This window comes from Enterobacter sp. R-25 (genome assembly GCF_049913205.1).
In the GTDB taxonomy this organism is placed as follows: Bacteria; Pseudomonadota; Gammaproteobacteria; order Enterobacterales; family Enterobacteriaceae; genus Enterobacter; species Enterobacter ludwigii.
The window spans coordinates 1,380,780-1,437,494 of record NZ_CP183982.1 but is presented as its reverse complement, the minus strand read 5'-3'; the positions used below and the strand labels follow the sequence as shown (position 1 = coordinate 1,437,494).

Genomic DNA, 56,715 nt, shown 5'->3' with positions numbered 1-56,715 from the left:
AATCCGGTGCTATACTTAATCCCGCAATTACCTGGGAAACAAACATCAAGAGGATATGAGATTATGAGTACCGCTAAACTGGTGAAAACGAAAGCGTCTAATCTGCTTTATACCCGTAACGATGTATCGGATAGCGACAAAAAAGCGACCATTGAGTTGCTGAATCGCCAGGTGATCCAGTTCATCGATCTTTCGCTGATCACCAAACAGGCCCACTGGAATATGCGCGGTGCAAACTTTATTGCCGTTCATGAAATGCTGGATGGCTTCCGCACAGCACTGGTTACCCACCTCGATACCATGGCCGAACGTGCCGTACAGTTAGGCGGTGTGGCACTGGGTACCACGCAGGTGATTAACAGTAAGACGCCACTGAAAAGTTATCCGCTGGATATCCATACCGTTCAGGATCACCTGAAAGAGCTGGCAGACCGCTACGCGATAGTGGCTAATGATGTGCGTAAAGCTATCGGCGAAGCGAAAGACGAAGATACAGCCGATATCTTCACCGCCGCTTCCCGCGACCTGGACCAGTTCCTGTGGTTCATTGAGTCCAACATCGAATAATTCATAAGAATTTCCTATACAACCCTCGCCCTCCGGTGAGGGTTTTGCACATCTATGGTGCACGTTTTTGGCCTGAGACGCTGCAAAAGTGAAAAAATTGTAATAATCACCTCACACAACCGTTAACGGAAGATTGTTTTTTCGTCAGAATTTACGCTAAATAACGCTTCGTCTGTTGAGCCAAATGACGCGCACCAAAACGGTGCTCCACTTTGGTGCAATAAAAGTTCATTGCCCCGTTTTCTGTGCAATGCATGACATCATCCCCTTTGTAAAACAACAGCTTGTAAAGTTGGCACGATTTTTTCATTGTGCCACTCGTTCTCGCAGGGGATCGCCCCGTGGATATAAAAGGAAATGCTATGAAGTCTGTATTAAAAGTTTCACTGGCTGCACTTACCCTGGCTTTTGCGGTCTCTTCCCAGGCTGCCGACAAACTGGTTGTGGCGACCGACACGGCGTTCGTTCCGTTTGAATTCAAACAGGGTGATAAGTACGTTGGCTTTGATGTTGATCTGTGGGCTGCTATCGCAAAAGAACTCAAACTGGATTACACCCTGAAGCCAATGGACTTCAGCGGCATCATCCCGGCACTGCAAACGAAAAACGTTGATCTGGCCCTGGCCGGTATCACCATTACTGAAGAACGTAAAAAAGCGATCGACTTCTCTGACGGCTACTACAAAAGCGGCCTGCTGGTGATGGTGAAAGCCGATAATAACGACGTAAAAAGCGTGAAAGACCTCGACGGTAAAGTCGTCGCGGTGAAAGGCGGTACCGGTTCTGTTGATTACGCGAAAGCAAACATCAAAACCAAAGATCTGCGTCAGTTCCCGAACATCGATAACGCCTACATGGAGCTGGGTACCAACCGTGCTGACGCGGTGCTGCACGATACCCCTAACATCCTGTACTTCATCAAAACGGCGGGCAACGGCAAGTTCAAAGCCGTCGGTGATTCTCTGGAAGCCCAGCAGTACGGTATTGCGTTCCCGAAAGGCAGCGACGACCTGCGTACGAAAGTTAACGGCGCGCTGAAAACCCTGAAAGAGAACGGCACCTACAACGAAATCTATAAAAAATGGTTCGGTACCGAGCCTAAATAATAATTCTTAAAAATGACGTTCACTCGGGGGCGACCTTTCGCCCCTGCTATTTTAGAAACACGGTAACAGTAACAGGAAACTATCATGCAGTTTGACTGGAGCGCCATCTGGCCTGCCATTCCTATCTTGCTTGAAGGCGCTAAAATGACCCTGTGGATTTCGGTCCTCGGTCTGGTTGGTGGGTTGATTATCGGTCTTGTCGCCGGTTTCGCCCGCACCTACGGCGGCTGGATTGCAAACCACATCGCACTGGTTTTCATCGAAGTGATCCGCGGCACCCCAATTGTCGTTCAGGTCATGTTCATCTACTTCGCCCTGCCAATGGCTTTCACCGACCTGCGCATTGACCCGTTCAGCGCCGCTGTCGTGACCATTATGATCAACTCAGGTGCCTATATCGCGGAAATTACCCGTGGTGCGGTCCTGTCGATTCATAAAGGTTTCAGTGAAGCGGGTCTGGCGTTAGGCCTTTCTCGTCGCGAAACGATCCGCCACGTCATTCTGCCGTTGGCCCTGCGCCGCATGCTGCCACCGCTGGGGAACCAGTGGATCATCAGTATTAAGGATACGTCGCTGTTCATCGTTATCGGCGTTGCTGAGCTGACCCGTCAGGGCCAGGAGATCATTGCGGGCAACTTCCGTGCGCTGGAAATCTGGAGTGCGGTAGCTGTTGTCTACCTGATCATCACTCTGGTTCTGAGTTTCGTTCTGCGTCGTCTTGAAAGAAGGATGAAAATCCTGTGATTGAATTTAAAAACGTTTCCAAGCACTTTGGCCCAACCCAGGTGCTGCACAATATCGATCTGAATATCAAACAGGGTGAAGTGGTGGTCATTATCGGGCCATCCGGCTCCGGTAAATCGACCCTGCTGCGCTGCATCAACAAGCTGGAAGAGATCACCAGCGGCGATCTGATTGTCGATGGCCTGAAGGTGAATGACCCGAAAGTCGACGACCGTCTGATTCGTCAGGAAGCTGGCATGGTGTTCCAGCAGTTCTACCTGTTCCCGCACCTGACGGCGCTGGAAAACGTAATGTTTGGTCCACTGCGCGTACGTGGCGCCAGCAAAGCGGCGGCGGAAACGCTGGCTAAAGATCTGCTGGCTAAAGTCGGCCTCGCGGAACGTGCTCATCACTACCCTTCTGAGTTGTCCGGCGGACAGCAGCAGCGTGTGGCTATCGCCCGCGCACTGGCGGTAAAACCGAAGATGATGCTGTTTGATGAGCCAACCTCGGCGCTTGACCCGGAACTGCGTCACGAAGTGCTGAAAGTCATGCAGGACCTGGCTGAAGAAGGGATGACGATGGTTATCGTGACCCACGAAATCGGCTTTGCTGAGAAAGTGGCTTCCCGCCTGATCTTTATTGATAAGGGCCGTATCGCTGAAGACGGTAACCCACAAGCGCTGATCGCCAATCCACCGAGCCAGCGCCTGCAGGAGTTCCTGCAGCACGTCTCCTGATAGCGCTTCAGTTACGCCATTCTGAGCCGGGCATGCCCGGCTTTTTTACGCCAGATTGTTCCCAAAAATCCTCCCGCGCGCCTCGCCCTCTATACTTATCTTTTTGTTCATTATTTTCACCGGAGGATGCCGTGCCGTGGATCTTGCTGTTGCTTAGCCTGTTTTGTGCGCCATCGTTCGCCGTTTCCATCCCCGGCGTCACCACCGGCACGACCGCCACACAGCAAACGACACCGCCCCCAGAGCCGGATGTTGAACAGAAAAAAGCCGCCTACAGTGCCCTTGCCGATGTGCTTGAAAACGATACCTCCCGGCAGGAGTTAATCGGACAGTTGCGAAAAGTCGCCGCCACGCCGCCGCAGGAGCCGGTGCCGACAATTACCCCTCCGCAAGTGGAAGAACAAAAAACGGTGCTGGAAAATGTCACCGACGTGAGCCGTCACTATGGAAGCGAGCTCTCCTCGCGCTTTGCCCAGCTCTATCGCAACCTGATTGGTTCGCCCCATAAACCGTTTAATCCCCATACGTTTACGACAGCCGCCACGCAGTTTTTGATGCTGGCGGGCGCTGTATTTCTGTTTTACTGGCTGGTACGCCTGTGCGCATGGCCGCTCTACCGTAAGATGGGGCAATGGGGGCGCAAGAAGAACCAGCAGAAAAGCAGCTGGTTACACCTGCCGCTGATGATAGCGTCGGCGTTTATCATCGATTTACTGCTGCTGGCGCTGACGCTGTTTATGGGCCAGGTCCTGGCCGACAGGCTTAACGCCGGCAATAAAACCATCGCTTTCCAGCAGGCGCTCTTCCTCAACGCCTTTGCGCTGATCGAGTTCTTTAAGGCGCTGCTGCGTTTGATATTTTGCCCGCACGTACCGGATCTTCGTCCCTTCTCGATTCGGGATGAGAGCGCCAGATACTGGGCGCTGCGCCTCAGCGTGCTCAGTGGATTGATTGGTTACGGTCTGCTGGTTGCCGTGCCGATCATCTCCAACCAGGTCAACGTGCAGTTTGGCGCCCTGGCGAATGTGCTGATTATGATCTGCATTACCGTCTGGGCGTTGTACCTTATCTTCCATAACAAAAAGACCATTACCCAAAGCTTGCTGCATCTGGCCGATCGTTCCCTGTCGTTTTTCAGTCTCTTTATCCGCGCCTTCGCGCTGGTGTGGCACTGGCTGGCGAGCGCCTACTTTATCGTGTTGTGCTTCTTCTCGCTGTTCGACCCGGGCAACAGCCTGAAATTTATGATGGGGGCGACGTTCAAGAGCCTGGCCATCATTGGCATTGCGGCATTTGTCTCTGGCCTGCTGTCGCGCTGGCTATCGAAAACCTTCACCCTCTCGCCACAGGTGCAGCGCAGTTATCCGGAACTGCAAAAAAGGGTCAACGGCTGGATCTCGGTATCACTGAAAGTGGCGCGCATTCTCACCGTCTGCGTGGCGATTATGCTGTTGCTTAACGCATGGGGATTGTTTGACTTCTGGAACTGGCTGCACAACGGCGCGGGCGAAAAGACCGTCGATATTTTAATTCGCATCGCGCTGATCCTCTTCTTCTCTGCGGTTGGCTGGACGTTGCTGGCGAGCCTTATCGAGAACCGTCTGGTGTCCGACATTCATGGGCGTCCCCTGCCCAGCGCCCGTGCCCGCACCCTGCTGACGCTGTTTCGCAATGCGCTGGCGGTTATTATCAGCACCATTACCATCATGATTGTGCTCTCGGAAATCGGCGTGAACATCGCGCCGCTGCTGGCAGGTGCTGGCGCGCTGGGGCTGGCTATCTCCTTTGGTTCACAAACCCTGGTGAAGGATATAATCACCGGCGTCTTTATCCAGTTTGAGAACGGGATGAACACCGGGGATCTGGTCACGATTGGGCCGTTAACCGGCACGGTAGAGCGCATGTCCATTCGTTCCGTCGGCGTGCGCCAGGACACCGGGGCGTACCACATAATTCCATGGTCATCGATAACCACCTTCGCTAACTTTGTCCGAGGCATTGGCTCGGTTGTGGCCAACTACGACGTTGACCGTCATGAAGATGCAGATAAAGCGAAACAGGCGCTACGGGACGCCGTGGAAGAGATGATGGCGATGGAGGATATTCGCGGGCTGGTGATTGGAGAGCCGTCGTTTGCCGGTATTGTCGGCCTGACGAACACGGCATTTACCCTGCGCGTGTCGTTCACCACGCAGCCACTGAAGCAGTGGACGGTGCGCTTTGCGCTCGACAGTATGGTGAAAAAACACTTTGACCTGGCCGCGGTGCGGATGCCGGTGCAGACCTATCAGGTATTACCCTCACCGGCGTCCCCCACACCGCCACAGGAGCCCACCTTATAGCGTGGGGACCGGGTAACGGCGTCGCCTTACCCGGCCTGCCTGTGGGTTATTTACTGCGCTTGTTAGCGTCCATAAATGACCAGGCGATAAAGCGGCTCTGCTTCTGGCCTTGCGCCATCTCTTTTTTCACCACGTTAACGGCACCCACATCGGTCAGTGCACGGTAGAGGGGTGGCAGGTTATCCCCACGGGATACCAGCGTCGTGAACCATTTAACCTGACGGCCAAATACTTTACTTTCCTCAATCATTCGCAGGATGAATGCCACTTCTCCCCCCTCGCACCACAGTTCCTGTTGCTGCCCCCCAAAGTTCAGCGCGGCATCTTCCGCCTGACCGAGATTGCGGCGTTTGCGCTCGCTGCCCGCACGGGCGGTGGCCGCGGAGTCATGGAACGGTGGGTTACACAGGGTGGCATCGTAGCTTTCGTTCTTGTGGATAATCCCGTTGAAGATCGATGCGGCATCTTTCTGCCGACGCAAGCGGACAGACCGGCTTAACCCAGGGTTGGCGTTGATAATCGCCTGTGCGCTGGAAAACGCCTCATTACCGATTTCACTGCCGGTAAAGCGCCAGTGATATTCATGAACGCCAATCAACGGATAAATCAGGTTCGCCCCGGTACCGATATCAAGCACGGATGCTTGCTCAGGGATGACACCGTTGCGATCGTCAGCGAGAAGATCGGCAAGATGGTGGAGATAATCGGCCCGCCCCGGCACGGGTGGGCAGAGAAAGCCTTCCGGAATATCCCAGTGCGCCACACCGTAATAGTGTGCCAGCAGGGCTTTATTGAGCATTTTAACCGCCTGCGGATCGGCAAAGTTGACCGAAGGTTCACCGGCAGGTGTCTGCACAATGTAGTCCTGCAGCGAAGGACAGCTCTGACACAACGCATTCATGTCATAGCGGTTACGATGGCGATTTCGTGGGTGCAATCCCGGCTTTTGGGAAGTCATGGCTTTCTCCTTTAAACAGCGGCGTAAGATACCCTTTGCAGGCTCAACGGTAAATATTTCTCTGCGACGCTCAAAAACCCGTCATAAATCAAACACCTTTATGTCTATGATCTGTCAGTAAAACGTCAGTTTTTATCGTTCAAAAAATAAGCAGATCATCATCAAATTTTTGCGCTAAATCACACTCGCCAGGCTTCTAAACTTAAAGGGAATCACCTGTTGTTTCCTCATGAGGATGTGATTATGAAAAAATACCTGACCCTTGTTGTTCTCGCGGGTGCACTGGCTACCGCGTCATTCTCTGCCATGGCGGTACAGTCATTGACCGACAATACAGATACCAGCCAGCTCAAGCCTGCGGGCACCGTCTCGGTAAGCCGCGCAAGTAACCTTGACGATCTCCAGAATAAACTCGCCGAAAAAGCCCGCCAGGAAGGGGCTAAAGGTTTCGTGGTTAACGCCGCGGGCGGGGATAACCATATGTATGGCACGGCGACCATTTATAAATAACGTCTCTTTCTATAAACAAACTGCATCTGCCTGACAGATGCAGTTCCTTCTGCCTTGACTGCACGTTTTTTCACCCCATAGTAAAAACAGGGCTTAACAGATCCCAGGAGTAAACCATGGCTTCCGGTTGGGCGAATGATGACGCCGTTAACGAACAAATCAACAGTACAATTGAAGATGCGGTTGCGCGCGCTCGCGGTGAAATTCCGCGCGGTGAAAGTCTCTATGAATGTGAAGAGTGTGGAGAAGTGATCCCGGAAGCGCGGCGCAAAGCCATACCGGGCGTGCGGTTATGCATCGCCTGCCAGCAGGAGAAAGATTCGAAAAATAGCGCGCACTCAGGATATAATCGCAGAGGATCGAAAGACAGCCAGCTACGTTGACTTTCCTTTACCGAAGTTAACGGCGCAAGCGGTTACCTTTACGCTCACGGTTTTTTGTGAACCGCGTGGCAAAATGTGCCCTTCTCGTCGCTTCTGTAAAGCGCAGCTACAAGAAGTGTAAAGTCGTCCTCTGAATTTATTAATATTCAATAAGTTATTTGTCATTCAATTTTTTTGAGCAACCACGTCAATTCTCTTCGATTTTCTCTCGCATAAAAAAACGTGATACTTATCACATCGACGGAACATCGTCCCCTTAACAGAATCACCTGCGAGAGATTAATTATGAAAACCATCAAATATGCTGTTGCTGCTGTTGCCCTGTCCGCTCTGTCTTTCGGCGCTTTTGCTGCAGAACCTGTGTCTCCATCTCAGGCGCAGAGCATGAACAAACTCGGTGTGGTAAGTGCTGAAGGCGCGACCACTCTGGACGGTCTGGAAGCGAAACTGGCTGAGAAAGCTGCTGCTGCCGGTGCAAGCGGATACACCATCACCTCCGCGAACACCAATAACAAACTGAGCGGTACTGCGGTTATCTATAAGTAATTGACTGAATGCTCCACCCTCGCCATACCCTCTGGTGAGCTGCTCCAACCCTCATTGACCCTGTTGTTGTTACCCTTGCTTGCCCGTCCGCCACTGGACGGGCTTTTTTTTGGGCTTAAAACATCTCCCCGACGCGTTCCATCCCTGCCTCTACGGATTCAACTTCACCGGTCGCCAGCAGGCAACAGGCCATCTGCAACTTGATCGCGTGCGGTACCGGAACCTTTCCGGCCAGGCACTGCTCAATCCAGTGGGCGGTGGTATGCGGATCTTTTGCGTCAGGCAGGATCGCGTCGGAACGCTCTTCCCCTCGCTCGAGAATGGCGCGCGTGCCAGCGGAATCAATCAGCATCATCTGTGGGCAGCGCTGCGGGTTAGCATACACCTCGCCTTCCGTGCCGTGCATCAACAAGGCCCTGCCGCCTATGTCTTCAAAGAATTTCCCCACGCGCGTCACGTACTCCGGGTGAGAGACGCTGGAAAGACGCAGAGCCGCGTCTTCGCCAAACGGCGTAGCCAGTTTCGCCAGCGTATGCGCGCTGTTACGCACGCCCATGCGCCAGCGCATATCCAGCTGCTTCTCCAGCGGGGGGCAAAGGGCTCCGACAGGGATATAAACCGGCTGATGGCCATCAAGCTTCGCCTGTGCCTGGCCGGCATGCCGTGTGGGTTCGATACCCAGCATGCCGAAAATCGTTTCGGTCAGCACGCGGGTTGGATCTTCGCTTACACCATGCACCACCACCGGGAAGCCCAGCTTGTGCAATAAAATAGCGAGCAGCGGCGTCAGGTTGGCCTGCTTGCGTGCCCCGTTATAGCTCGGGATCACAATCGGCATCGGTTTTGCCACTGGCGCGTTTAAGCGCAGGGTCTGCGCCTGCATTGCTTCGTAGAAGCCACGCATCTCCGCTTCGCCTTCTCCTTTGATACGCAGCGCTATCAGGATACCGCCCATTTCAAGGTCGGGTACGTCACCGTTGAGCATATGCGTATAGAGCGCACGAGCGGTTTCATGGTCCAGATCGCGGGCATGATTTTTCCCTCGTCCTACCTCTTTGATAATTTTGCGATAATCCACGACATCTCTCCTGACAGCTTCATCTTGTTAACAATATAGCCCTGAAGAACGTCTGGCCGTTAGTGTTTTTGAACCGGATCATCCTTCTGTTTTTATGACGAAAAAAGAAACTCAAGCACTATTTCAATTATTTGTGATTGCCGTTGAAGATTCTTACCCCACCCGTTTCTGATTAAATAACCAACGGAAAATCATTTAAGGTCAACGGTGAAAACGTCCAGGCAACGTTCTCACCAGAAACATACCAGGATTTGTTATGAACAAGGTTGCTATAGGTTTATTTATCGCCGCAACGGCAGGATGTTCTGCATCCGCATTTGCGGCAACAAACGGTGAAGGTCAGATTAACTTCACCGGTGAAATTATTGATTCTGCTTGTCAGGTAGTGAACGGGTTAAGTAATCCATTAAATGTTCAGTTAGGCAAAGTGTCTAAAACGGTATTTACCGGGGCTGGATCTACCAGCACATTAACGAAGTTTGATATTCAATTAAAGAATTGTCCGGAGACCGTGACTTCCGCCGCCATTAACTTCGGCGGCACGCCGGATCCGGATAACAACACTACGCTTGCATTAACGCCGGATGTAGACGCTGCAACAGGTGTCGCTATTCAGCTGGTGGACGCGTCTGAGCAACCGGTGAGTCTGTATACGCCCTCTCAGCAATATCCGTTAGCCTCCGGTACGGCGGTCAATAACCTGGAGTTTGGAGCCCGTTATATTCAGACCCAGGCCGCAATCACCGCAGGCCTGGCAAACGCCGTGTCGACCTTCACCGTTATTTATAACTGATATTATCCATCCTGAGATATTAGCTTTGCTCTGAGAGTTAATATCTCTTCTTTTATTGAGATACCTTTATGCGCCACGGTTATTTACTGAGTGCTCTTTTACTGGTAGCCGCCACTTCCCATGCCGGTGTCGTTATTAATGGCACACGCCTGGTCTATCAGGGCGATAAAAAGGAGTCGTCTCTGGGTCTTTCAAACCCAGATGCCACGGATTATCTGGTACAGTCTTGGGTTGATTCTGGCGGTAAAAACCCGGCTAAAGCCCCCTTCCTGATCACCCCACCGCTGTTTCGTCTCGATGCAAAAGAGGATAACGTCCTGCGTGTCGTGCGCACCGGCGGGAATTTGCCCGAGGATCGTGAATCTCTCTACTGGCTTAATATCAAAGCTATTCCCTCGTCAAAGCACGTCGAAGGGGTAAATACCCTGCAGATTGCCATTAATACACGCATTAAATTGTTGTATCGCCCGTCAGCAATAACTGGCAAACCCGAGGCTGTGGCGGACAAGCTTCAGTGGCATCGTGAAGGTCACGACCTGGTTGTGAATAACCCGACGCCTTTCTATATGAATTTCCAGACGGTGATGCTTAACGGCCATAAAGTGGATAAAGCCACCTGGGCAGTCCCCAAAACGGAAACGCACTTTGCCTTACCCGATAATGCCAGCGGGTCGACCGTCACCTACTCCATTATTACTGATTACGGCAGCATCAGTCAGACCTGGTCGGCATCCGTTCATTAACACCCACTCAGGCTATTAATATCATCATGTACAGCCATAAAAAGCCGTTCATCCATCGCCTTTCTTCAATGCTGGTCATTTTATGTGGCCTGGCACTGGCGATCTTTGCGCAGCAGGTTATGGCTGATGATTATTTCAACCCGGCATTACTGGATATTGATAATCCTCAACAGGGGAAAACCGACCTGTCTGTTTATGAAAAAGGACCGGGACAAGCCCCCGGGAAATATCAGGTCAACATTTTCATCAACAATAATAAAATTGATACCCGTGATGTCACGTTCAAATTAATAAAAGACGCTCAGGGCAATCATTCTCTTCAACCCTGCTTTAGCCTGGATGAGCTAAAAAACCTTGGGATCAAAACCCGGCAGTATCCCGCGCTGATGGCTAAAGGCCAGTGCGCCGATATAAACGCCATTCCCGCGGCATCCGCAACGTTTCAGGTTCGTCATCAGCAACTGTTGCTCAGTATTCCACAAACGGCACTGGGCCAGGTCCCACGCGGGTATATCGACCCGAAAACGTTCGACGAAGGGATCACCGCAGGTCTGCTGAACTACAGCGCCACCGCCAGCCAGAGCCATGCCCGTGTGCAGGGAGAGCAGGATAACAGCAGCCAGTACGTTAACCTGCGCCCGGGCCTCAATGTGGGGGCCTGGCGCATACGCAATTATTCCACGTGGACTCGCAGCACAACGGGCAGCGAGGAAGAGCACAGGTTCTCCTCCGTCTACACCTATGCTCAACGCGATATCGTGGCGATGAAAAGCGATATGACCGTCGGGCAAAGCACCTCCCCGTCGGACGTTTTCGACAGCGTGCCCTATACCGGGGTTGAGCTGAAATCCGATACCGACATGCTCCCGGACAGTGAAAAAGGCTATGCGCCGATTATTCGCGGCACTGCCCACAGCAATGCGCTGGTGATGGTTCGTCAGAACGGTTACGTCATTTATCAGAACACGGTTGCACCCGGTGCGTTTGAAATTAACGATCTCTATCCCACCGGCAGCAGCGGCGATCTGCAGGTCACCGTGAAAGAGACCGACGGCAGCGAAAGTCACTTTGTCGTGCCCTACGCCTCGGTCCCGGTACTGCAGCGTGAAAAGAATCTCCGCTACAGCGTGACCGCCGGGCGTTACCGGTCTTACGACAAGGACGTCGAACAAACCCCGTTTGCCGAGGGCAGCGCCATCTACGGCATGCCATTGGGTTTCACCGCCTACGGTGGTGCGCAGCAGAGTCGCCATTATCAGTCCCGGGCGCTGGGCGTCGGGAAAAACCTGGGCGATTTGGGTGCTTTCTCCCTTGATGTCACCCGCGCCAAAGCGCTGCTGAAAAAACAGCAGACCAGCAAAGGCCGATCCTGGCGCGTTCGCTACAGCAAAGATTTTGTCGCCTCGGGCACTCACTTCTCCCTGGCGGGCTATCGCTACAACAGCAAAGGGTTTTACACCCTGGAAGACACGATGGAGTCTTACACCCGTTCAGATGACGGGTCTGCGCCGCAGCAGCGACGTGCCCGAACGGAAGCCACCGTCGACCAGACGCTGCCCGCGGGCTGGGGCTCTGTCACCCTGAGCCTGGTCAAAGAGACCTACTGGAGCCAGAGCCAGGATATGACCTCCATGAGCGTCAGCTACAACAACAGCTGGCACGGCGTCAGCTACAGCCTGAGCTACAGCATGAACAAAAACACCCAGGACAGCGATGCGAACGGTGAGGATGTGATGAACGACAACCAGTTCTCGTTAAACGTCTCCGTTCCACTGGATCGCTGGATGCATAACACCTGGGCCACCTACAACCTCAACAACACCAAAGACGGCACGACACAGAACATCGGCCTTAACGGTACCGCGCTGAAGGGAGACAACCTGAACTGGAATATTCAGGAGGGGCTGAGCAGCACCGGTAGCGGAAACTCCACCAGCATGAACGCCGATTATAAAGCGACCTATGGCGAAGTGAGCGGCGGGGTAAGCCAGGATAAATACCAGCAAACCGTAAACGTCGGGCTGCAGGGTGGCGCGATCGTGCACGCCAACGGGATAACCCTGAGCCAGCCGCTCGGAGAGACCATTGCGCTGGTGAAAGCACCGGGAACACACGGTACGCATATCGCCAATCAGACGGGCGTTGAGACCGACTTCCGCGGCTATACCGTCGTGCCGTTTGTTACCCCTTATCGCCACAATACCATTGCGCTGGATACCGAAACCCTGCCCGACGAGGCCGACGTGACGCACGCAGCGTACGTTGTGACCCCGACACGCGGGGCCGTGGTGCGCGCCAGCTTTAATACCCGCGTGGGCAGCCGGGTCCTGATGACGCTGACGCACAACGGTAAACCGCTGCCCTTCGGTGCGACGGTAACAACGGAGGATAAGGACAGCGAATTTATTGTCGGCAATGACGGCCAGACCTATCTCTCCGGCCTGCCAAAGCAAGGGCATCTCACCGTCACCTGGGGACAGGATGCGAGCGAGCACTGCGAGGCCGACTACGTCCTTACGGATGAGACAGAGAAAACCAACATCCTTAACGCTGCTGCGCAGTGCCACTGATTCACCGTTCAGGCAAACCATTATGCAAATGATTAAACAGTGCTTTTTCTTCCTGGTTCTGGGAACCGCCGCGTTATTTATGCCACATGCTAACGCGCTCTGTACCTCCTCCGATCTGCCAAAACAGATTAATGTGGCCTCCGTATCCGTCTCAAGCACGTTGCCGGTAGGTGCCACCATTCCGGGCACCGAGCAGACCGTTCACGTGGCGGGCAACTGCTATAACCCTTCTGACTTCGGGCTTCCGATTGTTGCGTGCTATTACGGCGCAGGTCTGGAGATCCCCGGTCTTTCTGGGGTGTATGAATCAGGGCTGGAAGGAATTGGCGTAGCGCTGATGAATGACAAAGGCCAGCGAATTACCGGTGCCGGGGGAATTTACTGTAATTCAAGCGGCACGCCGCTGGGCTATGTCTCCAACGACATTTCTGAGTCCTTTAACTTTAATGTCACGCTGGAACTGGTGAAAACGAGCAATACGGTCAAATCAGGTTCGCTTTCTCAGGCGGAGTCTAAATTTGGCGTCGGGGTTTATCAGCATGAAGGCATCAGCGATCCCAATACGATTTCCTATGCGGGCAATGTGAACCTCGAAACGGTTACCTGCTCTGTCCTGCCCAAAAATCTCACCGTGAACCTGGGCGATTTTCCCGTCAGTGATTTTATCAGTATCGGGTTGCTATCCAGCCCTGCACAAAACTTTGACGTCACGATTAATTGCGACAGCACCGTCCAGCCTGAGCTAAAGGTGACCAGCGCAAACGGCTACGAAACGGCATTCGAAGGGGTGATCAAATTGACTCAGCAGAACGGCATGGCAACCGGCGTGGGCGTGAGAATGCTCTTTGATGACCATCTCGCCACCTTTGACACCTATGTCAGTACCCGAAGCCAGGCCATCGCCAACGAAACCCTGCGAATACCGTTCGAGGTTCGCTACGAACAGGTCAGCAACGTGGTGACACCGGGGCCGGCCAATACCGTGGCGACGATCACTCTGGCTTATAAGTGACCAACATGAAAAAGACACTTGCGATCCTGATTCTCGGCTTGATTGCCCGGGCACAGGCGGACGATATTCAGATCCAGATGACAGGCAATATTTACGCCAACACCTGCATTATTGACAGCGCCAGCCGCAACCTGACGGTGGATTTAGGCCAGGCGGTATCAGGGGATTTTAAAAATGTGGGCGATACCGGCGCGTGGAAAGACTTTACGCTCTCGGTCTCGCATTGCCCTCCCACACTTGCGCTGGCGACCGCCTTTTTCTATGGTCAGGCCGACAGTACGCACCCGACAAAATTCGCCAATATCGGCAGTGCGAAAGGGTTAGCACTGGAACTGGCAGACCGCCAGGACAATATACTCATTGCCCCGCAGGCAGCCTTTAACGTTCCGGTTAACTCAGCGGACCACACGGCAACGTTTCCTCTGGCTGCCCGCTATTATGCCAGCGCATTGCCCGTCACCGCCGGAACGTTTAACAGCGTGGTCCAGGTGACCTTTACTTACCAGTAGGCCCGCGCCCCTTCGTACGGATGCTTTTACGCCGTCCGGCGGCAGGTTTTGCCGGACGTTTTTTAACATCGGGCACGTCCGGCTGTTCAATCGGAAAAACAGGCAGAGCGTTGAGTAACCGCTGGCCGTAATTTTTGGTGAGCAGACGTTTGTCATAAATCACCACCTCTCCCCAGCAGCTGTGGCTACGGATGAGACGCCCCACCTGCTGAATCAGATTAAACGATGCCGCGGGTAAGCTTTGGACCTCGAACGGATAGCGATTGAGGCTTTTGAGCCATTCACCTTCGGTGATGACGACCGGGCTGTCGATGGGCGGGAAGGCGATTTTATGGATATGCACCTGCGTCAGGTAATCCCCCTTCAGATCCAGCCCCTCCGCGAATGACTGCAGCCCGATCAGCACGCTACGTTCCCCGTTATCAATGCGTTTGCGGTGCAGCTCTACCAGCCGGTAGCGGGGCTGATCGCCCTGCACCAGCAACAGCAATCGCAGGTCGGTAACGTGCTCCAGAAAACGCTGCATCGCCCTTCCACTGGCAAACAGGACCAGCATGCCGGGATATTTTTCACTCTCCAGCTGCTCGCGGAAATACGCTGCCATTTCGGCAATGTGCTGTTCTTCGTTGTCGATAAGCGGCTCATACTTCATGCGCGGAATGACCAGCTTGCCCTGTTCACAGTGGTTAAACGGCGAATCCAGCGCCACAAAACGATCGCCAGCTTTCTCTTTCAGCCCGCTCATCTCCTGTAAACGGGAGAAACTGTTCAGGGAACGCAACGTCGCGGAAGTCACTACCACGTGCGGCACGCTGCGCCAGATAAGCTTTTCCAGCTGATCGGCAACACGAATCCCCACGCAGTGGAAAAACAGGTGCGACTGTCCGTCTTTCACGTCACGGGTTGCCCATTTGGTGACCGGCGCACCGGACGCCTGCGCCATCGAGGCCAGACGCCAGAGCTTGCTCTGGGCTTCGAACATGCCCAACGCACGGTTCATCTGCAGCAGAATGCGGTGCAAACGTACCACGTCGTGGCTACCGGTTTTCTCACTGAGATCGTTTAAGAACATCTCCGCCAGCCCGCGCAGCTTTTCAAGGTACTTCGCCAGCTGCTGGCAGATCTCCATCACCTCGTCGGGTAGCTCTCCCATCGCAAAGCGGTGCTCTGCTTCCTGGGTCGCAGGGAGATAAAGATTGAGAATGTTATTCAGGGAAGCAATAAGGCTGTAGACCGCTTCGCAATGTTCGCTCAGCCGCTCGGGCACCGCCAGCGGCGGCGTGGTTTTCGGGCGGAACTGCTCCATACAGGTCGCCACCAGCTTGCAGAACAGATCCAGCTGCAGGCGGAACCACGGCGCGGTGATTTCGGCGCTCATCTCCAGCGCATCCCGCGCCACATCCGGCAAATGGTGGCCTTCATCGAGCACCAGCAGCAGGTTTTTGGGCTCCGGCAGGACGGCCTCACTCTCCAGCGCGGCCATGACCAGCGCGTGGTTAGCGACAACCACCTCCGCTTCCTGAATCTCCCGCCGTGCGACAAAGAACGGGCACTCGCGGTAGTAGTGGCAGTTGCGGTTAAGGCAACTGGCTTTATCGGTGCTGAGCCTGCGCCACAAATCATCGCTGATGGCATGGCTGGTGTGATCGCGAAGGCCGTCCCACTTGTAGCTGTCGAGCTCGGTTTTTAGCTTCGCGCACTGCTCCTGTTCCGCTTTGTTGTTCGGCGTCAGCTCATCATCCAGGAAGGCCAGCAGATCCTGCTGAGAGGGCTCACTGCTGGCGAGAGCCGCGAGATTGCGCGGACACACATAACGCCCGCGGCCAAAGGCGGCTGTAAATCGCAGTTCAGGGATGATTTTGCGCAGCAGCGGCAGGTCTTTGCTGAAGATTTGATCCTGCAGGGCCACGTTAGCGGTGCTGACCACCAGCGTTTTTTGCTCTTCCCGCGCGATGGCAATGCCCGGGATTAAATACGAAAGGGTTTTCCCGACACCCGTCGGGGCTTCAATCGCCAGATGTCGTCCGTCGTCCCCGGAGAGCGTTTTTGCCACATCAGCAATCATCTGCCGCTGAGGCGCTCGGGGGATAAAATCGGGGATCTGCTGTTGTAGCGCCTTATACCAGGCGCCAATTTGCGCTTTGAGCGCCGCGGTTAAAGCCATCGGAGGACCTGAAATACTGTATAAACAGCCACTATTGTGGCACTTTCTTTCCGCTGCCGCAAAAGAAAAGCCCGGCTTTACGACCGGGCTTCCAGATTACTGCGGGTTAGCAGGTTTACGCGGGCGGCGTCGGCGCTGCCCTTCCCCTGCCGGTTTCCCCTCGCCGCTACGCCATGGGCTTTCACCGCCTGGCTTAGCCTCTGTATTACGACGCGGAGGTTTGCCCGCGGCTTTCGGTGCACCGCCTTCAGAACGACGCGGCTGCTGACTGCGCCCCCCGCCACCCTGACCACGACCACCGCCGCCGCCCTGACGGCCATTCTGAATAGGCTCCGCCTTGATGGACGGGTCCACGTCATAGCCCGGGGTTTCGATACGCGGGATCTCTTTTCTCAGCAGACGTTCGATATCACGCAGCAGTTTGTGTTCATCCACACACACCAGCGAAAGCGCTTCACCGGTTGCCGCCGCACGACCGGTACGACCGATACGGTGAACATAGTCTTCCGGTACGTTTGGCAGCTCGTAGTTGACGACGTGCGGCAGCTCTTCAATATCCAGACCACGGGCAGCAATGTCGGTGGCAACCAGGACGCGAATGTCACCGGATTTAAATTCAGCCAGCGCGCGGGTACGTGCCCCCTGGCTTTTGTTACCGTGGATCGCCGCGCTGCGGATACCGTCTTTATTCAGTTGTTCCGCCAGATGGTTAGCGCCGTGCTTGGTACGGGTAAAGACCAGCACCTGCTGCCAGTTGCCCTGACCAATCATATGGGAGAGCAGTTCCCGCTTACGCTTTTTATCAACGAAGTGCACGTGCTGGGTAATTTGCTCAGAGGCGGTGTTGCGGCGCGCCACTTCCACTTCCAGCGGGTTATGCAGCAGTTTTTCCGCCAGCGCCTTGATCTCATCAGAGAAGGTGGCAGAGAACAGCAGGTTCTGACGACGCGGTGGCAGCTTAGCCAGCACGCGACGAATGTCGTGGATAAAGCCCATATCCAGCATGCGGTCAGCTTCGTCCAGCACCAGGATTTCGATGCTATCAAGCTTCAGGGCATTCTGGTGCTCAAGATCCAACAGACGACCCGGCGTTGCCACCAGCACGTCCACGCCACCACGCAGCTTCATCATCTGCGGGTTAATGCTTACTCCACCGAAAACCACCAGCGAGCGAATGTTGAGATAGCGGCTGTACTCACGCACGTTCTCACCAATCTGGGCCGCCAGCTCACGCGTTGGGGTGAGGATCAGGGCACGCACCGGACGACGTCCTTTGGCGTGCGGCTGATTTTTTACCAGCAGCTCTAACAGCGGCAGGGTAAAACCCGCAGTCTTACCGGTACCGGTCTGGGCGCTGGCCATCAGGTCGCGGCCCTGCAGAACGGCCGGAATAGCCTGCTGCTGGATTGGGGTTGGCTCGACGTAGCCCTGCTCTGCGATAGCGCGCAAAATTTCAGGGTTCAGGCCAAGGGAATCAAAAGACATAAAAACTCCGAACCGCCCCGACCATCACAGGTGTAGTTTTCAGGGAGATATAACGAATAGGGAAGGACAAAAACCACAATGTCGTGAAGCAGCGGAGTGTAGCAGGTTTTGTGACGTGGCGCATAAAATATCCCGCGGCGCTGCGTTGACGAAAGATTTCCCGCCGTGTGGTCACTGGACAAAAAGGGCAACCGGGCATAATGTTAATCAATCGATTGATTAATTTTTAAAACCGCCATGAATACGACCCCAACGACATCGAAAGGTGAACAGGCCAAAAACCAGCTTATTGCCGCCGCGCTGGCGCAGTTTGGCGAATATGGTCTGCATGCCACCACGCGGGACATCGCGGCGCAGGCCGGGCAAAACATTGCGGCCATTACCTACTATTTTGGCTCAAAAGAGGATTTGTACCTCGCCTGTGCCCAGTGGATCGCCGACTTTATCGGTAACCATTTTCGGCCACACGTTGAAGAGGCCAGCGGGCTATTGAGCCAGCCGTCGCCGGATCGCGCCGCCATCAGGCAGCTGATTATCAGCGCCTGCGACAATATGATTCGCCTGCTGACCCACGACGAGACGCTGAGCCTGAGTAAGTTCATCTCCCGTGAGCAGCTCTCCCCTACGGCGGCTTACCAGCGAGTGCACGATCAGGTGATTGCCCCGATGCATACGCACCTGACCCGGCTGATCGCGGCCTATACCGGACGAGACGCCGACGATACCGAGACTATTTTGCATACCCACGCCCTGCTGGGTGAAATTCTCGCCTTCCGTCTTGGGCGCGAAACGATCCTGTTACGCACCGGCTGGACACAATTTGATGAGGATAAAGCCGCGCAGATTAGCCAGGTCATCACCTGTCATCTCGATCTGATCCTGCAAGGCTTAACGCAAAGGAGCCTGAAGTCATGAAAAAACCTGTCGCCATCATTCTGGTGGTCGTTGTTCTGCTTGCCGCAGGTATCGGCGGCTGGCTGTGGTATCAAAGTCACCAGGACAGAGGCCTGACGCTGTACGGTAACGTCGATATTCGCACCGTGAATATGAGTTTCCGCGTCGGGGGGCGCCTGGCCTCCCTCACCGTTGATGAAGGCGATACCATCAAAACCGGTCAGATGCTGGGGATGCTCGACAAGGCCCCGTACGAGAACGCGCTGATGCAGGCGAAAGCAGGCGTTTCCGTGGCGCAGGCGCAATATGACCTGATGCTGGCCGGCTACCGTGACGAAGAGATTGCTCAGGCCGCCGCCGCGGTCAAACAGGCGCAGGCCGCCTATGACTACGCGCAAAACTTCTATGCTCGTCAGCAGGGCCTGTGGAAAAGCCGCACCATTTCTGCCAACGACCTGGAAAACGCCCGCTCCTCCCGCGACCAGGCCCAGGCGACGCTGAAATCCGCCCAGGATAAATTAAACCAGTACCACACCGGTAATCGCCCGCAGGACATCGCGCAGGCAAAAGCCAGCCTGGAACAGGCGCAGGCGCAGCTGGCGCAGGCGGAACTGGATCTGCACGACACCACGCTCATTGCCCCGTCTGACGGCACGCTGATGACCCGCGCCGTGGAGCCGGGCAGTATGTTAAGCGCGGGAAGCACCGTCCTGACGCTTTCGCTGACGCGTCCGGTATGGGTGCGCGCCTACATTGATGAGCCTAATCTCGGCCAGATGCAGCCGGGCCGCGAGCTGCTGCTCTACACCGACGGTCGGCCGGATAAACCGTATCATGGCAAAGTTGGCTTTGTGTCACCGACGGCTGAATTCACACCCAAAACGGTTGAAACGCCGGATCTACGTACCGACCTGGTTTATCGCCTGCGCATCATCGTGACCGATGCCGATGACGCGCTGCGTCAGGGCATGCCTGTCACCGTAAAAGTCAGCGACGGGGAACGACATGAATGACGCGGTTATTCAGCTCAACAATCTGGTCAAACGCTTCGCGGGGATGGAAAAACCTGCCGTCGCCCCGCTGAACTGTACCATTCAGAAAGGCTATGTGACCGGGCTGGTTGGCCCGGACGGCGCAGGCAAAACGACGCTGATGCGGATGCTGGCGGGTTTGTTAAAGCCCGATGAAGGAACCGCCAGCGTGCTCGGACTCGACCCGATTAAAGACGATGGCGCGCTCCATGCCATGCTGGGCTATATGCCGCAGAAGTTTGGTCTGTATGAAGACCTGACGGTGATGGAAAACCTCAATCTGTATGCTGACCTGCGCAGCGTCACTGGCGAAGCCCGTCAGAAGACCTTTGCCCGTTTGCTGGAATTTACCTCGCTTGGCCCCTTCACCGACCGGCTGGCGGGCAAGCTCTCCGGCGGGATGAAACAAAAGCTGGGGCTGGCCTGTACGCTGGTGGGCGAGCCGAAGGTTCTCTTGCTCGATGAACCCGGCGTGGGCGTCGACCCGATTTCGCGCCGCGAGCTGTGGCAGATGGTGCATGAGTTAGCCAGCGATGGGATGCTGATCCTCTGGAGCACCTCGTACCTTGATGAAGCGGAACAGTGCCGTGACGTTCTGCTGATGAACGAAGGTGAGCTGCTTTATCAGGGAGAGCCGACCACGCTGACGCAGAGCATGGCTGGTCGCAGCTTCCTGTTGCACAGCGCCCAGGCCTCCAACCGTCAGCTGCTGCAGCGGGTGCTAAAGCTACCTCAGGTCAGCGATGGAATGATTCAGGGCCGTTCGGTGCGCGTGATCCTCACGAAAGAGGCGACCGCGGACGATATACGTCGTGCACCGGGTATGCCTGAAATTGAGATGGAGGAGACCGCGCCACGCTTTGAAGATGCGTTTATCGATCTGCTCGGCGGCGCAGGGACATCAGAATCCCCCCTCGCCGCGATCCTGCATACGGTTGAAGGTACGCCGGGTGAAACGGTGATTGAAGCCAAATCCCTCACCAAAAAGTTTGGGGATTTCGCCGCCACCGATAACGTCAATTTCGCGGTGAAACGCGGTGAGATTTTTGGCCTGCTCGGGCCAAACGGCGCCGGGAAATCGACCACTTTTAAGATGATGTGCGGTCTGCTGGTACCTACCTCGGGGAAAGCGCTGGTGCTCGACATGGACCTGAAGGTCAGCTCCGGCAAGGCGCGTCAGCATCTGGGCTATATGGCGCAAAAATTCTCGCTGTATGGCAACCTGACGGTCGAGCAGAACCTGCGCTTTTTCTCCGGCGTGTACGGCCTGCGGGGGCGCGCGCAGAACGAGAAAATCCACCGCATGAGCGAGGCCTTTGGCCTGACGGGCATTGCTTCCCATGCCACCGACGAACTGCCGCTCGGCTTCAAGCAGCGGCTGGCGCTGGCCTGCTCATTAATGCATGAGCCCGATATCCTGTTTCTCGATGAGCCGACGTCCGGCGTTGACCCCCTCACCCGCCGCGAGTTCTGGCTGCATATTAACAGCATGGTGGAGAAAGGGGTCACGGTCATGGTAACCACCCACTTTATGGATGAGGCGGAATACTGCGACCGCATCGGGCTGGTGTATCGCGGCAAGCTGATTGCCCACGGTACGCCGGACGACCTGAAAGAACAGGCCGCCGATGATGAGGTGCCGGACCCGACCATGGAACAGGCGTTTATTACCCTCATCCACGACTGGGATAAGGAGAATGCCCATGCGCAATAACGCCATTTCGTGGCGCAGGGTGCGTGCGTTGTGTATCAAAGAGACGCGCCAGATCGTGCGTGACCCCAGCAGCTGGCTGATCGCTGTGGTGATCCCCCTGCTGCTGCTCTTTATCTTTGGCTACGGGATCAACCTCGACTCCAGCAAACTGCGGGTCGGGATTTTGCTGGAGCAGCAGAGCGAAGAGGCGCTTGATTTCACCCACACCATGACCGGCTCCCCTTACATCGACGCCACCATCAGCGACAACCGGCAGGCGCTAATCCAGATGATGCAGGCCGGGAAGATACGCGGGCTGGTGGTGATCCCGGTGGATTTTGCCGCCAACATGGCGCGCACCGATGCCAGTGCGCCGGTGCAGGTGATCACCGACGGCAGCGAGCCAAACACCGCGAACTTTGTACAAGGCTATGTGGAGGGCATCTGGCAGCTGTGGCAAATGCAGCGCGCCGAAGATCGCGGGGAAACCTTCGAACCGCTGATCGACGTGCAGACGCGCTACTGGTTTAACCCTGCGGCCATTAGCCAGCATTTTATTATCCCGGGTGCGGTGACCATCATCATGACGGTTATTGGCGCCATTTTGACCTCGCTGGTGATTGCCCGCGAGTGGGAACGCGGCACCATGGAGGCGCTGCTGTCTACCGAGGTCACACGGGTTGAACTGCTGCTCTGTAAGCTTATCCCCTACTACTTCCTCGGCATGCTGGCGATGCTGCTCTGCATGCTGGTCTCGGTGTTTATCCTCGGCGTGCCGTACCGCGGATCGCTGGTGGTGCTCTTCTTTATCACCAGTCTGTTTTTACTGAGCACCCTCGGGATGGGGCTGCTTATCTCCACCATCACCCGTAACCAGTTCAACGCCGCGCAGGTGGCCCTGAACGCCGCCTTTTTACCGTCGATTATGCTGTCCGGGTTTATTTTCCAGATAGACAGCATGCCCGCCGTGATCCGTGCCGTGACCTACATTATTCCGGCGCGCTACTTCGTGAGTACGCTGCAAAGCCTGTTCCTGGCGGGGAATATTCCGGTGGTGTTGATCATCAACACGCTGTTTTTGCTGGCATCGGCGACGATGTTTATTGGGCTGACGTGGATAAAGACCAAACGGCGTCTGGATTAAGGAGCGAACATGTTTCACCGTTTATGGACATTGATACGCAAAGAGCTGCAGTCGCTGCTGCGCGAGCCGCAGACGCGCGCCATTCTGGTATTACCGGTGTTGCTTCAGGTGTTGCTCTTCCCGTTTGCCGCCACGCTGGAGGTAACTAACGCCACCATTGCTATCTACAACGAAGATAACGGCAAACATTCCGTCGAATTGACGCAGCGTTTCGCCCGGGCGAAGGCTTTTACCCACATCCTGCTGCTGAAAAGCCCGCAGGAGATCCAGCCCACCATCGATACGCAAAAAGCGTTATTGCTGGTGCGTTTTCCGGCCGATTTTTCCCGCAACCTGGATACCTTCCAGACGGCACCAATGCAGTTAATCCTCGACGGGCGCAACTCCAACAGCGCCCAGATTGCAGCCAACTATCTTCAGCAGGTGGTGAAAGATTACCAACAGGAGTTGATGGACGGGAAACCTAAACCCAACAACAGCGAGCTGGTGGTGCGCAACTGGTATAACCCGAATCTGGATTACAAATGGTTCGTGGTGCCATCGCTGATCGCCATGATCACCACCATCGGAGTGATGATCGTAACGTCACTCTCCGTCGCCCGTGAGCGCGAACAGGGGACGCTCGATCAACTGCTGGTTTCCCCGCTCGCAACATGGCAAATTTTCGTCGGCAAAGCGGTTCCGGCGCTGATTGTCGCGACCTTCCAGGCCACCATCGTGCTGGGCGTGGGAATATGGGCCTACCAGATCCCGTTCGCCGGTTCGCTGGCGCTGTTCTACTTCACGATGGTGATTTACGGGCTGTCGCTGGTCGGGTTTGGACTGCTGATTTCCGCGCTCTGCTCTACCCAGCAGCAGGCATTTATTGGCGTGTTCGTCTTTATGATGCCGGCGATTTTGCTTTCGGGCTACGTCTCACCCGTCGAGAACATGCCGGTATGGTTACAGGATTTGACGTGGATAAACCCGATTCGGCACTTCACGGATATCACCAAGCAAATCTATCTGAAGGATGCGAGTCTGGACATTGTCTGGGGAAGTTTGTGGCCGCTACTGATTATAGCGGCCACGACGGGCTCAGTGGCGTACGTGATGTTTAGACGAAACATCGCGTAGCTTTTTCTCTTTGGTCAGTAACGAGACCACGGCAGGCCCTGCGAGGATTGCCAGACCGGCCAGGGCCAGCAGCAGGTTGTTTTGCAGCACACGCGACAGCAACCAAAGCACAATCATCGCCGCACCAAAGTACCAGGTGGTGGTGAGCTCTTCGAGCACATCACCCACCTCACGCCAGCGTGCTTCGTGGTGGCGCTGTAAAAACAGCATCGACAGTACGGTGACGCCATAGAGGACGCATAGCCCTAAGCCGACCCGCACCAGCGTGCCGCTCATCCAGCCCATCACCAGTACGGCCACGACCAGTAAATGCAACATTATCTGCCAGCAACTCAGGCCAGTTGCGACACGAACGCGTTGTTGCCACTTCATGGCTTCTCTCCTGAAGGATTTTTCTCTGCTTAATCAGACTACCGCACTTTACGGAAAATTCCGTAACACCGCATCTTTTTGTGACGCCTACTACACTTTATTTTCATCAGGATAGTCACCCTGGAAGGAACGTATGACCAAAAAAATGCAGCATTTCTCGCTTAAAGTGCTGACGATAAACATTCATAAAGGCTTCACAGCATTTAACCGCCGCTTCATTTTACCGGAGCTGCGCGACGCGGTACGCACCGTCAGCGCGGACATTGTCTGCCTTCAGGAAGTCATGGGCGCGCACGAAGTGCATCCGCTTCACTTTGAAAACTGGCCGGACACCCCGCACTACGAATTCCTGGCCGACACCATGTGGAGTGATTACGCCTACGGGCGCAACGCGGTGTACCCGGAAGGGCATCACGGTAATGCGGTGCTGTCACGTTTTCCCATTGAACATTACGAGAACCGCGACGTCTCTGTGGGTGAAAGTGAAAAACGCGGGCTGCTTTACTGCCGTATCGCCCCGCCGGACCTGGCGTTCCCGGTGCACGTGGGCTGTGTTCATCTGGGCCTGCGCGAAGCCCATCGCCAGGCACAGCTAAAAATGCTGGCTGAATGGACCAATGCCCTGCCCGAAGGTGAACCCGTGGTCGTGGCCGGTGATTTCAACGACTGGCGGCAGCGGGCTAACCATCCGTTGAAGGTTGATGCGGGACTTGAGGAGATTTTCACCCGTGCAAACGGCAGGCCTGCACGCACCTTTCCGGTACGGTTCCCGTTTTTGCGACTCGACAGAATCTACGTAAAAAACGCCCATGCCAGCAGCCCGACCGCACTGGCGTTACTTAACTGGCGACATCTTTCCGACCATGCGCCGCTCAGCGCGGAGATCCACTTATGAAATGTTCATGGCAGGAAGGCAACCGGATCACGCTGCTGGTCAACGGGGATGAATATTACCCCGCGGTGTTTGACGCGATTGACCACGCAAAGCAGAAAGTGATCCTTGAGACGTTTATCTGGTTCGAAGACGACGTCGGTAAGCAGTTGCACAGCGTGCTGCTGCGTGCTGCCCTGCGTGGCGTCAAAATCGAAGTGCTGCTGGATGGCTATGGCTCACCGGACCTCAGTGATGCGTTCGTCAATGAGCTCACCTCAGCAGGCGTCGTGTTCCGTTATTACGATCCTGGCCCTCGCCTTTTCGGCATGCGTACCAATCTTTTCCGCCGGATGCACCGCAAAATTGTGGTGGTGGATGAGACGGTAGCGTTTGTTGGCGGCATTAACTACTCCGCTGAACATATGTCCGATTACGGCCCGGAAGCCAAGCAGGATTACGCGATTCGCATTGAAGGACCGGTGGTGCAGGATATCCTGCTCTTTGAGCTGGAAAACCTGCCCGGTAAAGAGGCTGCCCGGCGCTGGTGGCAGCGCCGCCATCATCGTCCGGAAGAGAACCGTCACCCCGGTGAAGCGCAGGCGCTGTTTGTCTGGCGGGATAACGGTGAGCACCGGGACGACATTGAGCGGCATTACCTGAAGATGCTGGCGAATGCGAAGCGCGAAGTGATTATCGCCAACGCCTACTTTTTCCCGGGCTATCGCCTGCTGCATGCCATGCGCAATGCGGCCCGACGCGGCGTGCGCGTGAAGCTCATTGTTCAGGGCGAGCCGGACATGCAGATTGTCAAAATCGGTGCCCGGTTGCTGTACAACTATCTGGTGAAAGGTGGCGTACAAATTTACGAATATCGCCGCCGGCCGCTGCACGGCAAAGTAGCCCTGATGGACGATCACTGGGCCACCGTGGGCTCCAGCAATCTCGACCCGCTGAGTTTGTCACTCAATCTTGAAGCTAACCTGATCATCCACGATCGCCAGTTCAACCAGACTCTGAGGGATAACCTGCAGGCGTTGATCGTGAACGACTGCGTGCGCGTGGACGAATCCATGGTGCCCAAACGCACCTGGTGGAATCTGGGCATTAGCGTGGTGGTGTTCCACTTCCTGCGTCATTTCCCGGCGATGGTGGGCTGGCTGCCGGCGCACACGCCAAAACTTGCGCTGGTGGATCCGCCTGTCCAGCCCGAAATGGAAACCCAGGACCGCGTTGAAGCGGAAGATGGAGGGAAAACCTGATGTCGAAATCACATCCACGCTGGCGGCTGGCTAAAAAGATCCTCACCTGGCTGTTTTTCATCGCCGTCGCGGTTCTGCTGGTGGTTTACGCCCAGAAAGTTGACTGGGAAGAGGTGTGGAAAGTTATCCGCAACTACAACCGGCTGGTGCTGCTGGGCGCGGTGGGGCTGGTGATTGTAAGCTACCTCATATACGGCTGCTATGACCTGCTGGGCCGCGCCTACTGCGGCCATAAGCTTGCGAAGCGCCAGGTCATGCTGGTGTCGTTTATCTGTTACGCCTTTAACCTGACATTGAGTACCTGGGTGGGCGGGATCGGCATGCGCTATCGCCTTTACTCGCGCCTCGGCCTGCCGGGTGGGACCATTACGCGCATTTTTTCCCTCAGCATCACCACCAACTGGCTGGGTTACATTCTGCTCGGCGGGGTGATTTTCACCATCGGCGTAGTGCAATTGCCTGCGCACTGGTACATCGATGAAACCACGCTGCGGATTTTAGGCTTTGCATTACTGCTCATCATTGCGCTCTATCTTTGGGCCTGCGCCTTTGCCAAACGCCGACACATGACCATCAAGGGGCAAAAACTGGTGCTGCCTTCGTGGAAATTCGCGGTCCTGCAGATGGCCGTGTCCAGCGCCAACTGGATGGCGATGGGGGCGATTATCTGGATGCTCATTGGTGAAGATGTGAATTACTTCTTTGTGCTGGGCGTGCTGCTGGTCAGCAGCATTGCCGGCGTGATCGTGCATATTCCGGCGGGGATTGGGGTGCTGGAGGCGGTATTTATCGCCCTGCTCGCCGGAGAGCATGTTTCACAGGGTACGATTATTGCCGCCCTGCTGGCCTACCGTATGCTCTATTACTTCCTGCCGCTGGCGCTGGCAACGGTATGTTATCTGGTGCTGGAGAGTCGGGCGAAGAAACTGCGGGCGAAGAATGAGAAAGCGTTAGCGAAGTGAGGTCTGGCGGGGGAACTTACCCGGCCTGCGCAACGCAGGTCGGGTAAGGGAAATACCCTTAACGACGGTTGCCTAAAATACGCAGCAACATCAGGAACAGGTTGATAAAGTCCAGATACAGCGTCAGGGCGCCCAGAATCGCGTATTTGCGCAGGTTTGAGCTGTCGCGTACGTCAATCTGTTCGCCAATATTTTTCAGCTTCTGAGTGTCGTAGGCCGTCAAACCGACGAAGATCACCACCCCGATATAGGTCACCGCCCACATCAGCGCTTCACTCTTCAGCCACAGGTTCACCAGCGACGCCAGCACAATCCCAATCAGCCCCATAAACAGCATGCTGCCGAAACCGCTCAGGTCACGCTTCGTGGTGTAGCCGTAGAGGCTCATCGCACCAAACATCCCGCCAGCGACCACAAACGTGCTGGCGATGGAGGAATAGGTATACACGATGAAGATGCTGGAGAGCGTTAGCCCCGTCAGTGCCGAATAGAGCATAAACAGCGTGGTCGCCATTCCGGCGCTCAGCTTCTGCACCAGGCCGGAGAGAACAAAGACCAGCGCCAGTTGCGCGATGATCAGCCCAAAGAAGGTGATTTTGCTTGAGAAGATAAACATCATCAGCTCAGGCGTGTTGGCTGCATACCATGCGATAAAGGCGGTCAGCAGTAAACCGACCGTCATCCAGCCATAAACCTGAGCCATATACGTCTGCAGCCCGGTACGGGTCTGCTGTACTATTGAATCGGAACGCGGAAATCGGTCCATGATTCACTCCTGATTAAGTAGACACACACGTTAAGACTAACACATCCACGCAAACCGACTACCAACGACTGGCGGCTTCTTTGTCGCTGTCACGCGACTCAACCCACCTGTCGCCTTCCGGCGTCGCTTCACGTTTCCAGAATGGCGCTTTGGTTTTGAGGTAATCCATAATGAACTCCCCAGCTGCAAACGCGCTACTACGGTGGGCACTGGTCACGCCGACAAAAACGATTTCCTCGCCAGGCCACATTTCACCAATACGGTGGATAACCGTCACTCGCCCGAGCGGCCAGCGGCCACGCGCCTGTTCAACGATCTCCGCGAGGGATTTCTCCGTCATGCCCGGATAGTGCTCCAGCGTCAGCGCCTTTACGCTGTCGCCGAGATTATGGTTACGCACTTTGCCGGTGAAGGTGACAACCGCACCGTCTTCGTCACGCTCTGCCAGCCAGTCATATTCTGTACCAACGCTGAAACGATCATGACCTACCAGAATTCGGGTTTCAGCCATCTTAGCCCCCTGTCACCGGCGGGAAGAAGGCCACTTCATCCCCGGCCGTCAGCGGATGGGTCAGCTCCACCAGCGTCTGGTTAACCGCGGCCAGCAGCTTGCCTTCATCCAGCGCCAGCGCCCAGCGGTCGCTTTGCGCGGCAAGATGCGCACGCAGGTCGGCAACGGTGTCAAACGGGGCATCAAGCGTCAGGCTGTCGGTGCCCACCAGCTCGCGGACCTGAGCAAAAAAGAGCACCTTAATCATGGCTGTCCACCTTAAAATCACCGGATTTACCACCGCTTTTCGCCAGCAAACGAACCGGGCCAATCACCATATCTTTCTGCACCGCTTTGCACATGTCATAGATAGTCAACGCGGCGACAGAGGCCGCCGTCAGGGCTTCCATCTCAACCCCGGTTTTCCCGGTTAAGCGGCAGAGCGACTCGATGCGCACGCGGTTGTGCTCCGGCTGCGCCTGCAGGTTGACTTCCACCTTGCTCAGCATCAGCGGGTGGCAGAGCGGAATTAAGTCCCAGGTGCGTTTCGCAGCCTGGATCCCGGCGATGCGGGCGGTGGCAAAGACGTCGCCTTTGTGATGGCTGCCGTCAATAATCATCGCCAGGGTCTCTGGCAACATGGTCACGAAGGCTTCAGCACGCGCTTCACGCACCGTTTCGGCTTTGGCGGAGACATCCACCATATGTGCTTCGCCAGCGGCGTTAATGTGGGTCAGTTGCGACATAACTTATTTCTTTAAATGGGGATGGAAATTACACGGACGAGTACGGGCATCCAGCTGCGGCGCAATAATATTTTCCCACGCGGTGCGACACGCTTTTGTCGAGCCGGGCATGGCAAAAATCAACGTGCCGTTCGCCACACCGGCCACCGCACGCGACTGCAGCGTAGAGGTGCCAATCTCTTCAAACGAGAGCATGCGGAACACTTCACCAAAGCCTTCCACTTCCCGGTCAAACAGCGGGACGAGCGCCTCGGGAGCCTGGTCGCCTGTGGTAAAACCGGTGCCACCGGTGATCAGCACCACCTGCACCTCATCGCTGGCAATCCACTGAGAGACCCGGGCACGAATGGCATAACGGTTCTCTTTCACGATCGCCTTATCAACAATACTGTGCCCGGCATCATGTGCCGCATCGCGCAGCCAGTGGCCGGAGGTGTCATCCTCTTCACCGCGGCGGTCGGAAACGGTAAGAATAGCAATGCGTGTCGGGATAAATTCCGCGCTAACCTGACTCATCTTCTGGTTCCTTCTTAAGCCTGATTACCCGCCAATGTAGGACAGGTTCTGAGTAATGCCGGTGTTGCCCTGATGCAGGAAGTGGGTCTGTTTTTTGTGCGTCAGAGCTTCAGAAATCCGCGCTTCAAGCGCGGCCTGTTGGGCGTCTTCCGCCAGCAGATCGCGAAGGTCGACACCGCCATCCCCGAACAGGCACAGATGCAGCTTACCAACGGAGGAGACGCGAAGACGGTTACAGCTGGCACAGAAGTCTTTCTCATACGGCATGATAAGCCCGATTTCCCCTTCGTAATCCGGGTGACAAAAAACCTGCGCCGGGCCGTCGCTGCGCTGACGGATCTGGTGGATCCAGCCGCGTTTCAGCAGCTCATCACGCAACACCATGCCGGAGATGTGATGCCGACGGAACAGCTCACTGCCCTCGCCGGTTTCCATCAGCTCGATAAAACGCAACTGGATGGGGCGGGATTTGATCCACGCCAGGAAGGTATCAAGCTGGTGATGGTTGACGTCACGCATCAGCACCGTATTGACTTTGACCTTCTGGAACCCGGCACTGAACGCCGCGTCAATTCCATCCATCACCTGGCGGAATTTATCCTGGCCGGTAATGGCATGAAACTGGCGGGCATCGAGGCTGTCCACGCTGACGTTGATGGCGGTTAAGCCCGCGTCGCGCCAGGCCGCAACGTCGCGAGCCATGCGGTACCCGTTGGTGGTGACCGCAATCTGACGGATACGATCGTTCTCACGCACCGCAGCAATGATATCGGGGAAATCACGACGCAGAGAGGGTTCCCCTCCGGTCAGGCGGACCTTTTCCGTGCCGAGTTCAGAGAATGCGCGCGTGACGCGGCGCACTTCGTCCACGGAGAGAAAGCCGTTATTGGTGACGCTACCCGGTTTGTAGCCATCGGGCAGGCAGTAGGTGCAACGGAAGTTGCACACATCGGTAATCGACAGACGTAAGTAAAAAAACTTACGCGCGAATGCATCAGTAAGTTGTGAAGCCATGTACACCTTTCCAGAGACGGGAGGCACAGTCATTTCTTTCTGTACCCTGGTGGCATATTCGCCACGGCCAGGACGCCATATCTTTCGACACAGGCGCCAGGGCTCGAGTGTATGTTTTCAAATTTGAAAACGTGGTTATGGCGATAGTAGCGCGGAAATCTTCCCTTCGCCATTATCACTTAACGCTATATAACCATATACATAACGACATAATCGTGTATTTTCGCTACAGAATACCTAAAAACAGCATATTCACATTGATATACGTCATTTTGCGCCGGGTGAGGCATCGTCTTTTAGGGGTAGTTAGGGTAGTGTTACGCAGATCGAACGTGATAAGGAATGTGTATGCGCAATCGCACTTTTGCGGATCTTGACCGTGTTGTCGCTCTTGGCGGAGGCCATGGTCTGGGGCGAGTGATGTCTTCTCTGTCCTCACTTGGCTCAAGGCTGACAGGGATAGTGACAACCACGGATAATGGCGGCTCCACCGGGCGTATTCGACGCGCGGAAGGGGGTATCGCCTGGGGCGATATGCGTAATTGTCTGAACCAGTTAATTACCGAGCCGAGCGTCGCTTCGGCGATGTTTGAGTACCGTTTTGGCGGTAACGGCGAACTTTCCGGGCATAACCTTGGAAATTTGATGCTTAAAGCGCTGGATCACCTGTCAGTGCGCCCGCTGGAAGCCATCAATTTGATCCGAAACCTGCTCAAGGTTGACGCGTTCCTGATCCCAATGTCCGAACAACCGGTCGATTTAATGGCGATCGATGCGGAAGGGCACGAGGTTTATGGCGAAGTAAACATCGACCAGCTTACCGTGCCGCCAAAAGAGCTGATGACCTACCCAAGCGTGCCCGCCACGCGTGAAGCCATTGAGGCCATCGGCGAAGCGGATTTGATTTTGATTGGGCCGGGCAGTTTTTACACCAGTCTGATGCCCATTTTACTGGTCAAAGAGCTGGCACAGGCCCTGCGCAGAACGCCCGCCCCCATGGTTTACATCGGCAATTTAGGCCGTGAGCTGAGCCCGGCGGCGGCCAGCCTGTCGCTGGCGGACAAACTGAATCTGATGGAGCAGTACGTCGGGAAGAAAATCATCGATGGCGTGGTGGTCGGCCCGAAAGTTGATGTATCAGGGATTGGCGATCGCGTGGTGGTGCAGGAGCCGCTGGAAGCGAGCGATATCAAATATCGCCACGACCGTCACCTGCTGCGTGAAGCGCTGGAGAAGGCGATTCAGGACCTGGGATAGAGATTATGCCTTCACCCGACCACTCTCCCACAGGAGAGTGCAAACACTAAAAAAATGACAGCCTGCGGCTGTCATTTTGCTTTTACCTAGGAGGCGGCGATAAACAGATCGCGCAGCTGATGCAGCTGGTCGCGGATTTGCGCGGCCTCTTCGAATTCGAGGTTCTGCGCATGCTGCATCATCTGCCCTTCCAGTTCGTGGATTTTCTGCTGCAGCGCTTTTGGCGTCAGCTCGACGGTATCCGGCTCAACCACTGAACGCGCCTTCCCGCGCCCTTTCGCTTTGGTCTTCGCAATGTTCTGACCCAGCGCCAGAATATCCACCACTTTCTTGTTCAGGCCCTGCGGCGTAATGCCGTGCTCTTCGTTGTAACGCTGCTGTTTCTCACGACGACGCTCCGTTTCGCCAATTGCTTTCGCCATTGACGGGGTAATTTTGTCACCGTAAAGGATCGCTTTACCGTTAACGTTACGCGCGGCACGGCCAATGGTCTGGATCAGGGAGCGTTCAGAACGCAGGAAGCCTTCTTTGTCGGCATCCAGAATCGCCACCAGCGAGACTTCTGGCATATCCAGGCCTTCTCGCAGCAGGTTGATACCCACCAGCACGTCAAACTCGCCCAGACGCAGGTCGCGGATGATCTCCATACGCTCGACGGTATCGATATCCGAGTGCAGATAACGCACCCGCTCACCGTGCTCCTCAAGATACTCGGTGAGATCTTCCGCCATGCGCTTGGTCAACGTCGTTACCAGCACGCGCTCGTTGATGGCCGCGCGGATACGGATTTCTGACAGCAGATCGTCAACCTGAGTGGCGACCGGACGCACCTCGATAATCGGATCCAGCAGCCCGGTCGGACGCACCACCTGGTCAACCACCTCATCGCCCGATTTTTCAAGCTCGTAGTTGCCCGGCGTAGCCGAGACGTAGATGGTTTGCGGTGCCAGCGCCTCAAATTCTTCAAACTTCATGGGACGGTTATCCAGCGCCGATGGCAGACGGAAACCATACTCCACCAGCGTCTCTTTACGCGCCCGGTCACCGCGATACATCCCGCCAATTTGCGGGATAGTCACGTGAGATTCGTCGATCACCAGCAGACCGTCTGCCGGCAGATAATCAAACAGCGTCGGGGGTGGCTCGCCCGGACCACGCCCGGAGAGGAAACGTGAGTAGTTTTCGATACCGGAGCAGTAGCCCAGCTCGTTCATCATCTCCAGGTCAAACTGGGTGCGCTGGCTCAGGCGTTGCTCTTCCAGCAGCTTATTATTCGCCAGAAGCACCTTACGGCGGTCTGCCAGCTCAACTTTGATCTCTTCCATCGCCTGCACGATACGCTCGCGTGGCGTCACGTAGTGCGTTTTCGGGTAGATGGTATAGCGCTGAACGACCGACTCGACGTGGCCGGTCAGCGGGTCAAACAGCGACAGGCGTTCAACCTCTTCGTCAAACAGCTCAACGCGCAGGGCGATATCGTCCGACTCTGCCGGGAAGATATCAATCACCTCGCCGCGCACGCGGAAGGTACCGCGCTGGAACGCCTGATCGTTACGGGTGTACTGCAGCTCTGTCAGACGGCGTAAAATAGCGCGCTGATCGATGATCATCCCCTGGGTCAGGTGCAGCATCATCTTGAGATAGAGATCCGGATCGCCCAGACCGTAGATAGCCGACACTGACGCCACCACCACCACATCGCGACGCTCAAGGAGCGCCTTCGTCGCCGACAGACGCATCTGCTCAATGTGTTCGTTCACCGAGGCATCTTTCTCAATGAAGGTGTCAGAGCTCGGGACATACGCTTCAGGCTGGTAGTAATCGTAGTAGGAGACAAAATATTCCACGGCGTTATCCGGGAAGAACTCTTTCATCTCACCGTAAAGCTGAGCGGCCAGGGTTTTGTTTGGGGCCAGCACCATCGTGGGGCGCTGCAGATCGGCGATAACGTTGGCAATGGTAAACGTTTTGCCCGAACCGGTTACCCCCAGCAGCGTCTGGTGCGCCAGCCCATCTTCCAGCCCCTCTTCGAGACGTCGGATCGCCTCAGGCTGATCGCCGGAAGGACGGAATGCAGAATTCAATTTGAACGGTTTACTCATGGGCGACAACCTGATGACGTTATAAGCGGCAGGTGAGTAATTTTACTCGTTGCTGTCAGGAATGCCAGTAAAAAACACTGGATGAAAAACCAGTAGCATGTCAGGATATTTAGAGTACCGGCAGGGTGATTAGCGCGATAGCAGTCAAAATTTGGACCGTGACAACATAAAACACCAGTCAGGACGGGTTATCCCCAGAACTTTTTCTTTTTTAACATTTGTCAAGCCAGGTAATGATAGTTTTATGGCAACAGGTGACACTTTCATTACGGCAATTGCTTTTATCTAACCAATTAAATATTAAGCGATATTTTCTAAAGCCGCGTTTCGCGCCAATTTGGTCGTAACCCGCGTCTTCTCTCGCTTATCGCGTGTTTTCTAACTCTAATGCACATGGTTATCCACAGGAATAGTGGATAACTGCTTCCAGCCCGTGCAGACCGCCGCTCAGCAAATTCCCGACTTTTCCCACGAAACGGCAGCAAAAATTTTTTATAGCTATTTTTTGCTGATAAACAGTTGTGTCATTCATAACCAACCGATGCGATCTTGCTCACATTTCCACCATTTTAACCCTGCACCACAACTCATCACGTCCGGCACTGCAGATGTGCAAAGGGGGTAATCACACATCGCTTATCCAGGACAAATTCCTAAAAAAGTCTCTTTTTTAATCAATTTAGGGTTTCTGGCAGGAGTTTTGCACATCCCACAATGAGCCTCATCCACACAGATTTTTAAGGAGAGAAAGATGTTGAGTCTGCGTGCAGTTAACCAGTTTTACGGAAGCCAACATACGCTATGGAACGTGGATTTAGATTTTCCCAAAGGCATGTGTACAGGCGTTGTTGGCCTGCCGGGGATGGGCAAAACGACCCTGATGAATTGCATCGCCGGGAAAGTGCCTGTCGACAGCGGCACCATCATCTGGCACGAAGCCGGTGCACCGCCGCGAGATTTGCTTAGCCAGACGCCAGAACCCTTCGCTGGCCCGGGAATAGGCTATGTCCCGCAGGACAGGCGGATTTTCTCCCAGCTAACCATTGATGAAAATCTGCATATCGCCATGCGGGCGACAGGGAAACCTGACCCTGAAGCGAAAAGTGACGTTTACGACCTCTTTCCGGAACTCTATGCGCTGCGACAAACCCGGGCCAACACGCTTTCGCCAGACGACCAGTATCAGCTGGCGCTGGCCAATGCACTGGTCATCCGTCCGCGGATGCTGATTCTGGATGAACCGATGCATGGCGCGGGCCACAGCTTCGCCCAGAAGCTGAGCCAGCTGCTGGTGCGGTTAAACCGGGAACTGGGAATGACGGTGTTGTTAGCTGAGCAGCAGCTGTCGTTTATCCGCCGGGTCGCGGAGCGCTTTTGCATGCTGTATCGCGGGCGTAACGTGGCCCAGGGCCACGTTAACGAGCTGGACGACGAGCTTATCGCCCACTGGATGTCGCTGGAGGTAAGACGCTGAGATCGAGGTAATGCCCGGTTTCAGCGCACCCGGCAGTGTCAGCCAGCCACGGGATCTCCCCAAGAAACGGCGCAGGAAGCACCCGCTTCAGCGTTGCCAGATACTCCTGATGTCGCCTGCCCGGCGCAACCACGTCGTTGGCTATCCAGCCGGCCAGGCGCAGCCCGGCCTGCTGAACGGCCTGGGCAGTCAGCATCGCATGGTTGATACAGCCGAGTTTGACCCCTACCACCAGGATTACCGGCAGCTGCTCGATTTGCACCCAGTCAGCAAAGGTCTGGTCCGCCGAAAGTGGCGTAAACCAGCCACCGGCGCCCTCCACCAGCACCCAGTCAGCCTGGCGTTCAAGGGCGCGTAACCCGGCAGAAAGCACGGCAAAATCAATCGGGCGACCTTCATCGGCGCTGATAATATGCGGCGAGGTGGGCTCGGCAAAGGTGTACGGATTCACCGCTGAATAGGCAAGTTCAAGCGTGCTGTTGCGCTGGAGCGCCAGCGCGTCGGTATTGCGTAACCCGTGCGCCGTCATCTCGCTGCCGGAGGCGACAGGTTTATATCCGGCGGTGGTTTTTCCCTGCATGCGCGCCGCCTGCAGCAGCGCTGAGCTGGCAACCGTCTTGCCCACTTCGGTATCTGTTCCGGTGACAAAATAACGTTCAGTCACGTTCAATAATCCCATGAAAAAGTTGATATGAGAGCGGGAACTGCCCCCGCTGCTGCGGCCACGCCAGCTCCAGACGCTGTAACTGGCCGCGGGTAAGAGGTTTCTTTTCACGCCCCGCATGCAGATGGGTCGCGCCAATGCCCTTCAGGGAGCGCATGGCGCTGAAGGCATCGTCGAAATTCAGCGTAATGGTCTGCTCAGCACAGCGATAGCGCCATCCCGCCAGCGCGTGGATGACCTGCTCGTGCGGCAAAAAACGGTTAGCGTGAGGTTGTTCATCCACCGCTTTCCACGCCTGATTGAGCTCCGGTAAAGAGCTTTCCAGCAGCGTGGTGAAGGCCACGCATCCGCCCGGGCGTGCCACGCGATAAAGCTCGTTTAATGCCTGCGGGAGACTACTGCACCACTGTACCGCCAGATGGCTCCAGACCAGATCAAACCGCGCATCCGGCAGCGGAATGGACTCAATATCGGCAACCAGATAGTGGTGCGCGGCCTGCTGCTGACGGGCCTCCTCGAGCATATCGGGCGACAGATCGATAGCCGTCACCTCGCTGCCGGCCGCACGCCAGTGTCGGCTATTGGCACCCGGCCCACACCCGGCGTCCAGCACCTGAGGGAACCGGGTCTCGTTGAGTAAAGCAAGCAGACCCTGCGCGCTCTGACGCTGGAGTTCATCGTGCTGCGAATAGCTGCGCGCGGCCCGGCCAAATGCCGCCGCGATCGCCTGTTTATTCACGGGTGTCATGCAGCGCCTCCAGAAGTGCCTCGATATCCTCTGCTTCGTGCGCCGCCGTGAGCGTCAGACGCAGTCGGGCAGTGCCGGGCGGTACGGTTGGTGGACGAATAGCCGTCACCCATATCCCCCGCTCGCGAAGCGTCTGCGCCAGCGTGAGAGCCAGACCGTTTTCCCCCACCATCACCGGCTGGATTGCGCTCTGCGAATCGGTGCTCTGGAACGGGAGATGGCGTAACCCCTGGCGAAAACGCCGGATATGTTCCGCCAGACGCGCCCGTCGTTCCGCGCCTTCAGCGCTGCGGATCACCGCCAGTGATGCAGACAGCGCCACGGCCTGTGCGGGCGGCATACTGGTGCTGTAAATGAGATGACGGGCGAACTGCAGCAGATAGTCGGCGACAGACTCGCTGCACAACACGGCCGCCCCGCTCACGCCAAAACCTTTCCCGAAAGTCACCACCAGCAGTTCCGGCTTCACGTTTTGCTGATGGATGCTACCGCGCCCTTCCTCACCCATCACGCCAATACCATGCGCATCATCAACCAGCAGCCAGGCGTTTTGTCGCTGCGCCGTCTCATGCAGCGGACGCAGCGGTGCACTGTCGCCGTCCATGCTGAACACCCCTTCTGTGACCACCAGCTGCTGTCCGGTGCAGGGCTTATCGAGCAGGCCAGCAAGCTGAGCCGCATCGTTATGGGCAAAGCGGCGGAGCTGCGCAGGGCTTAAACTTGCCGCTTCCAACAGCGAGGCGTGACTTAAGCGGTCGGCAACAATGCGGTCGTCCTTGCCCATTAGCGCGGTGATGACCGCCTGGTTGGCGGCAAAACCTGAAATGAACAGCAACGCACGCGGATACCCCAGCCAGTCGGCAAGGGCCTCCTCCAGCGCCTGATGCGCCGTGGTGTAGCCGCTGACATGCCCCGAGCCGCCGCTGCCGACGCCAAACCGCTCCGCCCCCTGCTGCCAGGCGCGGACGATTGCCGGGTGCTGGCTCAGCCCGAGATAATCATTGCTGGAGAAATTGCAAAACTGCCGGCCCTCGCGGGTGAGAAAACGGCCTGCGCCGTTTTCTACCACGTTGCGAACGCGAAAGGCATCTGCCGCCCGCCGTTCTTCGAGCGCAGAATGGATACGTGCCTGCCAGGTCATACGGTTGCCGCGTTGTAGAACTGGTCAGTATCGGCGTTGAAAATCTGCTGCTCCAGCTGCTGCTGTTGCTCGTTATCCCCCGTCAGGACGTCTGTCTGATGCGGGTTCAGCCCCAGCTTGCGGAACAACTGGACGTCTTTGTCCTCTTCCGGGTTCGGGGTGGTCAGCAGTTTGCAGCCGTAGAAGATGGAATTGGCCCCGGCCATAAAGCACATCGCCTGCGTCTGTTCGCTCATCTGTTCACGACCCGCCGAGAGGCGCACGTAGGAGGTCGGCATCATGATACGCGCCACCGCAATGGTGCGGATAAAATCAAATGCATCCACGTCTTCGTTATCCGCCAGTGGCGTACCTTTAACTTTCACCAGCATGTTGATCGGCACGCTTTCCGGCGGCGTGGGCAGGTTCGCCAGCTGCAGCAGAAGACCCGCACGGTCTTTCACCGTTTCGCCCAGTCCCACAATCCCGCCTGAACAGACTTTGATGCCGGCGTCACGCACTTTATCCAGCGTATCGAGACGCTCCTGATAGGTCCGCGTGGTGATGATATTGCCGTAAAATTCAGGGGAGGTGTCGAGGTTGTGGTTGTAGTAATCCAGCCCTGCCGCGGAAAGGCGTTGTGCCTGCTCTTCGTTCAGCGTGCCAAGGGTCATGCAGGCTTCCAGCCCCATCTCTTTCACCCCTTTCACCATCTGCTCCAGATACGGCATGTCGCGATCGTGCGGGTTTTTCCATGCCGCGCCCATACAGAATCGGGTTGAGCCTGCATTTTTCGCCTTACGGGCAGAGTCAAGCACCTGCTCCACTTCCATCAGACGTTCAGATTCAAGCCCGGTTTTATAGCGCGCACTCTGCGGGCAGTATTTGCAATCTTCTGGGCATGCGCCAGTCTTGATCGACAGCAGCGTACTGACCTGCACATGGCGTGGATCGAAGTGCTGACGATGCACCTGTTGGGCTTCAAACATCAGCTCAAGGAAAGGTTTGTTGAATAATTCAGTAACTTGCGACATCGTCCAGCGTGCGTGGTGAGCCATGGGGCTTCTCCAAAGGGTTTTGTTAATTTTCAGATCGGTTTATACTCGTAAACCTAAAACTTTTCAAAATGGTTTACAAGTCGATTATGACCCAGGACGATCTCGCCTTCGACAAGCAGCATATCTGGCACCCATACACTTCCACTACCCGCCCCCTCCCCGTTTACCCGGTCGCCTCGGCTCACGGGTGCGAACTGACCCTGAGCAGCGGTGAGTCGCTTGTGGACGGCATGTCATCCTGGTGGGCGGCTATTCACGGGTATAACCACCCGCGTCTGAATGCGGCGATGAAAGCGCAGATTGACCAGATGTCGCACGTGATGTTTGGCGGTATCACCCATCAGCCTGCGGTTGACCTGTGCCGGCGTCTGGTCGCGATGACCCCGACCCCGCTGGAGTGCGTTTTCCTTGCAGATTCCGGCTCTGTTGCTGTGGAAGTGGCGATGAAAATGGCGCTACAGTACTGGCACGCCAGAGGTGAGACCCGCCAGCGGTTCCTCACCTTCCGCAACGGCTATCACGGCGACACGTTCGGCGCGATGTCGGTGTGCGATCCGGATAACTCCATGCACAGCCTGTGGAAGGGCTATCTGCCAGAGAACCTCTTTGCCCCGGCACCGCAAAGCCGTTTTGACGGGGAGTGGGATGAAATGGACATGGTCGGTTTTGCGCGGCTGATGGCTGCCCACCGCCATGAGATTGCCGCCGTTATTCTTGAGCCGGTTGTGCAGGGTGCAGGCGGGATGCGGATGTACCACCCGGCATGGCTGACGCGCATTCGTAAGATGTGCGATCGCGAGGGCATTCTGCTGATTGCCGATGAGATCGCCACCGGCTTTGGCCGCACCGGCAAGCTGTTCGCCTGCGAGCATGCGGGGATCGCACCGGATATTCTGTGTCTGGGTAAAGCGCTGACCGGCGGCACCATGACGTTGTCCGCCACGCTGACAACGCGCCACGTTGCCGACACCATCAGCGACGGCGACGCGGGCTGCTTTATGCACGGCCCAACGTTTATGGGCAACCCACTGGCCTGCGCGGTGGCGAGCGAAAGCCTGGCCATTCTCGAGAGCGGCGAGTGGCAAACGCAGGTCGCGACGATTGAAGCGCAGCTTCGCCAGGAGCTGAGCGCAGCGTCAGCGGCTGAATTCGTGGCGGATGTGCGCGTGCTGGGTGCCATCGGCGTGATTGAGACCACCCATCCGGTTAACATGGCGGCGCTGCAGCGTTTCTTCGTGGAACGGGGAGTGTGGGTGCGTCCTTTCGGCAAGCTTATCTATCTGATGCCGCCTTATGTTATCTCGCCGGCTCAGCTCCGTCAGTTAACGGCTGCGGTAGTTGACGCCGTTAACATTCCCGCACATTTTGCGATTTAACCCTGAGCGTTAACGTCGGTACTCTGTTTATGCATTACACTTTTTGCATAATCGGGTACCGAGGTAAATCGTATGAAAATCATCAGTAAAGATCTGCGCGACGGGGAAAAACTGCCTGAACGCCACGTTTTTAACGGCATGGGTTATCAGGGGGATAATATCTCTCCGCATCTGGCGTGGGACGATGTTCCGGCGGGAACCAAAAGCTTTGTTGTCACCTGCTATGACCCGGATGCCCCTACAGGCTCAGGGTGGTGGCACTGGATAGTGGCGAACCTGCCTGCGGATACGCGCGTTCTGCCGCAAGGTTCCGGCTCTGACCTGGTGGCGCTGCCTGAAGGCGCTATCCAGACCCGAACCGATTTTGGCAAAGCGGGTTACGGTGGCGCCGCGCCGCCAAAAGGGGAAACGCACCGCTATATCTTCACGGTTCACGCGCTGGATGTGGACAAGATTGAGGTGGATGAGGGCGCGAGTGGCGCAATGGTCGGCTTTAACGTCCATTTTCATTCGCTGGGCAGCGCATCGATCACGGCGATGTATTCGTAAAAAAACCGGTGGCCTGTACGTGTCCGGGCCACCGGGCAAATCTTAGAGCACCGAAGGCAGTAAGCCCACCAGGCTTCCCTTCTCCAGCAGCGCGATCGCTTTATCAATATCCGGCGCAAAGAAACGGTCATCATCGTAATGCGCGACCTGTTCACGCAGCAGATGACGCGCCTGTTCCAGCAGCGGGCTGGACTTCAGACCTTCACGCAGATCAACGCCCTGACATGCGGCCAGCCATTCCACCGCCAGCACGCCACGGGTGTTGGCGGCCATCTCCCACAGACGACGTCCAGCGGCCGGGGCCATCGAGACATGATCCTCCTGGTTCGCTGACGTTGGCAGACTGTCCACGCTGTGCGGATGCGACAGGGCCTTGTTCTCGCTCGCCAGCGCCGCGGCCGTCACCTGGGCAATCATAAATCCGGAGTTGACCCCGCCGTTGCGGACCAGAAACGGCGGCAGCTGGGACATATGTTTATCCATCATCAGCGCGATGCGACGTTCGGATAAGGCCCCCACTTCCGCAATCGCCAGCGCGATATTATCCGCCACCATCGCCACAGGCTCGGCGTGGAAATTTCCCCCGGAGACCACTTCGTTTTCCTGAGCGAACACCAGCGGGTTATCAGACACCGCATTCGCCTCCACCAGCAGCACTTCTGCCGCGTGGCGCAACTGCGTCAGACAGGCTCCCATCACCTGGGGCTGACAACGAAGCGAATAGGGATCCTGTACCTTGTCACAGTTATGGTGAGAGTCTGCAATATCGCTGGTCTCGGTCAGCAGGTGACGGTACATCGCCGCGGCGTCAATCTGCCCGCGCTGGCCGCGCACCTCGTGGATACGGGCGTCAAACGGACGACGTGAGCCAAGCACCGCCTCGGTGGTCAGCGCACCGCACACGACCGCGGAGGCGAAAAGATCCTCGGCTTCAAACAGACCACGCAACGCAAACGCCGTCGAGGCCTGGGTCCCGTTAAGCAGCGCCAGCCCTTCTTTCGCCGCCAGCGTTATCGGGGTTAACCCGGCTTTTTTCAGCGCCTCTTTCGCCGGGAGCCACTCGCCCTTCCAGCGAGCCTGACCTTCACCGAGCAGCAGCAGCGACATATGAGCCAGCGGCGCAAGATCGCCGGATGCACCGACGGAACCTTTTGCCGGGATCCACGGATAGACTTCCGCATTCACCAGCGCCATCAGCGCATCGATCACGCTGAGGCGAATTCCGGAGAACCCACGCGCCAGACTGTTGATTTTGAGCACCATCATCAGGCGGACAATGTCATCATCCAGCGGTTGACCGACACCCGCCGCATGCGAAAGCACCAGCGAGCGCTGTAAATTTTCCAGATCGTGCGTGGCGATACGCGTCTGCGCCAGCAGACCAAATCCGGTGTTGATGCCGTAGGCGGTACGTCCTTCGGCAATAATGGCTTCAACGCAGGCAACGCTGTCGTTAATCGCGGCGTGGGCGCTTTCATCAAGTGAGAGCGTAACCGGTTGACGCCAGACGTTACGCAGCTGTTTGAGCGTCAGTGAGCCGGGAGTGAGGGTTAAGGCGTTCATTAATGCTTTCCTTGTGTGGCAGGGATCATCGGCAGGTTCAGGCCCTGCTCTTTGGCACATTCAATCGCAATCTCGTAACCGGCATCCGCGTGGCGCATTACGCCGGTTGCCGGGTCGTTATGCAGCACGCGAGCGATACGCGCTGCCGCTTCATCCGTACCATCACACACGATGACCATTCCCGAGTGCTGGGAGAAGCCCATTCCTACGCCACCGCCGTGATGCAGCGATACCCAGGTCGCCCCGCTGGCGGTATTCAGTAAGGCATTCAACAGTGGCCAGTCGGAGACGGCATCGGAGCCGTCGCGCATGGCTTCGGTTTCACGGTTCGGGCTGGCAACAGAGCCCGAGTCGAGATGGTCGCGTCCGATAACAATCGGCGCGGAGACTTCACCGCTGCGCACCATTTCGTTAAAGGCCAGACCCAGTTTTTGTCGCCACTCCAGCCCGACCCAGCAGATCCGCGCCGGCAAGCCCTGGAAGTTAATGCGCTCGCGAGCCATATCCAGCCAGTGGTGCAGATGTTCGTCGTCGGCGACGATCTCCTTCACTTTGGCGTCGGTTTTGTAGATATCTTCCGGGTCGCCGGACAGGGCCACCCAGCGGAACGGACCAATACCGCGACAGAACAGCGGGCGAATATAGGCAGGCACAAACCCCGGGAAGTCGAAGGCGTTACTCACGCCCATCTCTTTCGCCATCTGGCGAATATTGTTGCCGTAATCAAATGTCGGAATACCCATCTGGCTAAAGGCCAGCATGGCGTTCACGTGCTCCGCCATGGAACGTTTAGCGGCGAGCACCGTGCCTTCCGGGTCACTTTCGGCGTTTTGCTGGTACGCTTCCCACGTCCAGCCCGATGGCAGATAGCCGTGAAGGGGGTCGTGTGCGCTGGTCTGGTCGGTGACGAGATCCGGGCGTACGCCACGGGCCACCAGTTCAGGGAGAATGTCAGCCGCGTTGCCGCAGAGCGCAATCGACATCGCTTTGCCTTCTGACGTGTATTTTTTGATGCGTGCCAGCGCGTCATCCAGGTTTTCAGCCTGTTCATCGACGTAACGGGTACGCAGTCGGAAATCAATGCGGCTCTGCTGACATTCGATGTTCAGGGAGCAGGCACCGGCAAGGGTCGCGGCCAGCGGCTGTGCGCCCCCCATTCCCCCCAGACCGGCGGTCAGTACCCAGCGACCTTTCAGCGAACCGTTATAGTGCTGACGACCGGCTTCCACGAAAGTTTCGTAGGTGCCCTGCACAATCCCCTGACTGCCGATGTAGATCCAGCTTCCCGCCGTCATCTGGCCATACATCGCCAGCCCTTTGGCGTCCAGCTCGTTAAAGTGTTCCCAGGTCGCCCAGTGCGGGACAAGGTTAGAGTTGGCGATCAGCACGCGCGGTGCATTCTTGTGGGTTTTGAACACGCCGACCGGTTTGCCGGATTGCACCAGCAGGGTTTCGTCATGTTCCAGATGAGTCAGGGATTCAACAATCGCGTCATAGCACTCCCAGTTGCGCGCGGCGCGGCCTATGCCGCCATACACCACCAGCTCGTGGGGGTTTTCCGCGACCTCAGGATCGAGGTTATTCATCAACATGCGCAGCGGGGCTTCGGTGAGCCAGCTTTTGGCGGTAAGTGTGGTGCCGCGCGCGGCGCGGACATCCTGCTGGCGGTATTTACCTGACGACATTGTGTGCTCCTCATACGGGACAGATGATGTATTCAGATATACTTGTATAGACAAGCACACACAAGGTCAGATTTAACAAAAAAGATACAATTTTGTTATATTGCGTTAGCTATCACGCTTTTAAAACGTATGACCCTTACGACATGAAATGGCCCTGCAACCGGTATCGATTTCCCGGGAACAGCAGTCTGGCATGCGACACAATATGCGACGAAGACCAGGTACGGCGACGAATGAGCAGGCAAGGATCGTGCTCTTTGATCCGCAACAGTTCGCACTCCTGCGGCGTAGCGCGAACCGCTTCCACGATGTGCTCCCCTTCCGTCAGCGGCGCGATGAGCGAAAGATAGGCATGCGGCGTGGTCTGGGTGTAATCCTGATCCAGGTACTCGGGCACCCGACCGGCGTTCACACAGCGATCTTCAATCTGCACCGGGATGTCGTTTTCATAATGCACCATCACGGAATGAAAGATGCGGCTTCCCTCTTTGACATTCAGCTCCACGGCCTGCTCGGCGCTGGCCTGTGTCTCTTCGAGCACCAGCACTTCACAGTGATGCTGATGGTTTCGCGAGGCTATCTCATCGGCAATACTTCTGATCTCAAACAGTGCCGATTGCCCTTTCGGCTCCGCAACGAAGGTTCCGACCCCCTGCAGACGCACCAGAAGGCCCTCATCGGTCAGCTCGCGCAGCGCCCGGTTAATGGTCATTCGGCTAAAACCAAACTGTGCGACCAGTTCGGCCTCGGACGGAATGCGATCGTGCGGCCGCCAGACGCCGGTTGCGATTTTTTCGCTGATGGCCTGCTTCACCTTTTCGTAGAAAGGCGCGGGAGGGCTGGACTGCGACAGGGGTGAGCGTGAAAACATTCTGACTCCTTAAACGTTGTTATGCCCACCAGTGAGCAATTTGCCAGGCCAGACGGGCGGCAAGCTTTGCCCCCTGTCCGTCCCGATCGTACTGCGGGTTAAATTCTACCAGATCGGCAGCCTGCAGTTTTCCACTGCGGCAGATGTGTTCAATCACCGGCAGAAGATCCAGCGCGGGTACCCCTAACGCCGCGGGCGCTGAGACGGCTGGCATTTCGCCAGCAGGCAAAACATCGAGGTCAATGGTGAGGTAAACGCGGTCGGCCTGGGCCAGGACCTTGTCCAGAGCCGATAACGCATCTCGCCTGAAATGAAGGTCTTCCACCAGCGTGACGTTTAGTCGCTCAGCTTCATCCCACAGCGCCTGCGTGTTCGCCGCCCGGCTGACGCCCAGGCAGGCATACTGAAAATCGCGCGCCTGTTCCGCACAGTAGTGTGCCAGCTGACGAAACGGCGTGCCGGAGGTCGCGCGGTCCGCCTTGCGCAGGTCAAGGTGTGCATCCAGATTTATCACCACCACGCGCGCGTTCGGGAAAGCATCCAGAACCCCGCGGCCATGCGCCCAGGCGGTCTCGTGTCCCCCGCCAAAAACCAGCGTACGCATGCCGGACTGCTGGCAGGCCTGCACGGCATCGCTTAACGCCCGCTGAGCCGCTTCCAGGTTATCGCCCTCGACATACACCGACCCCATATCCACCAGCCGGTCATGTCCATGATGACTTGCCATGTTCGCCAGCGCTTTGCGAAGCACCTCCGGGGCCTGTACGGCGCCGGGCCTGCCCTGATTGCGTTTTACCCCTTCATCACATTCAAACCCTATCAAAGCGATGCCGGACGACTGAGGGGTAAATACCGGCATCTGTCGTAGGGTCTGAAAAATACGTTTTGCATTACTGGCCTCGGCGCTGTCGTCACGCCCCTGCCAGACGGTCTCGGCAACCGGCCGCCAGAGTCTCATACGCTCTCCCCACGGAAAATACGTTGATACAACGGATTGCGTCCCGGCTCGTAGACCATTTCGACCGGGTGATGTGCATCCCAGACGACAAAGTCAGCCACGAATCCAGCCTGCAGCTGCCCGTGCGTGGCCCCGCGTCCCAGCGCCTGGGCAGCATGTCGCGTCACGCCAGCCCAGGCCTCTTCAGGCGTCAGGCCAAACTGCACGCAGGCCATATTCATCGCGAGATGAATACTCGCGAACGGGCTGGTGCCGGGGTTATAGTCGGTGGCGACAGCCATGGGAACGCCCTCTTTTCTGAGCTGTTCAACCGGCGGACGCTGGCGCTCCTGAAGAAAATAGAATGCCCCCGGCAGTAATACCGCAACCGTGCCGTTGTGCGCCATCGCCTGAACACCGGCGTCGTCGAGATATTCAATATGATCGGCGGAAAGCCCCTTAAAGCGGCTGACCAGCGCCGCGCCGCCAAGATTTGAAAGCTGTTCCACGTGTCCTTTGACCGGAATCCCCAGGGCCGTGGCAGCGCGGAAAAGCCGCTCGGTTTGCGCTGGCGTGAAGCCGACATTTTCGCAAAACACATCCACGGCTTCGAATAAGCCTTTTTGCCACAGCGTGGGCATCATCTGCTCGCACACCCTGGTGAGATACGCGTCCGCGTCATGGCGGTATTCCGCCGGAACCGCATGCGCAGCCAGAAGCGTTGGGCTGATCTCTACCGGATTGTTCTGGCCCAGCTGGCGGGCGACCTGCAGCATCTTCTCTTCCGCTTCGGCGTTGAGACCATATCCCGACTTGATTTCAACCGTGGTCACCCCTTCATCGATCAGCCGCTGCAGACGCTGTTGCGCCAGCCTGAGCAGGGTCTCGGGCGAACTGCTCCGCGTCGCCGTCACGGTCGCGTTAATCCCGCCGCCCTGCGCGCTGATGGTTTGATAAGAGACGCCGTTCAGACGCTGCTCCCACTCTGCCGCACGATCGCCACCGAACACCAGGTGGGTATGGCAGTCAATCAGCCCGGGCGTGACCAGACGACCGTGCAGATCGACACAGTGACGGTGGCCGGAAGGGATGTCAGATTCGGGAATGACGGCCAGAATCGTCTGTCCGCGCACCACCAGGGCGTGCTGCGCTTTCAGGCCATAAGGCGTGCTGTCGTCCGGGATCATTGTCGCCAGTCGCGCATTGCGCCATATTACATCGTCGGGATGAAGCTGCTGCATGGGCATTCCACTTGTCATGGGTTGTATAGACATTTATTTTCATCTGCCCCCTGCTGTCAACCGCTCTGGCGGAAAATGTTATTTATTTGTGATGACTTTCCCGCCTCCCGCGGGTAAAAAATGCATCTTTTACCCTTTTTATCTTCCCGTTTCGCTCAACTTAGTATAAAAAAGCAGGCTATTTCGTCTATCCCGTTAAGACTTGCATACCCAGGAGCTTTACCTTGAACATTTCCAGGATTTCCCGTCTGGCGTTAGCGCTCGCCTTTGGCGTGACATTATCCGCATGCAGTTCTACCCCACCGGACCAGCAGCCTTCTGAGCAGGTTGCACCGGGTACCGCCTCTCGCCCGATTTTGTCCGCTGATGAAGCGAAGAACTTTGACCGTGCACACTACTTCTCGGCGATGGACCCTAACGCTGCGCCGTGGACACCGTCTTCTATTAACCTGCCGAAACAACCTGACTTCGTTGTCGGTCCGGCAGGCACGCAGGGCGTGACCCACACGACGATTCAGGCTGCGGTTGACGCGGCTATCACCAAACACAGCGCCTCTCGCCAGTACATCGCGATCCTGCCTGGGGAATATGAAGGCACCGTTTACGTTCCGGCAGCACCGGGCAGCATTACCCTTTACGGGACAGGCGAGAAAGCGGTCGACGTGAAAATTGGTCTGGCGATTGATTCTGAAATCGACAGCAACACCTGGCGTCGCCTGGTCAACCCGGCGGGTAAATACATGCCAGGCAAACCGGCGTGGTACATGTTTGACAACTGCCAGAGCAAGCGTGCAGCTACCATCGGCGTGATGTGTTCTGCGGTCGTCTGGTCGCAGAATAATGGCCTGCAGCTGCAGAACCTGACCATTCAGAATACCCTGGGCGATAGCGTTGATGCCGGTAACCACCAGGCCGTTGCACTGCGTAGCGATGGCGATAAAGTGCAGATCAACAACGTGAATATTCTCGGCCGTCAGAACACCTTCTTCGTGACGAACAGCGGTGTTCAGAACACGCTGCAGAATAACCGTCTGACCCGTACGCTGGTCACTAACAGCTACGTTGAAGGTGACGTGGATCTGGTCTCCGGTCGCGGCGCGGTGGTGTTTGAGAACACCGATTTCCGCGTGGTGAATTCACGCACTCAGCAGGAAGGTTATGTGTTTGCCCCGGCCACGCAATCCAACCTGTTCTACGGCTTCCTGGCCGTTAACAGCCGCTTTAACGCGTCCGGTGACGGCGTCGCGCAGCTGGGCCGCTCGCTGGATGTGGACTCTGCCACCAACGGTCAGGTTGTTATTCGTGACAGCGTGATCAACGAAGGTTTCAACTTGGCTAAGCCATGGGCCGATGCCGCTATCTCCAAACGTCCTTTCTCCGGCAATACCGGTAGCGTGGATGATAAAGGTAACGTGCAGCGCAACCTGAATGACGCTAACTTCAACCGCATGTGGGAATACAACAACCGCGGTCTGGGTAGCAAAGTGGTTGCTGAGCCTAAGCAATAAAAGAATGCGTTGATGTCTTTTGCTGTACTCGCCCGGCGCCCACCGGGCATAAAAAAACCTCGCATTTGCGAGGTTTTTTGTTTTAAGCCTTTTAGTGTGCGTTTACCACCACCCACATTGGCCCCTGGCCGACGGCGTAACGCCCTTTCTCTTCCAGCAGCCCCTGCGCACCTTTGATTTCGTACAGCGCGATGTGGTGGGATTTTTGCCCCGCCGCAATCAGGTATTTACCGCTGTGATCGATATTAAACCCGCGTGGCTGGGTTTCGGTAGGCTGGAAACCTTCAATCGCCAGCACGCTACCGTCTTCAGAAACGCTGAATACCGTAATCAGGCTGGAGGTACGGTCGCAGGCATACAGATGACGCCCATCCGGTGTGATGTGAATATCAGCCGCCCAGCGGGTGTCAGAGAAGTCAGACGGCATCATATCCAGCGTCTGCACGCACTCAATCTTGCCGTTAGGATCTTTCAGTTCCCATACGTCCACAGAACTGTTCAGCTCGTTCACCACATAGGCGTACTGCTGGTTCGGGTGGAACACCAGATGGCGCGGGCCCGCGCCCTCAACGGTGGTCACTTCTGCAGGATTCTGCGCCACCAGGTGACCGTCGTCGCTCAGGGTAAACAGGCAGATACGATCCTGTTTCAGCGCAGGGACCCACAGCGTACGGTTATCCGGAGAAATATTCGCCGAGTGGCAACCTTCCAGCCCGTCAACCACCTCCACGGTTTCAACCGGTAGGCCCGCTTCCAGGCGCGTTACGCTGACACAGCCGGCATTGTAAGAGCCGCTGAAGATGAAGTTGCCTTTGCGATCGGTGGAGATATGCGTTGGGCTGCCCGGTAAAGGTGCTTCCGCAGTGTAAGTCAGTGCGCCGTCGTCCGGCGAGATGCGGTAGGCCAGCACGCGAAACTCCGGGCGCACACCCACGTACAAGAAACGTTTATCCGGGCTGATAACCATCGGCTGCACCTGACCTGGCACATCAACAACCTGAACCAGCGTGAGGGTACCCTCGGTATTTAAACGCCAGACGTGGATCTGCTGGCTTTCAGGACTGGCGGTATAAACGGTTTGTTTCATGAATATTCACTCCTCACTGCGCATGAAAGTAGTTAACTTTTGACGGTGAATGCTGAATTGTCATCGGGAATTTTGAAGCCTTTGCCTCTCGGTGTACCATCCCTTCAGAACGTAAATTCAATATTAACCCGGAAAAACAAATGACCTCGCGTGTAATAGCTCTGGATTTAGACGGTACCTTACTTACTCCGCAGAAAACCCTTCTCCCCTCTTCCCTTGAAGCACTCAAACGCGCGCAGGAAGTGGGATATCAACTCCTTATCGTAACGGGTCGACATCACGTTGCCATTCATCCTTTTTATCAGGCACTGGCGTTAGATACACCTGCAATTTGTTGTAATGGCACTTATTTGTATGATTATCAGGCAAAAAAGGTTTTAGAATCCGATCCGCTGCCCGTGCCTCAGGCGCTGCAATTGATTGATCTGCTTGATGAGCATGCCATTCACGGCCTGATGTATGTGGATAACGCAATGGTGTATGAACGTCCGACAGGCCACGTGATCCGCACCAGCAACTGGGCATTGTCTCTGCCTGAAGCGCAGCGTCCGGTCTTTACCCAGGTTTCCTCCCTGCGCCAGGCGGCTCAGGATGTCGATGCTATCTGGAAATTTGCGCTGACGGATGAAGATACCACCAAACTGAATGCCTTCGCGACGCACGTTGAACAAACGCTGGGTCTGGAGTGCGAGTGGTCCTGGCACGACCAGGTCGATATCGCCCGCAAAGGTAACAGCAAAGGCAAACGTCTGACACAGTTCGTGGAGTCTCAGGGCGGGTCAATGCAGGATGTGATTGCCTTTGGCGATAACTACAACGACATCAGCATGCTGGAGGCCGCCGGTACAGGCGTGGCAATGGGCAACGCCGACGATGCGGTAAAAGCGCGTGCTAACGTCGTGATTGGTGATAACACCACCGACAGCATCGCGCAGTATATTTATACCCACCTGCTGTAATCAGGTGGTGATGGAGACGCTCTTGATTTGCGCGTAAAGCCACAGGCCAGACTTGATCCCTAACTCATCTCTGGCCCACGGACTGATGCGCGCCCAGAGCGTCTTGCTGCCCACCTCGAGCTTTACCTCAACCTGTCCGTTATCATCAAAACACTCCGCCACTTTCGCGCGCAGGATATTGCGAATACTGGTCTGCAGCGGTGCTTGCAGCACCAGAGAGACATCTGAAGCCTGAATGCGTATACGCAACGCAGACTGCAGCGGTTTGTCGATTTTGTTGACCCACAAATGCTGGTCGCCCAGCGCCAGTGCGGTCATCGCATAATGCGGGTGATGTTCCAGCACGCTCACCTTAAGGATGCTGCTCTGCTGCTCCTTCGGTAACCACGGGTGCATCACGCTGCTGCCCCACACCTCTTCCAGATTACCGAATGCCTTAACGCTGCCCTCTTCCAGTACCAGCACTTTATCGGCCAGATGCAGGATCTCATCCAGCGAATGGCTGACGTAGAGCATCGGGATATTGATTTCACGCGCCAGTCGCTGAAGATAGGGCAGCAGTTCACGTTTTCGCGGAATATCCAGCGAGGCCAGCGGTTCGTCGAGCAACAGCAGTTCTGGCGCGGTGAGCAACGCGCGGCCTATCGCCACGCGCTGTTTTTCACCACCAGAAAGCGATGAAGGGAGCCGGTCCAGCAGTGACTCAATGCCCAGCAGCGCCACCAGCTTATCAAATTGCGCGGCCATGCTTTTGGCCATGCCGTAGCGAAGATTACCGCGCACGCTGTAATGCGGAAATAATCGCGCATCCTGAAAAACATAACCAATTCGCCGCTTATCCGGTGCCAGATAAATTTTGTTCTCAACGTCATTTAAGACGCGATCGTTGAGCACAATCCGTCCGGACTGCGGTCGCGTCAGCCCGCTGATGGCATTGATCAATGAGGTTTTCCCTGCACCTGATACGCCAAAGATGGCGGTAATGCCGCTCGCAGGCAGCGTCTCGTTAAGGGTCAGGGTATGATTTCCCAGCGTCTGGGTGAACTGAAGTTCGAGCATGACTATTTCCCCATCCGCTCGCGACTGAGTCGCGCCAGCCATTCCGAAACCAGCAGCGAGACCAGCGCCAGCACAATTGAGATGATGCACAGCCGCGCCGCGGCACCTTCTCCACCCGGCGTCTGGATCAGGGTGTACATTGCTGACGGGATCGTTCGCGTCTCACCGGGGATATTCGACACAAAGGTAATCGTGGCACCAAACTCACCCAGCGAGCGGGCGAACGCCAGTACCGTGCCGACAATAATGCCCGGCAGCGTAAGCGGGAGCGTGATGGTGAAAAAGACGCGCCAGCGCCCGGCACCCAGCGTGCGGGCAGCCTGTTCCAGTTTGATATCAACCCCTTCCAGCGCCAGGCGAATGGCCCTGACCATCAGCGGGAATGACATCACCGCCGCCGCCAGTACCGCCCCTCGCCAGCTAAACGCAAACGTCAGCCCAAACCAGTCATATAACCATTCGCCAATGAAACCGCGCCGCCCCATCGACACCAGCAGCAGGTAGCCAACCACCACCGGTGGCAACACGAGGGGAAGATGAAGAACGCTATCCAGCAGGGCTTTGCCGGGAAACTTACAGCGAACCAGTAACCAGGCAAAGAAGATCCCAAAGGGCAAACTCAGCGCAACCGCCAGGGAAGAGACTTTCAGGCTCAGCAGGACAGCCTGCCATTCAGGATCGGTCAATATCATTAGTGAGTCGTAAATCCGTAACGTTTAAAGATTGCGGACGCTTCGGGTCCTTTCAGGTATTCACTGAAGGCCGTCACGGTCGCATTTTTATGTCCATCAACAATCGCAACAGGATATTCCACTTTCTTGTGGGAGTCTTCCGGGAACGTACCAACCACTTTCACCCCTTTACTGGCGACGGCATCCGACCCGTAGACTATCCCCAGCGGCGCTTCATTACGTTCAACCAGCGCCAGAGCACCGCGCACATCTTCAGCCGGAGCCAGTGTGGGCGATAACGTCTCCCAGGCACCCAGTTTTTGCAATGCTTCTTTGGCGTAGATCCCCGCCGGTACATGCTCCGGATCGCCAACGGCCAGGCGTCCTCCGTTCAGCAACCGGGTCCAGGGGGTCTCGTTGTTGATAGTGATTTCGCCTTGCTGACTGGCTTTCGGCGCCACCACGACGAGGCTATTCCCCAGCAATGTTTCGCGGGTTGTCGCATCAATCGATTTCTTTTCAGCCGCGTAATCCATCCACTTCTGGTCTGCAGAGATGAACAGATCGGCCGGCGCTCCCGCTTCAATCTGACGTGCCAGCGTCGATGAAGAAGCAAAAGAGGAGACCACCTCGACGTTCTTCTCTTCTTTATACGCTGTCGCAATATCCTGCATCGCGTTGGTCAACGACGCCGCCGCAAAGACGGTAATTTTACCCTCGTTAGCCAGCGCGTGTCCGCTCAGCGAAAGTGTCAGCGTTGCCCCTGCGAAAAGGCGTACCCATGTACGTGCCATTTGTAGCTCCTGTGAGTATCGTTATATACACACTAATATAACGGTAACTCCGGGGAGATCCCAGCGTTAAATCGTACCGCTCAAGGGGTACAGCAAGCTGATGCTTTAAATAATATCGGCGAGAAAGGGAAATACTTGAGAGCAAAACGCCCGGGCAAGCCGGGCGTTTCGGGGGGAAATTAATGCTGCTTTTTAGCCTGGTCTCTGTGACCAATGTTCGAAAATACGTTGAACACTTCACCCAGGCCGTAGATGGCACCGAGGATAACGGCCATCACTACTGGTACCATGATCACGGCGAATACCAGACTTTTCAACAATTCCAACATGGTTTTCTCCAGATATTGTGAATGGCTTATTCTACCCTGAAAAGTGAGAAAAACATCCCCTTTTGTGCGGTGCCCTTTGCGACCTTCGCCATTTGGGTCACAATGCACTTTTTGCCAGGACAGTGTTATGCAGGCCGAAATTCTCCTCACTCTACGACTACAGCAGAAGCTTTTCGCCGATCCGCGACGTATCGCCCTGCTTAAACAAATAGAACAAACCGGTTCAATAAGCCAGGGGGCTAAGAACGCTGGCATTAGCTATAAAAGCGCCTGGGATGCCATCAACGACATGAACACCCTGAGCGAGCAAACGCTGGTTGACCGGGCCACGGGCGGCAAAGGCGGTGGAGGTGCGATCCTGACACGTTACGGCCAGCGCCTGGTTCAGCTGTATGATCTGCTGGCGCAGATCCAGCAAAAAGCATTTGATGTGTTAAGTGACGACGATAATCTCCCGCTGGACAGCCTGCTGGCTGCCATTTCCCGCTTTTCGCTGCAAACCAGCGCCCGTAACCAGTGGTTTGGTACGGTGATGGCGGGCGATAACGCCCAGGTGCAGCGTCATATTGAGATCCTGCTTGCCGATGGAACAACCCGTCTGAAAGCCGCGATTACCGCACAAAGCGCAGACCGACTGGCGCTGAATGAAGGTAAAGAGGTGCTGGTGTTACTGAAAGCGCCGTGGGTGAATATCACTGCCGATGCCGAAAAAGCAAAAGCCGCTGATAACCAGCTACGCGGTGCCATCCGCCACGTTGAACGCGGTGAAGAGCAGTGTGAAGTACTGATGACCCTGCCGGACGGGCAAGAACTCTGCGCAACCCTTCCCCTCAGCGACGCCGCAGAATTAGAAGAAGGTGCTGTGGTGACCGCATATTTCAACGCCGACCGGGTGATTATCGCCACATTGTGCTGAGCACATTGACAAGCGTGTCGACAGTGAGTATCCCTGACAACTGTTGCTGCAAATAATGGGATAAGTCATGTCATCATTGCATATTTCGCAAGGCACGTTTCGTCTTAGCGACACCCGAACGCTGACGATTTCTGATTTAACAATACGCGCCGGTGAAAGCTGGGCGTTTGTCGGTACAAACGGAAGCGGGAAATCAGCGCTGGCCCGTGCGCTGAGCGGAGAGCTCGCGCACCTTAAAGGTGAATACCAGTGTAACTTTACGCGCCTGACGCGCCTGTCATTCGAGCAGCTGCAAAAGCTGGTGAGCGATGAATGGCAGCGCAATAACACCGATTTACTCAGCCCGGGCGAAGAGGATACGGGCCGCACGACGGCAGACATCATTCAGGATGAGGTCAACAATCCTGCCCGTTGTGCGTATCTGGCAGAACAGTTTGGCATCACCTCCCTGCTGAACCGGCGCTTTAAATACCTTTCGACCGGTGAGACCCGGAAAACGCTGCTGTGTCAGGCGCTGATGAGCGAGCCGGAACTGTTGATTCTGGATGAACCGTTCGACGGTCTCGACGTGCAGTCCCGCGCACAGCTGGCCACCCTGCTCGGCTCGCTTAACCAGCAGGGCTATACGCTGGTACTGGTGCTTAACCGTTTTGATGAAATTCCTGAGTTTATTCAGAACGCCGGCGTGCTCGCTGACTGCAACCTGACCGAAACCGGTGAAAAATCGGCGTTACTTAAGCAGGCGTTAATTGCCCAACTGGCGCACAGTGAAAACCTGGACGGCATCACGCTGCCGGAACCAGACGCACCTTCTGCCCGCCACGCGTTAGATCCCCACCAGCCGCGCATCGTGCTGCGTGATGGCGTGGTAGCGTATGACGATCGACCGATCCTTAATCATCTCAGCTGGACGGTCAACCCGGGTGAACACTGGCAAATTGTGGGCCCCAACGGCGCGGGAAAATCAACGCTGCTGAGCCTGATCACCGGCGATCACCCTCAGGGCTACAGTAACGATCTCACCCTGTTTGGCCGCCGCCGCGGAAGCGGTGAAACGATCTGGGATATCAAAAAGCATATCGGCTATGTCAGCAGCAGCCTGCATCTGGATTACCGGGTCAGCACCACGGTGCGCAATGTGATCCTGTCCGGGTATTTTGATTCCATCGGCATTTATCAAGCGGTCTCGGACAAACAGCATAAGCTGGCCCAGCAGTGGCTGGATATTCTGGGGATGGATAACCGGGTCGCTGACGCGCCGTTTCATAGCCTTTCGTGGGGACAGCAGCGTCTGGCGCTGATCGTTCGCGCGCTGGTGAAACACCCGACCCTTCTGATCCTCGACGAACCGCTACAGGGGCTGGATCCATTAAACCGCCAGCTGATCCGCCGTTTTGTGGATGTCCTGATTAGCGAAGGCGAAACGCAGCTGCTGTTCGTTTCCCATCATGCCGAAGATGCCCCGTCCTGCATTACGCACCGCCTCGAGTTTGTGCCCGACGGTGAACGCTATCAGTACCTGCTGAGCAAAATCGATTAACCCGGAGGGCTCTGCCCCTCCGTTTTTTCGGATAACCTGCACAAAGACTTCCCTATCCCTTTGATCTACAATGTCGCATTGCCGCCAAAAAACGGATTTTA

The 56,715-nt window shown here is 56.1% G+C and carries 55 protein-coding genes and 1 riboswitch; of the genes, 29 read left to right on the top strand and 26 right to left on the bottom strand.

Annotation, left to right across the window (positions count from 1 at the left end; all coding sequences use genetic code 11):
* The first annotated feature begins 63 nt into the window (after positions 1-63).
* The 5 genes from dps to ybiO all read left to right on the top strand — a co-directional run bounded on the left by dps (position 64) and on the right by ybiO (position 5,478).
* On the top strand, positions 64-567 hold the full coding sequence (gene dps / locus ACN9MQ_RS06825) for a DNA starvation/stationary phase protection protein Dps (protein WP_010428924.1): 504 nt from the start codon (positions 64-66) through the stop codon (positions 565-567).
* 362 nt (positions 568-929) lie between these two features.
* Positions 930-1,673 (top strand): glutamine ABC transporter substrate-binding protein GlnH, encoded by a 744-nt coding sequence (gene glnH, locus ACN9MQ_RS06820; protein ID WP_014883108.1) that lies wholly within the window; start codon positions 930-932, stop codon positions 1,671-1,673.
* 84 nt (positions 1,674-1,757) lie between these two features.
* The gene (gene glnP, locus ACN9MQ_RS06815; protein ID WP_014169254.1) at positions 1,758-2,417 is read left to right on the top strand and encodes a glutamine ABC transporter permease GlnP; all 660 of its coding nucleotides are present in this window, start codon (positions 1,758-1,760) and stop codon (positions 2,415-2,417) included.
* On the top strand, positions 2,414-3,136 hold the full coding sequence (gene glnQ / locus ACN9MQ_RS06810) for a glutamine ABC transporter ATP-binding protein GlnQ (protein WP_014169252.1): 723 nt from the start codon (positions 2,414-2,416) through the stop codon (positions 3,134-3,136). The genes glnP and glnQ overlap by 4 nt, the downstream gene beginning before the upstream one ends.
* 131 nt (positions 3,137-3,267) lie before the next feature.
* The gene (gene ybiO / locus ACN9MQ_RS06805) at positions 3,268-5,478 is read left to right on the top strand and encodes a mechanosensitive channel protein (RefSeq protein WP_047366371.1); all 2,211 of its coding nucleotides are present in this window, start codon (positions 3,268-3,270) and stop codon (positions 5,476-5,478) included.
* 46 nt (positions 5,479-5,524) lie between these two features.
* Here ybiO and rlmF read toward each other — a convergent pair whose 3' ends face one another.
* Positions 5,525-6,436, bottom strand: a complete 912-nt coding sequence (rlmF, locus tag ACN9MQ_RS06800) for a 23S rRNA (adenine(1618)-N(6))-methyltransferase RlmF (protein ID WP_020884914.1) — start codon at positions 6,434-6,436, stop codon at positions 5,525-5,527.
* 243 nt (positions 6,437-6,679) lie between these two features.
* Between rlmF and mcbA the strand changes: the two genes are divergently transcribed.
* The 3 genes from mcbA to ybiJ all read left to right on the top strand — a co-directional run bounded on the left by mcbA (position 6,680) and on the right by ybiJ (position 7,875).
* Positions 6,680-6,946, top strand: coding sequence for a DUF1471 family periplasmic protein McbA (mcbA, locus tag ACN9MQ_RS06795; protein ID WP_032677729.1), 267 nt, complete (start codon positions 6,680-6,682; stop codon positions 6,944-6,946).
* Positions 6,947-7,062: 116 nt separating this feature from the next.
* The gene (locus tag ACN9MQ_RS06790; RefSeq protein ID WP_014169247.1) at positions 7,063-7,329 is read left to right on the top strand and encodes a DksA/TraR family C4-type zinc finger protein; all 267 of its coding nucleotides are present in this window, start codon (positions 7,063-7,065) and stop codon (positions 7,327-7,329) included.
* Between the two features lie 285 nt (positions 7,330-7,614).
* Positions 7,615-7,875, top strand: a complete 261-nt coding sequence (gene ybiJ, locus ACN9MQ_RS06785) for a DUF1471 family protein YbiJ (RefSeq protein WP_020884917.1) — start codon at positions 7,615-7,617, stop codon at positions 7,873-7,875.
* Between the two features lie 115 nt (positions 7,876-7,990).
* On the opposite strand, the gene ybiB is transcribed toward ybiJ, so the two are convergent.
* Positions 7,991-8,953: a DNA-binding protein YbiB gene (ybiB, locus tag ACN9MQ_RS06780; protein WP_073395792.1), complete on the bottom strand. Its 963-nt coding sequence runs from the start codon at positions 8,951-8,953 to the stop codon at positions 7,991-7,993.
* A gap of 256 nt (positions 8,954-9,209) precedes the next feature.
* Here ybiB and ACN9MQ_RS06775 point away from each other — a divergent pair, with 256 nt between their 5' ends.
* From ACN9MQ_RS06775 to ACN9MQ_RS06755, 5 genes are all read left to right on the top strand, one after another.
* Positions 9,210-9,746, top strand: a complete 537-nt coding sequence (locus ACN9MQ_RS06775; RefSeq protein WP_014169244.1) for a fimbrial protein — start codon at positions 9,210-9,212, stop codon at positions 9,744-9,746.
* A 68-nt stretch (positions 9,747-9,814) separates the two neighbouring features.
* The gene (locus ACN9MQ_RS06770; RefSeq protein WP_032677726.1) at positions 9,815-10,489 is read left to right on the top strand and encodes a fimbrial biogenesis chaperone; all 675 of its coding nucleotides are present in this window, start codon (positions 9,815-9,817) and stop codon (positions 10,487-10,489) included.
* Positions 10,490-10,515: 26 nt separating this feature from the next.
* On the top strand, positions 10,516-13,059 hold the full coding sequence (locus ACN9MQ_RS06765; protein WP_040016980.1) for a fimbria/pilus outer membrane usher protein: 2,544 nt from the start codon (positions 10,516-10,518) through the stop codon (positions 13,057-13,059).
* A gap of 22 nt (positions 13,060-13,081) precedes the next feature.
* A complete protein-coding gene (locus ACN9MQ_RS06760) occupies positions 13,082-14,071 on the top strand; it encodes a fimbrial protein (RefSeq protein WP_020884921.1) in 990 nt (329 codons plus the stop codon).
* 5 nt (positions 14,072-14,076) lie between these two features.
* Positions 14,077-14,580, top strand: coding sequence for a fimbrial protein (locus tag ACN9MQ_RS06755; RefSeq protein WP_025204629.1), 504 nt, complete (start codon positions 14,077-14,079; stop codon positions 14,578-14,580).
* Here the strand turns inward: ACN9MQ_RS06755 and dinG are convergent.
* Both dinG and rhlE read right to left on the bottom strand, forming a co-directional pair.
* Positions 14,567-16,744: an ATP-dependent DNA helicase DinG gene (dinG, locus tag ACN9MQ_RS06750; protein ID WP_426021300.1), complete on the bottom strand. Its 2,178-nt coding sequence runs from the start codon at positions 16,742-16,744 to the stop codon at positions 14,567-14,569. The genes ACN9MQ_RS06755 and dinG overlap by 14 nt on opposite strands.
* A 96-nt stretch (positions 16,745-16,840) precedes the next feature.
* Positions 16,841-18,229: an ATP-dependent RNA helicase RhlE gene (rhlE, locus tag ACN9MQ_RS06745; protein ID WP_020884924.1), complete on the bottom strand. Its 1,389-nt coding sequence runs from the start codon at positions 18,227-18,229 to the stop codon at positions 16,841-16,843.
* 237 nt (positions 18,230-18,466) lie between these two features.
* On the opposite strand from rhlE, the gene cecR reads away from it, so the two are divergent.
* From cecR to ACN9MQ_RS06720, 5 genes are read left to right on the top strand one after another with little or no spacing between them, the layout of a single operon-like run.
* Positions 18,467-19,144, top strand: coding sequence for a transcriptional regulator CecR (gene cecR / locus ACN9MQ_RS06740; protein ID WP_014169235.1), 678 nt, complete (start codon positions 18,467-18,469; stop codon positions 19,142-19,144).
* Positions 19,141-20,136 carry a secretion protein HlyD gene (gene hlyD / locus ACN9MQ_RS06735; protein ID WP_185791891.1) on the top strand — a complete coding sequence of 332 codons (996 nt, stop codon included), beginning with the start codon at positions 19,141-19,143 and terminating at the stop codon, positions 20,134-20,136. Before cecR ends, hlyD begins: the two co-directional genes overlap by 4 nt.
* Positions 20,129-21,868, top strand: a complete 1,740-nt coding sequence (locus tag ACN9MQ_RS06730) for an ATP-binding cassette domain-containing protein (protein WP_426021301.1) — start codon at positions 20,129-20,131, stop codon at positions 21,866-21,868. The genes hlyD and ACN9MQ_RS06730 overlap by 8 nt, the downstream gene beginning before the upstream one ends.
* A complete protein-coding gene (locus ACN9MQ_RS06725; RefSeq protein ID WP_020884927.1) occupies positions 21,858-22,991 on the top strand; it encodes an ABC transporter permease in 1,134 nt (377 codons plus the stop codon). The genes ACN9MQ_RS06730 and ACN9MQ_RS06725 overlap by 11 nt, the downstream gene beginning before the upstream one ends.
* Before the next feature lie 9 nt (positions 22,992-23,000).
* Positions 23,001-24,107, top strand: a complete 1,107-nt coding sequence (locus tag ACN9MQ_RS06720) for an ABC transporter permease (RefSeq protein WP_014169231.1) — start codon at positions 23,001-23,003, stop codon at positions 24,105-24,107.
* Here the strand turns inward: ACN9MQ_RS06720 and ACN9MQ_RS06715 are convergent.
* Positions 24,069-24,479 (bottom strand): YbhQ family protein, encoded by a 411-nt coding sequence (locus ACN9MQ_RS06715; RefSeq protein WP_014169230.1) that lies wholly within the window; start codon positions 24,477-24,479, stop codon positions 24,069-24,071. The two genes, ACN9MQ_RS06720 and ACN9MQ_RS06715, sit on opposite strands and share 39 nt — an antisense overlap.
* A 133-nt stretch (positions 24,480-24,612) precedes the next feature.
* Between ACN9MQ_RS06715 and ACN9MQ_RS06710 the strand changes: the two genes are divergently transcribed.
* The 3 genes from ACN9MQ_RS06710 to ACN9MQ_RS06700 are packed head-to-tail and all read left to right on the top strand — an operon-like array spanning position 24,613 to position 27,574.
* The gene (locus tag ACN9MQ_RS06710) at positions 24,613-25,374 is read left to right on the top strand and encodes an endonuclease/exonuclease/phosphatase family protein (RefSeq protein WP_014169229.1); all 762 of its coding nucleotides are present in this window, start codon (positions 24,613-24,615) and stop codon (positions 25,372-25,374) included.
* Positions 25,371-26,612 carry a cardiolipin synthase ClsB gene (gene clsB, locus ACN9MQ_RS06705; RefSeq protein ID WP_014169228.1) on the top strand — a complete coding sequence of 414 codons (1,242 nt, stop codon included), beginning with the start codon at positions 25,371-25,373 and terminating at the stop codon, positions 26,610-26,612. Before ACN9MQ_RS06710 ends, clsB begins: the two co-directional genes overlap by 4 nt.
* The gene (locus ACN9MQ_RS06700; protein ID WP_020884928.1) at positions 26,612-27,574 is read left to right on the top strand and encodes a lysylphosphatidylglycerol synthase domain-containing protein; all 963 of its coding nucleotides are present in this window, start codon (positions 26,612-26,614) and stop codon (positions 27,572-27,574) included. Before clsB ends, ACN9MQ_RS06700 begins: the two co-directional genes overlap by 1 nt.
* 58 nt (positions 27,575-27,632) lie before the next feature.
* On the opposite strand, the gene ACN9MQ_RS06695 is transcribed toward ACN9MQ_RS06700, so the two are convergent.
* The 6 genes from ACN9MQ_RS06695 to moaA form a co-directional block, all read right to left on the bottom strand.
* Entirely contained in the window at positions 27,633-28,340 is a 708-nt protein-coding gene (locus tag ACN9MQ_RS06695) for a Bax inhibitor-1/YccA family protein (protein WP_014169226.1), read from the bottom strand.
* 58 nt (positions 28,341-28,398) lie between these two features.
* Positions 28,399-28,851, bottom strand: coding sequence for a molybdopterin synthase catalytic subunit MoaE (moaE, locus tag ACN9MQ_RS06690; RefSeq protein WP_014169225.1), 453 nt, complete (start codon positions 28,849-28,851; stop codon positions 28,399-28,401).
* Between the two features lies 1 nt (position 28,852).
* Positions 28,853-29,098 (bottom strand): molybdopterin synthase sulfur carrier subunit, encoded by a 246-nt coding sequence (moaD, locus tag ACN9MQ_RS06685; RefSeq protein ID WP_020884929.1) that lies wholly within the window; start codon positions 29,096-29,098, stop codon positions 28,853-28,855.
* Positions 29,091-29,576, bottom strand: a complete 486-nt coding sequence (moaC, locus tag ACN9MQ_RS06680) for a cyclic pyranopterin monophosphate synthase MoaC (protein WP_008501142.1) — start codon at positions 29,574-29,576, stop codon at positions 29,091-29,093. Before moaC ends, moaD begins: the two co-directional genes overlap by 8 nt.
* Positions 29,577-29,579: 3 nt before the next feature.
* On the bottom strand, positions 29,580-30,092 hold the full coding sequence (moaB, locus tag ACN9MQ_RS06675) for a molybdenum cofactor biosynthesis protein B (RefSeq protein WP_020884931.1): 513 nt from the start codon (positions 30,090-30,092) through the stop codon (positions 29,580-29,582).
* Positions 30,093-30,116: 24 nt separating this feature from the next.
* Positions 30,117-31,106 (bottom strand): GTP 3',8-cyclase MoaA, encoded by a 990-nt coding sequence (gene moaA / locus ACN9MQ_RS06670; protein WP_032677720.1) that lies wholly within the window; start codon positions 31,104-31,106, stop codon positions 30,117-30,119.
* Positions 31,094-31,228: riboswitch (molybdenum cofactor riboswitch) on the bottom strand. It overlaps the preceding gene by 13 nt.
* Before the next feature lie 226 nt (positions 31,229-31,454).
* On the opposite strand from moaA, the gene yvcK reads away from it, so the two are divergent.
* The gene (gene yvcK, locus ACN9MQ_RS06665; RefSeq protein ID WP_020884933.1) at positions 31,455-32,363 is read left to right on the top strand and encodes a uridine diphosphate-N-acetylglucosamine-binding protein YvcK; all 909 of its coding nucleotides are present in this window, start codon (positions 31,455-31,457) and stop codon (positions 32,361-32,363) included.
* Between the two features lie 86 nt (positions 32,364-32,449).
* On the opposite strand, the gene uvrB is transcribed toward yvcK, so the two are convergent.
* Positions 32,450-34,465, bottom strand: a complete 2,016-nt coding sequence (uvrB, locus tag ACN9MQ_RS06660) for an excinuclease ABC subunit UvrB (protein WP_020884934.1) — start codon at positions 34,463-34,465, stop codon at positions 32,450-32,452.
* A 751-nt stretch (positions 34,466-35,216) separates the two neighbouring features.
* Here uvrB and ACN9MQ_RS06655 point away from each other — a divergent pair.
* Entirely contained in the window at positions 35,217-35,939 is a 723-nt protein-coding gene (locus ACN9MQ_RS06655; RefSeq protein WP_426021302.1) for an ABC transporter ATP-binding protein, read from the top strand.
* Here ACN9MQ_RS06655 and bioD read toward each other — a convergent pair.
* The 4 genes from bioD to bioB are packed head-to-tail and all read right to left on the bottom strand — an operon-like array spanning position 35,902 to position 39,529.
* Entirely contained in the window at positions 35,902-36,603 is a 702-nt protein-coding gene (gene bioD, locus ACN9MQ_RS06650) for a dethiobiotin synthase (protein ID WP_032670604.1), read from the bottom strand. The two genes, ACN9MQ_RS06655 and bioD, sit on opposite strands and share 38 nt — an antisense overlap.
* Positions 36,596-37,351, bottom strand: a complete 756-nt coding sequence (bioC, locus tag ACN9MQ_RS06645) for a malonyl-ACP O-methyltransferase BioC (RefSeq protein WP_032677719.1) — start codon at positions 37,349-37,351, stop codon at positions 36,596-36,598. The genes bioD and bioC overlap by 8 nt, the downstream gene beginning before the upstream one ends.
* Entirely contained in the window at positions 37,335-38,492 is a 1,158-nt protein-coding gene (bioF, locus tag ACN9MQ_RS06640) for an 8-amino-7-oxononanoate synthase (protein ID WP_047743866.1), read from the bottom strand. Before bioF ends, bioC begins: the two co-directional genes overlap by 17 nt.
* Positions 38,489-39,529: a biotin synthase BioB gene (bioB, locus tag ACN9MQ_RS06635; RefSeq protein WP_014169215.1), complete on the bottom strand. Its 1,041-nt coding sequence runs from the start codon at positions 39,527-39,529 to the stop codon at positions 38,489-38,491. Before bioB ends, bioF begins: the two co-directional genes overlap by 4 nt.
* 86 nt (positions 39,530-39,615) lie before the next feature.
* Here bioB and bioA point away from each other — a divergent pair, with 86 nt between their 5' ends.
* The gene (gene bioA, locus ACN9MQ_RS06630) at positions 39,616-40,905 is read left to right on the top strand and encodes an adenosylmethionine--8-amino-7-oxononanoate transaminase (protein ID WP_032681394.1); all 1,290 of its coding nucleotides are present in this window, start codon (positions 39,616-39,618) and stop codon (positions 40,903-40,905) included.
* 72 nt (positions 40,906-40,977) lie between these two features.
* Complete coding sequence (locus ACN9MQ_RS06625; RefSeq protein WP_014169213.1) at positions 40,978-41,454, top strand: kinase inhibitor; 477 nt, start codon at positions 40,978-40,980, stop codon at positions 41,452-41,454.
* Positions 41,455-41,496: 42 nt separating this feature from the next.
* Here ACN9MQ_RS06625 and hutH read toward each other — a convergent pair whose 3' ends face one another.
* The 5 genes from hutH to hutI all read right to left on the bottom strand — a co-directional run bounded on the left by hutH (position 41,497) and on the right by hutI (position 47,751).
* Positions 41,497-43,017: a histidine ammonia-lyase gene (gene hutH / locus ACN9MQ_RS06620; RefSeq protein WP_410387055.1), complete on the bottom strand. Its 1,521-nt coding sequence runs from the start codon at positions 43,015-43,017 to the stop codon at positions 41,497-41,499.
* Positions 43,017-44,702 carry a urocanate hydratase gene (hutU, locus tag ACN9MQ_RS06615; protein WP_032677715.1) on the bottom strand — a complete coding sequence of 562 codons (1,686 nt, stop codon included), beginning with the start codon at positions 44,700-44,702 and terminating at the stop codon, positions 43,017-43,019. The genes hutH and hutU overlap by 1 nt, the downstream gene beginning before the upstream one ends.
* Positions 44,703-44,838: 136 nt before the next feature.
* Positions 44,839-45,573, bottom strand: a complete 735-nt coding sequence (locus ACN9MQ_RS06610; RefSeq protein ID WP_047357123.1) for a histidine utilization repressor — start codon at positions 45,571-45,573, stop codon at positions 44,839-44,841.
* 19 nt (positions 45,574-45,592) lie between these two features.
* A complete protein-coding gene (gene hutG, locus ACN9MQ_RS06605) occupies positions 45,593-46,531 on the bottom strand; it encodes a formimidoylglutamase (protein WP_047743876.1) in 939 nt (312 codons plus the stop codon).
* Positions 46,528-47,751 (bottom strand): imidazolonepropionase, encoded by a 1,224-nt coding sequence (hutI, locus tag ACN9MQ_RS06600; RefSeq protein WP_032681397.1) that lies wholly within the window; start codon positions 47,749-47,751, stop codon positions 46,528-46,530. Before hutI ends, hutG begins: the two co-directional genes overlap by 4 nt.
* Before the next feature lie 224 nt (positions 47,752-47,975).
* Here hutI and ACN9MQ_RS06595 point away from each other — a divergent pair, with 224 nt between their 5' ends.
* On the top strand, positions 47,976-49,259 hold the full coding sequence (locus ACN9MQ_RS06595) for a putative acyl-CoA thioester hydrolase (protein WP_426021303.1): 1,284 nt from the start codon (positions 47,976-47,978) through the stop codon (positions 49,257-49,259).
* A gap of 91 nt (positions 49,260-49,350) precedes the next feature.
* Here ACN9MQ_RS06595 and pgl read toward each other — a convergent pair whose 3' ends face one another.
* Positions 49,351-50,346, bottom strand: coding sequence for a 6-phosphogluconolactonase (pgl, locus tag ACN9MQ_RS06590; protein WP_014169206.1), 996 nt, complete (start codon positions 50,344-50,346; stop codon positions 49,351-49,353).
* A gap of 140 nt (positions 50,347-50,486) precedes the next feature.
* On the opposite strand from pgl, the gene ACN9MQ_RS06585 reads away from it, so the two are divergent.
* A complete protein-coding gene (locus tag ACN9MQ_RS06585) occupies positions 50,487-51,305 on the top strand; it encodes a pyridoxal phosphatase (RefSeq protein WP_025204641.1) in 819 nt (272 codons plus the stop codon).
* Here the strand turns inward: ACN9MQ_RS06585 and modC are convergent, their stop codons facing one another.
* The 4 genes from modC to ACN9MQ_RS06565 all read right to left on the bottom strand — a co-directional run bounded on the left by modC (position 51,306) and on the right by ACN9MQ_RS06565 (position 54,158).
* Positions 51,306-52,364 carry a molybdenum ABC transporter ATP-binding protein ModC gene (modC, locus tag ACN9MQ_RS06580; protein WP_251884240.1) on the bottom strand — a complete coding sequence of 353 codons (1,059 nt, stop codon included), beginning with the start codon at positions 52,362-52,364 and terminating at the stop codon, positions 51,306-51,308.
* Positions 52,365-52,366: 2 nt separating this feature from the next.
* The gene (gene modB, locus ACN9MQ_RS06575; protein ID WP_014169203.1) at positions 52,367-53,056 is read right to left on the bottom strand and encodes a molybdate ABC transporter permease subunit; all 690 of its coding nucleotides are present in this window, start codon (positions 53,054-53,056) and stop codon (positions 52,367-52,369) included.
* A complete protein-coding gene (modA, locus tag ACN9MQ_RS06570; protein WP_426262690.1) occupies positions 53,056-53,829 on the bottom strand; it encodes a molybdate ABC transporter substrate-binding protein in 774 nt (257 codons plus the stop codon). The genes modB and modA overlap by 1 nt, the downstream gene beginning before the upstream one ends.
* Before the next feature lie 179 nt (positions 53,830-54,008).
* Complete coding sequence (locus tag ACN9MQ_RS06565) at positions 54,009-54,158, bottom strand: AcrZ family multidrug efflux pump-associated protein (RefSeq protein ID WP_020884948.1); 150 nt, start codon at positions 54,156-54,158, stop codon at positions 54,009-54,011.
* A 127-nt stretch (positions 54,159-54,285) separates the two neighbouring features.
* Between ACN9MQ_RS06565 and modE the strand changes: the two genes are divergently transcribed.
* Together modE and modF are read left to right on the top strand one after the other, a co-directional pair.
* Positions 54,286-55,074, top strand: coding sequence for a molybdenum-dependent transcriptional regulator (modE, locus tag ACN9MQ_RS06560; protein WP_025204643.1), 789 nt, complete (start codon positions 54,286-54,288; stop codon positions 55,072-55,074).
* Positions 55,075-55,141: 67 nt separating this feature from the next.
* A complete protein-coding gene (modF, locus tag ACN9MQ_RS06555) occupies positions 55,142-56,614 on the top strand; it encodes a molybdate ABC transporter ATP-binding protein ModF (protein WP_032677710.1) in 1,473 nt (490 codons plus the stop codon).
* Positions 56,615-56,715: the final 101 nt, after the last annotated feature.

Coding starts and splice junctions, on each gene's coding strand:
- dps (WP_010428924.1), top strand. CDS start 64: ATGAGTACCGCTAAACTGGTGAAAACGAAAGCGTCTAATCTGCTTTAT.
- glnH (WP_014883108.1), top strand. CDS start 930: ATGAAGTCTGTATTAAAAGTTTCACTGGCTGCACTTACCCTGGCTTTT.
- glnP (WP_014169254.1), top strand. CDS start 1,758: ATGCAGTTTGACTGGAGCGCCATCTGGCCTGCCATTCCTATCTTGCTT.
- rlmF (WP_020884914.1), bottom strand. CDS start 6,436: ATGACTTCCCAAAAGCCGGGATTGCACCCACGAAATCGCCATCGTAAC.
- mcbA (WP_032677729.1), top strand. CDS start 6,680: ATGAAAAAATACCTGACCCTTGTTGTTCTCGCGGGTGCACTGGCTACC.
- ACN9MQ_RS06790 (WP_014169247.1), top strand. CDS start 7,063: ATGGCTTCCGGTTGGGCGAATGATGACGCCGTTAACGAACAAATCAAC.
- ybiJ (WP_020884917.1), top strand. CDS start 7,615: ATGAAAACCATCAAATATGCTGTTGCTGCTGTTGCCCTGTCCGCTCTG.
- ACN9MQ_RS06775 (WP_014169244.1), top strand. CDS start 9,210: ATGAACAAGGTTGCTATAGGTTTATTTATCGCCGCAACGGCAGGATGT.
- ACN9MQ_RS06770 (WP_032677726.1), top strand. CDS start 9,815: ATGCGCCACGGTTATTTACTGAGTGCTCTTTTACTGGTAGCCGCCACT.
- ACN9MQ_RS06765 (WP_040016980.1), top strand. CDS start 10,516: ATGTACAGCCATAAAAAGCCGTTCATCCATCGCCTTTCTTCAATGCTG.
- ACN9MQ_RS06760 (WP_020884921.1), top strand. CDS start 13,082: ATGCAAATGATTAAACAGTGCTTTTTCTTCCTGGTTCTGGGAACCGCC.
- ACN9MQ_RS06755 (WP_025204629.1), top strand. CDS start 14,077: ATGAAAAAGACACTTGCGATCCTGATTCTCGGCTTGATTGCCCGGGCA.
- dinG (WP_426021300.1), bottom strand. CDS start 16,744: ATGGCTTTAACCGCGGCGCTCAAAGCGCAAATTGGCGCCTGGTATAAG.
- rhlE (WP_020884924.1), bottom strand. CDS start 18,229: ATGTCTTTTGATTCCCTTGGCCTGAACCCTGAAATTTTGCGCGCTATC.
- cecR (WP_014169235.1), top strand. CDS start 18,467: ATGAATACGACCCCAACGACATCGAAAGGTGAACAGGCCAAAAACCAG.
- hlyD (WP_185791891.1), top strand. CDS start 19,141: ATGAAAAAACCTGTCGCCATCATTCTGGTGGTCGTTGTTCTGCTTGCC.
- ACN9MQ_RS06730 (WP_426021301.1), top strand. CDS start 20,129: ATGAATGACGCGGTTATTCAGCTCAACAATCTGGTCAAACGCTTCGCG.
- ACN9MQ_RS06725 (WP_020884927.1), top strand. CDS start 21,858: ATGCGCAATAACGCCATTTCGTGGCGCAGGGTGCGTGCGTTGTGTATC.
- ACN9MQ_RS06720 (WP_014169231.1), top strand. CDS start 23,001: ATGTTTCACCGTTTATGGACATTGATACGCAAAGAGCTGCAGTCGCTG.
- ACN9MQ_RS06715 (WP_014169230.1), bottom strand. CDS start 24,479: ATGAAGTGGCAACAACGCGTTCGTGTCGCAACTGGCCTGAGTTGCTGG.
- ACN9MQ_RS06710 (WP_014169229.1), top strand. CDS start 24,613: ATGACCAAAAAAATGCAGCATTTCTCGCTTAAAGTGCTGACGATAAAC.
- clsB (WP_014169228.1), top strand. CDS start 25,371: ATGAAATGTTCATGGCAGGAAGGCAACCGGATCACGCTGCTGGTCAAC.
- ACN9MQ_RS06700 (WP_020884928.1), top strand. CDS start 26,612: ATGTCGAAATCACATCCACGCTGGCGGCTGGCTAAAAAGATCCTCACC.
- ACN9MQ_RS06695 (WP_014169226.1), bottom strand. CDS start 28,340: ATGGACCGATTTCCGCGTTCCGATTCAATAGTACAGCAGACCCGTACC.
- moaE (WP_014169225.1), bottom strand. CDS start 28,851: ATGGCTGAAACCCGAATTCTGGTAGGTCATGATCGTTTCAGCGTTGGT.
- moaD (WP_020884929.1), bottom strand. CDS start 29,098: ATGATTAAGGTGCTCTTTTTTGCTCAGGTCCGCGAGCTGGTGGGCACC.
- moaC (WP_008501142.1), bottom strand. CDS start 29,576: ATGTCGCAACTGACCCACATTAACGCCGCTGGCGAAGCACATATGGTG.
- moaB (WP_020884931.1), bottom strand. CDS start 30,092: ATGAGTCAGGTTAGCGCGGAATTTATCCCGACACGCATTGCTATTCTT.
- moaA (WP_032677720.1), bottom strand. CDS start 31,106: ATGGCTTCACAACTTACTGATGCATTCGCGCGTAAGTTTTTTTACTTA.
- yvcK (WP_020884933.1), top strand. CDS start 31,455: ATGCGCAATCGCACTTTTGCGGATCTTGACCGTGTTGTCGCTCTTGGC.
- uvrB (WP_020884934.1), bottom strand. CDS start 34,465: ATGAGTAAACCGTTCAAATTGAATTCTGCATTCCGTCCTTCCGGCGAT.
- ACN9MQ_RS06655 (WP_426021302.1), top strand. CDS start 35,217: ATGTTGAGTCTGCGTGCAGTTAACCAGTTTTACGGAAGCCAACATACG.
- bioC (WP_032677719.1), bottom strand. CDS start 37,351: ATGACACCCGTGAATAAACAGGCGATCGCGGCGGCATTTGGCCGGGCC.
- bioF (WP_047743866.1), bottom strand. CDS start 38,492: ATGACCTGGCAGGCACGTATCCATTCTGCGCTCGAAGAACGGCGGGCG.
- bioB (WP_014169215.1), bottom strand. CDS start 39,529: ATGGCTCACCACGCACGCTGGACGATGTCGCAAGTTACTGAATTATTC.
- bioA (WP_032681394.1), top strand. CDS start 39,616: ATGACCCAGGACGATCTCGCCTTCGACAAGCAGCATATCTGGCACCCA.
- ACN9MQ_RS06625 (WP_014169213.1), top strand. CDS start 40,978: ATGAAAATCATCAGTAAAGATCTGCGCGACGGGGAAAAACTGCCTGAA.
- hutH (WP_410387055.1), bottom strand. CDS start 43,017: ATGAACGCCTTAACCCTCACTCCCGGCTCACTGACGCTCAAACAGCTG.
- hutU (WP_032677715.1), bottom strand. CDS start 44,702: ATGTCGTCAGGTAAATACCGCCAGCAGGATGTCCGCGCCGCGCGCGGC.
- ACN9MQ_RS06610 (WP_047357123.1), bottom strand. CDS start 45,573: ATGTTTTCACGCTCACCCCTGTCGCAGTCCAGCCCTCCCGCGCCTTTC.
- hutG (WP_047743876.1), bottom strand. CDS start 46,531: ATGAGACTCTGGCGGCCGGTTGCCGAGACCGTCTGGCAGGGGCGTGAC.
- hutI (WP_032681397.1), bottom strand. CDS start 47,751: ATGCAGCAGCTTCATCCCGACGATGTAATATGGCGCAATGCGCGACTG.
- pgl (WP_014169206.1), bottom strand. CDS start 50,346: ATGAAACAAACCGTTTATACCGCCAGTCCTGAAAGCCAGCAGATCCAC.
- ACN9MQ_RS06585 (WP_025204641.1), top strand. CDS start 50,487: ATGACCTCGCGTGTAATAGCTCTGGATTTAGACGGTACCTTACTTACT.
- modC (WP_251884240.1), bottom strand. CDS start 52,364: ATGCTCGAACTTCAGTTCACCCAGACGCTGGGAAATCATACCCTGACC.
- modB (WP_014169203.1), bottom strand. CDS start 53,056: ATGATATTGACCGATCCTGAATGGCAGGCTGTCCTGCTGAGCCTGAAA.
- modA (WP_426262690.1), bottom strand. CDS start 53,829: ATGGCACGTACATGGGTACGCCTTTTCGCAGGGGCAACGCTGACACTT.
- ACN9MQ_RS06565 (WP_020884948.1), bottom strand. CDS start 54,158: ATGTTGGAATTGTTGAAAAGTCTGGTATTCGCCGTGATCATGGTACCA.
- modE (WP_025204643.1), top strand. CDS start 54,286: ATGCAGGCCGAAATTCTCCTCACTCTACGACTACAGCAGAAGCTTTTC.
- modF (WP_032677710.1), top strand. CDS start 55,142: ATGTCATCATTGCATATTTCGCAAGGCACGTTTCGTCTTAGCGACACC.